General features: G+C 68.2%; 52 protein-coding genes (1 of these 52 running past the window's edge). 25 read left to right on the top strand and 27 right to left on the bottom strand.

What is annotated here, in order from left to right; translation table 11 throughout:
* Positions 1-365, bottom strand: the 5' portion of a protein-coding gene (locus ACEWX3_RS00260; RefSeq protein WP_374158379.1) for a TetR/AcrR family transcriptional regulator C-terminal ligand-binding domain-containing protein. The gene continues 199 nt to the left of window position 1, outside the view; 365 of the gene's 564 nt are visible here — the first part of the coding sequence; the start codon lies at positions 363-365; the stop codon falls past the left edge of the window.
* Between the two features lie 87 nt (positions 366-452).
* Between ACEWX3_RS00260 and ACEWX3_RS00255 the strand changes: the two genes are divergently transcribed.
* Positions 453-1,466, top strand: coding sequence for an alpha/beta hydrolase (locus ACEWX3_RS00255; protein ID WP_374158378.1), 1,014 nt, complete (start codon positions 453-455; stop codon positions 1,464-1,466).
* A 58-nt stretch (positions 1,467-1,524) separates the two neighbouring features.
* Positions 1,525-2,838 (top strand): MFS transporter, encoded by a 1,314-nt coding sequence (locus ACEWX3_RS00250; RefSeq protein WP_374158377.1) that lies wholly within the window; start codon positions 1,525-1,527, stop codon positions 2,836-2,838.
* Positions 2,839-3,044: 206 nt separating this feature from the next.
* Here the strand turns inward: ACEWX3_RS00250 and ACEWX3_RS00245 are convergent, their stop codons facing one another.
* Complete coding sequence (locus tag ACEWX3_RS00245; RefSeq protein WP_374158376.1) at positions 3,045-3,308, bottom strand: hypothetical protein; 264 nt, start codon at positions 3,306-3,308, stop codon at positions 3,045-3,047.
* Positions 3,309-4,311: 1,003 nt separating this feature from the next.
* The gene (locus tag ACEWX3_RS00240) at positions 4,312-4,752 is read right to left on the bottom strand and encodes a pyridoxamine 5'-phosphate oxidase family protein (RefSeq protein WP_152519383.1); all 441 of its coding nucleotides are present in this window, start codon (positions 4,750-4,752) and stop codon (positions 4,312-4,314) included.
* Positions 4,753-4,886: 134 nt separating this feature from the next.
* Between ACEWX3_RS00240 and ACEWX3_RS00235 the strand changes: the two genes are divergently transcribed.
* A complete protein-coding gene (locus ACEWX3_RS00235) occupies positions 4,887-5,255 on the top strand; it encodes a hypothetical protein (RefSeq protein WP_374158375.1) in 369 nt (122 codons plus the stop codon).
* 165 nt (positions 5,256-5,420) lie between these two features.
* Here the strand turns inward: ACEWX3_RS00235 and dnaB are convergent, their stop codons facing one another.
* The 8 genes from dnaB to ACEWX3_RS00195 all read right to left on the bottom strand — a co-directional run bounded on the left by dnaB (position 5,421) and on the right by ACEWX3_RS00195 (position 14,972).
* The gene (gene dnaB, locus ACEWX3_RS00230; RefSeq protein WP_374158374.1) at positions 5,421-8,018 is read right to left on the bottom strand and encodes a replicative DNA helicase; all 2,598 of its coding nucleotides are present in this window, start codon (positions 8,016-8,018) and stop codon (positions 5,421-5,423) included.
* 493 nt (positions 8,019-8,511) lie between these two features.
* Entirely contained in the window at positions 8,512-8,967 is a 456-nt protein-coding gene (rplI, locus tag ACEWX3_RS00225) for a 50S ribosomal protein L9 (RefSeq protein ID WP_221361785.1), read from the bottom strand.
* Positions 8,968-8,994: 27 nt separating this feature from the next.
* A complete protein-coding gene (gene rpsR / locus ACEWX3_RS00220) occupies positions 8,995-9,255 on the bottom strand; it encodes a 30S ribosomal protein S18 (protein ID WP_152519387.1) in 261 nt (86 codons plus the stop codon).
* A gap of 42 nt (positions 9,256-9,297) precedes the next feature.
* Positions 9,298-9,813: a single-stranded DNA-binding protein gene (locus tag ACEWX3_RS00215; protein ID WP_207069410.1), complete on the bottom strand. Its 516-nt coding sequence runs from the start codon at positions 9,811-9,813 to the stop codon at positions 9,298-9,300.
* Positions 9,814-9,885: 72 nt separating this feature from the next.
* Positions 9,886-10,176: a 30S ribosomal protein S6 gene (gene rpsF / locus ACEWX3_RS00210; protein ID WP_018603055.1), complete on the bottom strand. Its 291-nt coding sequence runs from the start codon at positions 10,174-10,176 to the stop codon at positions 9,886-9,888.
* 152 nt (positions 10,177-10,328) lie between these two features.
* On the bottom strand, positions 10,329-11,951 hold the full coding sequence (locus tag ACEWX3_RS00205; protein WP_374159979.1) for a glycosyltransferase family 87 protein: 1,623 nt from the start codon (positions 11,949-11,951) through the stop codon (positions 10,329-10,331).
* Positions 11,952-12,019: 68 nt separating this feature from the next.
* Positions 12,020-14,554, bottom strand: a complete 2,535-nt coding sequence (locus tag ACEWX3_RS00200) for a transglycosylase domain-containing protein (RefSeq protein ID WP_374158373.1) — start codon at positions 14,552-14,554, stop codon at positions 12,020-12,022.
* Positions 14,547-14,972: a DUF5318 domain-containing protein gene (locus ACEWX3_RS00195; protein ID WP_173012147.1), complete on the bottom strand. Its 426-nt coding sequence runs from the start codon at positions 14,970-14,972 to the stop codon at positions 14,547-14,549. Before ACEWX3_RS00195 ends, ACEWX3_RS00200 begins: the two co-directional genes overlap by 8 nt.
* Before the next feature lie 123 nt (positions 14,973-15,095).
* On the opposite strand from ACEWX3_RS00195, the gene ACEWX3_RS00190 reads away from it, so the two are divergent.
* The 3 genes from ACEWX3_RS00190 (at position 15,096) to ACEWX3_RS00180 (ending at position 17,813) form a co-directional block, all read left to right on the top strand.
* The gene (locus ACEWX3_RS00190) at positions 15,096-15,962 is read left to right on the top strand and encodes a DUF1707 domain-containing protein (protein ID WP_374158372.1); all 867 of its coding nucleotides are present in this window, start codon (positions 15,096-15,098) and stop codon (positions 15,960-15,962) included.
* A gap of 125 nt (positions 15,963-16,087) precedes the next feature.
* Complete coding sequence (locus ACEWX3_RS00185) at positions 16,088-16,633, top strand: PadR family transcriptional regulator (RefSeq protein ID WP_221361783.1); 546 nt, start codon at positions 16,088-16,090, stop codon at positions 16,631-16,633.
* Between the two features lie 88 nt (positions 16,634-16,721).
* The gene (locus ACEWX3_RS00180; protein WP_207067169.1) at positions 16,722-17,813 is read left to right on the top strand and encodes an inositol-3-phosphate synthase; all 1,092 of its coding nucleotides are present in this window, start codon (positions 16,722-16,724) and stop codon (positions 17,811-17,813) included.
* A 97-nt stretch (positions 17,814-17,910) separates the two neighbouring features.
* On the opposite strand, the gene ACEWX3_RS00175 is transcribed toward ACEWX3_RS00180, so the two are convergent.
* Positions 17,911-19,146 carry an enhanced intracellular survival protein Eis gene (locus ACEWX3_RS00175; RefSeq protein ID WP_374158371.1) on the bottom strand — a complete coding sequence of 412 codons (1,236 nt, stop codon included), beginning with the start codon at positions 19,144-19,146 and terminating at the stop codon, positions 17,911-17,913.
* A 30-nt stretch (positions 19,147-19,176) separates the two neighbouring features.
* Here ACEWX3_RS00175 and ACEWX3_RS00170 point away from each other — a divergent pair, with 30 nt between their 5' ends.
* From ACEWX3_RS00170 to ACEWX3_RS00150, 5 genes are all read left to right on the top strand, one after another.
* Complete coding sequence (locus ACEWX3_RS00170) at positions 19,177-20,073, top strand: alpha/beta fold hydrolase (protein ID WP_374158370.1); 897 nt, start codon at positions 19,177-19,179, stop codon at positions 20,071-20,073.
* A gap of 130 nt (positions 20,074-20,203) precedes the next feature.
* Complete coding sequence (locus ACEWX3_RS00165; RefSeq protein WP_374158369.1) at positions 20,204-22,288, top strand: PhoX family phosphatase; 2,085 nt, start codon at positions 20,204-20,206, stop codon at positions 22,286-22,288.
* A 142-nt stretch (positions 22,289-22,430) separates the two neighbouring features.
* On the top strand, positions 22,431-23,240 hold the full coding sequence (locus ACEWX3_RS00160) for an LLM class F420-dependent oxidoreductase (protein ID WP_374158368.1): 810 nt from the start codon (positions 22,431-22,433) through the stop codon (positions 23,238-23,240).
* A 52-nt stretch (positions 23,241-23,292) separates the two neighbouring features.
* Positions 23,293-23,976, top strand: coding sequence for a GntR family transcriptional regulator (locus tag ACEWX3_RS00155; protein ID WP_374158367.1), 684 nt, complete (start codon positions 23,293-23,295; stop codon positions 23,974-23,976).
* A 180-nt stretch (positions 23,977-24,156) separates the two neighbouring features.
* Positions 24,157-24,597, top strand: coding sequence for a MarR family winged helix-turn-helix transcriptional regulator (locus ACEWX3_RS00150; RefSeq protein WP_207067175.1), 441 nt, complete (start codon positions 24,157-24,159; stop codon positions 24,595-24,597).
* A 22-nt stretch (positions 24,598-24,619) separates the two neighbouring features.
* Here the strand turns inward: ACEWX3_RS00150 and ACEWX3_RS00145 are convergent, their stop codons facing one another.
* The gene (locus ACEWX3_RS00145) at positions 24,620-25,960 is read right to left on the bottom strand and encodes an amylo-alpha-1,6-glucosidase (protein ID WP_207067176.1); all 1,341 of its coding nucleotides are present in this window, start codon (positions 25,958-25,960) and stop codon (positions 24,620-24,622) included.
* Between the two features lie 55 nt (positions 25,961-26,015).
* On the opposite strand from ACEWX3_RS00145, the gene ACEWX3_RS00140 reads away from it, so the two are divergent.
* Positions 26,016-26,681, top strand: coding sequence for an SDR family oxidoreductase (locus ACEWX3_RS00140; protein ID WP_374158366.1), 666 nt, complete (start codon positions 26,016-26,018; stop codon positions 26,679-26,681).
* Positions 26,682-26,732: 51 nt separating this feature from the next.
* Here the strand turns inward: ACEWX3_RS00140 and leuS are convergent, their stop codons facing one another.
* Positions 26,733-29,609 (bottom strand): leucine--tRNA ligase, encoded by a 2,877-nt coding sequence (gene leuS / locus ACEWX3_RS00135; protein WP_374158365.1) that lies wholly within the window; start codon positions 29,607-29,609, stop codon positions 26,733-26,735.
* A gap of 207 nt (positions 29,610-29,816) precedes the next feature.
* Here leuS and ACEWX3_RS00130 point away from each other — a divergent pair, with 207 nt between their 5' ends.
* Together ACEWX3_RS00130 and ACEWX3_RS00125 are read left to right on the top strand one after the other, a co-directional pair.
* Complete coding sequence (locus tag ACEWX3_RS00130) at positions 29,817-30,782, top strand: LpqN/LpqT family lipoprotein (RefSeq protein WP_207067178.1); 966 nt, start codon at positions 29,817-29,819, stop codon at positions 30,780-30,782.
* 69 nt (positions 30,783-30,851) lie between these two features.
* Positions 30,852-31,238, top strand: a complete 387-nt coding sequence (locus tag ACEWX3_RS00125; protein WP_207067179.1) for a hypothetical protein — start codon at positions 30,852-30,854, stop codon at positions 31,236-31,238.
* Here the strand turns inward: ACEWX3_RS00125 and ACEWX3_RS00120 are convergent.
* Positions 31,235-31,840, bottom strand: coding sequence for a YqgE/AlgH family protein (locus tag ACEWX3_RS00120; RefSeq protein WP_152519405.1), 606 nt, complete (start codon positions 31,838-31,840; stop codon positions 31,235-31,237). The two genes, ACEWX3_RS00125 and ACEWX3_RS00120, sit on opposite strands and share 4 nt — an antisense overlap.
* A gap of 161 nt (positions 31,841-32,001) precedes the next feature.
* Here ACEWX3_RS00120 and ACEWX3_RS00115 point away from each other — a divergent pair, with 161 nt between their 5' ends.
* Together ACEWX3_RS00115 and ACEWX3_RS00110 are read left to right on the top strand one after the other, a co-directional pair.
* A complete protein-coding gene (locus tag ACEWX3_RS00115; RefSeq protein WP_207067180.1) occupies positions 32,002-33,285 on the top strand; it encodes an MFS transporter in 1,284 nt (427 codons plus the stop codon).
* A 10-nt stretch (positions 33,286-33,295) separates the two neighbouring features.
* On the top strand, positions 33,296-34,081 hold the full coding sequence (locus ACEWX3_RS00110; protein ID WP_207067181.1) for a TIGR03084 family metal-binding protein: 786 nt from the start codon (positions 33,296-33,298) through the stop codon (positions 34,079-34,081).
* Between the two features lie 400 nt (positions 34,082-34,481).
* Here ACEWX3_RS00110 and ACEWX3_RS00105 read toward each other — a convergent pair whose 3' ends face one another.
* The 3 genes from ACEWX3_RS00105 to ACEWX3_RS00095 form a co-directional block, all read right to left on the bottom strand.
* Positions 34,482-35,579, bottom strand: a complete 1,098-nt coding sequence (locus ACEWX3_RS00105) for an IS110 family transposase (protein WP_347221028.1) — start codon at positions 35,577-35,579, stop codon at positions 34,482-34,484.
* Positions 35,580-35,745: 166 nt separating this feature from the next.
* On the bottom strand, positions 35,746-36,216 hold the full coding sequence (locus tag ACEWX3_RS00100) for a pullulanase (RefSeq protein WP_207067182.1): 471 nt from the start codon (positions 36,214-36,216) through the stop codon (positions 35,746-35,748).
* A 6-nt stretch (positions 36,217-36,222) separates the two neighbouring features.
* Positions 36,223-37,695: a CCA tRNA nucleotidyltransferase gene (locus ACEWX3_RS00095; RefSeq protein ID WP_374158364.1), complete on the bottom strand. Its 1,473-nt coding sequence runs from the start codon at positions 37,693-37,695 to the stop codon at positions 36,223-36,225.
* Positions 37,696-37,780: 85 nt separating this feature from the next.
* Here ACEWX3_RS00095 and ACEWX3_RS00090 point away from each other — a divergent pair, with 85 nt between their 5' ends.
* The 8 genes from ACEWX3_RS00090 to ACEWX3_RS00055 all read left to right on the top strand — a co-directional run bounded on the left by ACEWX3_RS00090 (position 37,781) and on the right by ACEWX3_RS00055 (position 48,847).
* On the top strand, positions 37,781-38,578 hold the full coding sequence (locus tag ACEWX3_RS00090) for an NUDIX hydrolase (protein WP_374158363.1): 798 nt from the start codon (positions 37,781-37,783) through the stop codon (positions 38,576-38,578).
* On the top strand, positions 38,575-41,040 hold the full coding sequence (locus tag ACEWX3_RS00085) for a DUF6049 family protein (protein ID WP_374158362.1): 2,466 nt from the start codon (positions 38,575-38,577) through the stop codon (positions 41,038-41,040). The genes ACEWX3_RS00090 and ACEWX3_RS00085 overlap by 4 nt, the downstream gene beginning before the upstream one ends.
* 79 nt (positions 41,041-41,119) lie before the next feature.
* Positions 41,120-44,611, top strand: a complete 3,492-nt coding sequence (murJ, locus tag ACEWX3_RS00080) for a murein biosynthesis integral membrane protein MurJ (protein ID WP_374159978.1) — start codon at positions 41,120-41,122, stop codon at positions 44,609-44,611.
* A gap of 193 nt (positions 44,612-44,804) precedes the next feature.
* Positions 44,805-45,344, top strand: coding sequence for an RNA polymerase sigma factor SigM (gene sigM, locus ACEWX3_RS00075; RefSeq protein ID WP_374159977.1), 540 nt, complete (start codon positions 44,805-44,807; stop codon positions 45,342-45,344).
* A gap of 57 nt (positions 45,345-45,401) precedes the next feature.
* Complete coding sequence (locus ACEWX3_RS00070; RefSeq protein WP_374158361.1) at positions 45,402-46,136, top strand: hypothetical protein; 735 nt, start codon at positions 45,402-45,404, stop codon at positions 46,134-46,136.
* An 88-nt stretch (positions 46,137-46,224) separates the two neighbouring features.
* Positions 46,225-47,226: a thioredoxin-disulfide reductase gene (gene trxB / locus ACEWX3_RS00065; protein ID WP_374158360.1), complete on the top strand. Its 1,002-nt coding sequence runs from the start codon at positions 46,225-46,227 to the stop codon at positions 47,224-47,226.
* On the top strand, positions 47,223-47,564 hold the full coding sequence (gene trxA, locus ACEWX3_RS00060) for a thioredoxin (RefSeq protein WP_207067953.1): 342 nt from the start codon (positions 47,223-47,225) through the stop codon (positions 47,562-47,564). The genes trxB and trxA overlap by 4 nt, the downstream gene beginning before the upstream one ends.
* Before the next feature lie 95 nt (positions 47,565-47,659).
* The gene (locus tag ACEWX3_RS00055; protein ID WP_152519417.1) at positions 47,660-48,847 is read left to right on the top strand and encodes an N-acetylmuramoyl-L-alanine amidase; all 1,188 of its coding nucleotides are present in this window, start codon (positions 47,660-47,662) and stop codon (positions 48,845-48,847) included.
* Positions 48,848-49,044: 197 nt separating this feature from the next.
* Here ACEWX3_RS00055 and ACEWX3_RS00050 read toward each other — a convergent pair whose 3' ends face one another.
* From ACEWX3_RS00050 to rpmH, 9 genes are all read right to left on the bottom strand, one after another.
* A complete protein-coding gene (locus ACEWX3_RS00050) occupies positions 49,045-49,797 on the bottom strand; it encodes an acetyltransferase (protein ID WP_207067952.1) in 753 nt (250 codons plus the stop codon).
* Positions 49,798-50,014: 217 nt separating this feature from the next.
* On the bottom strand, positions 50,015-51,022 hold the full coding sequence (locus tag ACEWX3_RS00045; protein ID WP_374158359.1) for a ParB/RepB/Spo0J family partition protein: 1,008 nt from the start codon (positions 51,020-51,022) through the stop codon (positions 50,015-50,017).
* A gap of 43 nt (positions 51,023-51,065) precedes the next feature.
* Complete coding sequence (locus ACEWX3_RS00040; RefSeq protein ID WP_239343468.1) at positions 51,066-52,100, bottom strand: ParA family protein; 1,035 nt, start codon at positions 52,098-52,100, stop codon at positions 51,066-51,068.
* The gene (gene rsmG / locus ACEWX3_RS00035) at positions 52,001-52,684 is read right to left on the bottom strand and encodes a 16S rRNA (guanine(527)-N(7))-methyltransferase RsmG (RefSeq protein ID WP_374158358.1); all 684 of its coding nucleotides are present in this window, start codon (positions 52,682-52,684) and stop codon (positions 52,001-52,003) included. Before rsmG ends, ACEWX3_RS00040 begins: the two co-directional genes overlap by 100 nt.
* A gap of 57 nt (positions 52,685-52,741) precedes the next feature.
* A complete protein-coding gene (locus tag ACEWX3_RS00030) occupies positions 52,742-53,422 on the bottom strand; it encodes a protein jag (protein WP_374158357.1) in 681 nt (226 codons plus the stop codon).
* A gap of 34 nt (positions 53,423-53,456) precedes the next feature.
* Positions 53,457-54,521: a membrane protein insertase YidC gene (gene yidC, locus ACEWX3_RS00025; protein WP_374159976.1), complete on the bottom strand. Its 1,065-nt coding sequence runs from the start codon at positions 54,519-54,521 to the stop codon at positions 53,457-53,459.
* Positions 54,522-54,564: 43 nt separating this feature from the next.
* Positions 54,565-54,903 carry a membrane protein insertion efficiency factor YidD gene (gene yidD, locus ACEWX3_RS00020; protein WP_207067947.1) on the bottom strand — a complete coding sequence of 113 codons (339 nt, stop codon included), beginning with the start codon at positions 54,901-54,903 and terminating at the stop codon, positions 54,565-54,567.
* Entirely contained in the window at positions 54,900-55,259 is a 360-nt protein-coding gene (gene rnpA, locus ACEWX3_RS00015; RefSeq protein ID WP_374158356.1) for a ribonuclease P protein component, read from the bottom strand. The genes yidD and rnpA overlap by 4 nt, the downstream gene beginning before the upstream one ends.
* Before the next feature lie 21 nt (positions 55,260-55,280).
* The gene (gene rpmH, locus ACEWX3_RS00010) at positions 55,281-55,424 is read right to left on the bottom strand and encodes a 50S ribosomal protein L34 (RefSeq protein ID WP_014818477.1); all 144 of its coding nucleotides are present in this window, start codon (positions 55,422-55,424) and stop codon (positions 55,281-55,283) included.
* A gap of 596 nt (positions 55,425-56,020) precedes the next feature.
* Here rpmH and dnaA point away from each other — a divergent pair.
* Positions 56,021-57,571: a chromosomal replication initiator protein DnaA gene (gene dnaA / locus ACEWX3_RS00005; protein ID WP_207067945.1), complete on the top strand. Its 1,551-nt coding sequence runs from the start codon at positions 56,021-56,023 to the stop codon at positions 57,569-57,571.
* Positions 57,572-57,671 lie beyond the last annotated feature (100 nt).

The following is a 57,671-nucleotide window of genomic DNA, read 5'->3' as shown; positions in this document are numbered from 1 at the left end:
CAGCTCGACACGAGGTCCACCCGAGCCGATACCATCGCGCGCAGATAGCGGGTTCGCTTCGGGCGGGTGATGTCGCGGGTGATGACGACAGCCCATTCCGTGAGGTCCTGTTCGAGCGATCCGGTGTCGGGGGCCGAGTCGCCATCGCGGGTCAGGGCGGCGACCGCGACCTCCTCGAGGAGTGCATTGACGTCGCGCCAACGTCGGTACAACGTCGTCGGGTTGACCCCGGCCCGTTCGGCAATGACGGGAAAGCTGATCTTGGTGGCGCCCTCCCCCATGAGCTCTCCGACTGAGGAATAGATCGCGCCCAACACCCGACTGGACCGTCTTTCGGGGCGACTCGAGATTTCACGGTCAGACATCCACCAAGTTTACGCAATATTCTTTGCTTTTCTCGAGCCAGCCTGCTTACAGTAAAAGCAAAGATCATTGCTTTTGACGGGAGTCTCATGTCCGGCAGCTTGGCCTCACACACCTTCACCACGTCTCGGCACACGACGCACTTCCTCGAGTGCGGGCCCGCCGACGGTCCCCTGATGATCTTCGTCCACGGCTGGCCCAGCATCGGACTGATGTGGCGTGCTCAACTGGAAGCGTTCGCCGCTGACGGTTGGCGCTGCGTCGCTCCTGACCTTCGCGGCTACGGCGGATCCGCCACACCCGCAGCCACCGACGCTTACACCATCGAAGACGTCGTGACCGACATGGCAGAGTTCCACGATCATCTCGGGAGCAAGCCAGCAATCTGGGTTGGCCACGATTGGGGCAGTGTCGTCGTCGGCGATCTCACCGCACACCAGCCCGGGCGTAGTCGCGGCGTCGTCCTGACCTCGCTGGCCTACCACCCGCAGGGGCACGCCCTGGCAACAGTCGTCCCACTCGTCGACCGGACCATATATCCGGCCGATCAATACCCCGACGGGCAATGGGACTACTACCGCTACTACACAACCCACTTCGAATCGGCCGTTGCCGATCTGGATGCCGACACGGCAGCATCACTGGCGTCGATCTTCCGGCCGGGCGACCCTGCGGGCGTCGGGGCCATCTCGCCGAACGCATTGGTCTCACGCAACGGCGGGCGATTCGGGGCCGCGCACCAAGCTCCACCGACCGACCCCGATCCGACTCTCTGGCCGCCGGCAGACTTCGAGGTGTTGGTACGGGCGTTCAAAGTTCACGGCTTCGGTCCGGGCTGCGCGTGGTACCTCAATGACGATGCCGCTCTCGCCTACGCGCGCGAGGCACCCGATGACGGCCGCCTGTCCCAGCCGGTGCTGTTCATCAACGGCGACTTCGATCAGATCTGCAGCATCACCGGCAACCGCCAGGGGGATCCGATGCGCGCGGCGTGCGCAGACCTCACAGTGGTGAGCATGCCCGCCGGACATTGGCTGCCCCTCGAGCTCAAGGCGTGCCACATCGAGGCCATCCGCGTCTGGATCCGAGACAAAAATCTCTGACGTTGTGGCCGTTCCGCCGGATCACCCGAGGACGGTGTCGGCGCGGCGGATCGGAATCATGTTGGGAGCGTTGGTCGCTCCGGTCTCCGTCGCCGTCGGAGCACCGTCGGTGGCCCTGCCCTCGATCTCCTCGGCGTTGGGAGTGTCGTTCGCGGCCACCGAGTGGATCATCTCGGTGTGGTCGCTTGGATCGGCGGTGGCGATGCCGCTGGGTGGTTACTTTGCGCAACGGTGGGGGCTCCGCACGACGCTGGGATTCTCGGTGGTGGCCATCGCGGCCGGTTCGATCCTGGCGGCCGCCGCGCCGGCCCTCACCCTCGTCGTAATCGGTCGACTGCTAGGCGGCCTGGGTGCCGGCGGCATGATCATCTGCGTATACGCCTGCATCGCCCAGGTACTGGATCGACGGGGTCGAGTCCGCGCTCTGGCAGCGGTGGCGGTATGCCAGGCCACCGCGTCGGGCAGCGGCACCCTGATCGGCGGCCTGCTCACTGCCCATCTGGGTTGGCGTGCACCGATGGCGGTGCCCGCGCTGGCGCTGGTGATGCTCGCCCCCGCACTACGGCTGACCCCCGGTGGCGCCGACCGTCGCCAACACCTGGACGTCACCGGAGCAATGTTGCTGTGTGTGGTCGCTGCTGCGATCATCGCGCTCCTGCACAGCACGTCTGCGGACCTCGCCCCTGCTGGGCTGCTCACGATGGGTGGGGCCGCGATCTGTGCGGTGGTAGCGCTCGTCTTCCACATGCGTCGCCACCCGTGTGGATTCGTACCGCGTAGCGTCGTGACCGCACCGGGAGTACTGTCGGGGGCCACCGCGGGCCTGACTCTGTTCGCCGGGTACTTCGCAATGCTGAGCGCCGCTCCCGAACTATTGGCCAGACAACAGATTTCGGCGTTGCATGCCGGTTCCGTCCTGCTGCCCGCGGCGCTGTGCGGGGTACTGACCGGCCCTCTTCTCGCCGCACTGTGGCGCCGCCGCCAGCCACTCTGGCAGACCACTGCGCTTCTGGGCTTGCTCACAGCGGCGGCTGCCTCGCTGACCGGCTGGCGCCCCCTGCCGGTATTCGTAGCTACCGGGGTCGCGATGGCCGCCGTCGGGTTCGCCGCCGCACAAGTCATCCTGGTGAGCCGCGTCCCCGAGCTGGTACCACCTGGCGACCGCGCCATCGCCGAAGGACTGTTCAACTTCATGCTCTACGGCGGTGGCGCAATCGGTCCCGCCCTCGTCGGTGGTCTGTCGGCGGTATCGATGCCGCTGGCCTTGAGCGCTGTTGCCGCGTTGGCCCTGACCGGCACTGTGGTAAGCGCCGTGACCCGGTTGCGCTGCGATCCCGGTACGACGGCCAACACCGCAACACCCCCGGCCTAGCAGGCGAAAGGCTGCCGCCGCCGATTGCGGCGCTCCTTTGACGTCACCGGAGCAGTTGCACGATCAGCTCCCGATTCACGTTTCGCGTGGCGCCATCGAGGGCGCATGTCGAGTTGTCACGGCCCGCACGTCGCGATTCCCAAGCCTGACAGGACATCATGCCGAACCGCACTCGCGCCGGCGTACGGCTGCAATAGCAGGTGCACCTACAACGCTGCCAGGACAGTTCTCGAATCCAGGTCACGGTAGGCGGTCGCGAGTCGGATGTGGTTGGCGACGTTGATCTCCCAGCCGTAGTTCTCCAACGGTGTGGTCAACCAGCCGATGTAGAGGCACCAGGCGGCGGCGTAACGGTACTCGCGTTCCAGATCGGCGACGCTGGGTACGTCCTTGACGCCGGCGGCCCCATTCGCTACGAGCCGCAGTTCCTGGCAGACCTGCTGCCCGTACTGGAGGCCGGCCAGTTGCACGGCGAAATCGATGCAAGCGTCGACATCGCCACCGCTGCACGTGCGCTCAGCGGCATGTACACCGGCGTAATCTTCCGGTGGGACAGAGAACGATGATCGTCACCCCACCTGCAGGTTGGCACTAACGAAGCAATCGGACTTCTCTTATCGGGTATTCGGGCACGCGCATAATCGGTTACGTCAGCCGCGACAGCTCCCCGTCCCGTGGCCAGGTCGAGCACACATGACCCCTGGTCGAAGACGAGGCCACGAACAACCCCTTGGGGCACTGATCGACAACCCTCGATCACCGAGAGTTCACAGAGAGCTCGCGCCGAAACTCAGCGCAACAAACAACGGTCTGTGTGCTTTATGCATGCGCGCCGCGATTGAGATCGGTCGCCTTTCAATCGAAATTCTCCCTTCCATGCCCAATTGGACATCGTCTGGAAATTTCACTTGACAAGCCACAACAGTGGTGTGACTTCTCATGCTTGGTGACCAATTGCCTACCTCTGAAATGCGACGATGCTTCGTTTCTCACGACGTGACCAGCGAGATTTGTCCCACGTTCGTGACCAATGTGCAACCTATAAGCTTTACGCGAATCGAGTTACGGTTGAGCATTTTCGATTGGTCATCGGCCGCTCAGTAAAACGGGCCCGAACAGCGTTCCGTCGAAGTATGAATCTGTGAGTAGAGGGCTCAAGACGAACGCATCGAGGGACTCGCTGCTGTGCTCGGCATCCCCCAGTCTCACCCCGTGTCGCCGGTGCGCAGTCTCATCTGCGTGTCATGTTTCTGGACGGTCTTCGGTTCCTGCCTAGGGCGGAGCCGGAATGTGTGGGTTGCGCGGCCGCGCCGCTTGCCTCCTACCAGCGCGCGGGCGCAGGGACGTCCATCGACAGCGGGCGCTCATAGGACAGATCCGAGCGGTCGCGTGTGCCGACCAGATAGCCCTTTTCGGTGAAGAACGGCGATTGCAGGACGCGGGCGTCGGCGCGGACGTGGAGGTCCGCCGAGGCTATTCGTCGTCTGACGCCGAGTCGCCGTAGTCCCAAGACAGGGTTCGCGCGGGGGTCACGTAGATGTAGGTGGCACCCGGTCTCGGCGCTGTGGGCCACTCGGACTCCGGCACGCCGCGTGACCGGGCGCCGTGGCGTGCGAGCTCCAGCGTTTCAGCGGGCTCCCGAACGATGCGCGCGTGACCTTGGAACATCACCCCGCGGATATCCGCCATGGTTGAGCCGTCTTCGAGCATGACGCTCACGTTCGGATTGCGCTCTACGTTGGCCACTTTGCGCGTGCCATCTCGCACACCCATGACGACGTCACCGTCCATCCGAAAGTAGCCCAGCGGCACGGTGTGTGGGAACCCGTCCTTATCGATGGTGGTCAGGATCGCCCAGCCTGGACGGCTGTCGAGGAGCGCCGTGATTTCGTCGTCAGTCAGTTTGCGCGGCATGTGGCGAGGTTACTCGTGGGCCGCTTTCGCCCGCATTGCAGCGAAAGCTCTACGGCAGGCCCTCGCTGTCGGTCGGCCCCGGCAAGCCGCTCACTTGGCGGCTTTGGAGTTCTTCGAGGTCTAACGTTGGTGGAATGGGTTTGTTCAGCCATGAGGAGTTCCGAGACCTCGCCGCCCGCACTGCGGGCGGCGCAAGTGATGGGGTCGTCGAGAGGGCGCGCGGTGCTGAGGTGGAACAATTCGGGGCGGATGATCCTGTGGTGGTAGGTCCGGGGTTGCCGCCCGAGGATGGATCGTGCGGTCAATTCACGGTGCAGTTTCACGTGTCTACGTCACTGCTGATCGGGTTGAAACGTATCGCTGATATGCGCGGGGAGAGCGTGCCGGAGGTCTGCCGCCAGGTGATCGGTGTGTTTGTTGCCCAGCAGGATGGCGAATTGGGTGCGCTGCTTGCTGCTGAGTCCGAGGTGGCTGACTACCGGCCGAGTTTGGGCCACTCGTAGTTGAGTCCCGCTGCGGAAGGATTACGCGGACGGGGGCCATGAGGAGTTCCGGACTTCGCCGACCGCACTGCGGGCGGTCCTAGTGGTGCGCTGCACAAGTGCACTCCTGGTGCAGCGAAACCTGAGAAAGTGCAGTCAAATTTGAGAACCTTCAGCCCTGAAGGTCTACTTCGCCATGTTTGCGAACCGCGACAGATGCAACTGATGCGCCACAGTGACTGTCCTCGTCGGGCCGGCACGGTGCTTGGCCACGATCAGATCCGCCTCACCGCCGCGCGGGTCATCGCTTTCGAATGCGTCCGGCCGGTGTAGCAGGATCACCAGGTCGGCGTCCTGCTCAATGCTGCCGCTCTCTCGTAGATCGGACAGCATCGGCTTCTTGTCGGTGCGCTGCTCCGGGCCACGGTTCAGCTGGCTCATCGCCACCACCGGAACTTCCAACTCTTTGGCCAACAGCTTGATCTGCCTGGAGAATTCGGACACTTCCTGCTGGCGGGACTCGACCTTCTTGCCAGAGGTCATCAGCTGCAGGTAGTCGATGACGATGAGGCGCAGATCCGCCTTCTGCTTCAACCGCCGGGCCTTGGCCCTGATCTCCATCATCGTCAGGTTGGGCGAATCGTCGATATACAGTGGCGCCTCGCTGATCTCACTCATCCGCCGCGCCAACCGCGTCCAGTCGTCGTCGCTCATCCGGCCCGATCGCATGTCGGCGAGCTTGATCTTCGCCTCCGCCGAGAGCAGCCGCATCACAATCTCGGACTTACTCATCTCCAGCGAGAACACGATACTCGGCAGATGGTTCTTGATCGAGCAGGACCGCATGAAGTCCAGGCCGAGGGTCGAGTTGTGGGTCGGCACCATCGCTCGGCTGGCCAGGTACATGTGGTCGGCGTTGTCCACCTCCACACACCGCACCGGAACACTCGGGACCGGCCGGACTTCGGTGATGAACCGGGAGTGCGACCGTGCTGTGCTGGCCGCGCGACGCTCTTTGTGTAGCAGCTCTTTTCGATGCAATCCGAAGACCTGGTCGGATGCGGAGAAGTTCACCAGATACGCCGTCGAGGAAAGCTCGCTTCGGCCATTAACCGCCTTGGTGGCGACCTGGCACCGGTAGCCGAGTGACACGATCAGTTCGACGACGTCGGCGGACAGCCGCCTGTTCGTCACCGTGAACTGGACGGTGCCACCGTTTGTCACGGTGCCGTCGGTATCAAGCAATCCGGCGAGCAGCGCGCGACGCTGACCCTCAGACGCTCGCAGGTACTGCAAGGGGATGTGCTTGTCCCCCAGCACCCCGAGGGTTCGCAGTCGCGCCTGGACGGTGCCCACCGCGTTACGGCAACGTTGGCACTGCCGCAATCCGGAGGACGGTTTTCCGCATCGCGAGCACCTGGGAGGAGGCACCGCCTCCGACACGAAACGCGCGCGTCCCCCGCACGAACGACCGCAGGTCCGAACCTGGCTCGTCTGCGGCACGAACTCCTTTCCACACACGACGCAGGCTCGCGCTGACGGTCGTTCATCCTCGGGCAGCATCAGACTGTAGCGATAGAGCGTAGACGTGGATTTCTGAACGACTATGCCCTCCCCCTCGATGCGCATGACGATCTCGGGATCGGCGGTCGTGAGCTGGGCGCACGCAGTGGTCCCGTCACCCAACCAGGCGCCGAGTGTGTAGGGCGGCACCAACAGATCCTGTTCGGCACCTGCGAGGGGCGCGGCGTTGGTCACCGAATGGTTCAGCCGGCGATCGGCGGTCGCACACCGCAACGTGTCGGCGATCTCGCGGGTCGTCCGCACCGCCGCGTGCACGTTCGGGTTCCTGCGCGAGGCACGGCTGTCGGTCAGCCACTGGTGCTGCTCGTCAGCGACGATGACGGTGCCGTCGGAGAACTCGACTTCGTAGCACGGCCGCCCGACCATGACGTCGGTGGCCGCTACCACCCGGGTGGGCCGTCCGTCGGCGCCGATCAGTTCGTCTCCGACGCAGACCTCACCCATGGTGGTCCAGCCGGTCGGCGTTGGGAGCGGCGTGTCCAACGCCAGGGCCTTGCCCATACCGGGCCTGGCCGCGACGACGACCATCTGTCCGGGGTGCAGCCCGTTGGTGAGCTCGTCGAGTTCGACGAAGCCGGTCGGCACACCCTTGGAGATGCCGCCTTGGGAGGCGATGGCGTCGATCTCGTCCATCGTCGGCTGCAGCAGCTCTTCGAGCGCCACGAAGTCCTCGGCGGTGCGCCGCTCGGTCACGTCGTAGATCTCGGCCTGCGCACGGTCGACGATGTCGTCGACGTCGGCCCCGTCGGCACCGGCGTAGCCGTACTGCACGACCCGCGTACCGGCCTCCACCAGCCGGCGCAGCAGTGCCTTCTCGCTGACGATCCCGGCGTAGTACCCGGCGTTGGCCGCGGTCGGCACCGTCGAGATCAGCGTGTGCAGATAGGGCGCGCCGCCCACCCGGCGCAGCAGCCCGCGCCGGTCCAGTTCAGCGGCGACGGTGACCGCGTCGGCGGGCTCACCGCGGCTGTAGAGGTCGAGGATCGCGTCGTAGACGAGTTGGTTGGCCGGGCGGTAGAAGTCGCCGGGACGCAGTCTCTCGAGGACGTCGGCGACGGCGTCCTTGCTGAGCAGCATGCCGCCGAGCACGGCCTGTTCGGCGGCGGCGTCCTGCGGGGGCTGGCGGCCGAAGTCCTCGCCGGGAGGCGGCTCCACATCCGAACGTTCGCGCGATCGACCCAAGTCATCGACGACAGCCACGCTGAGCCGCACCCCCTCCTGAACGCGATCGAACGAACTTTCGAAGCAGCACGACACGACTGTAGGTCGGGCCTCCGACATGTCCTCCGTGGAGACCTGAACCGATCCCGCGACGGATCACGTTAGAGGTTGCTGAGCGGGAATCAAGTCGGCCCTGTTGACGAACCTGTGGATGCCGTGTGGATATGTCCGGTGAGCCATGTTGACTCGTTGGGGAGAACTTGTGGATCAAGGTCATCGTTCGTCCCATTCGCGCAGCTGAACGCACCATAGGTGGGCTGAGGAGCTGTGGATGGGAAATTGGTCGGCGTGTCGCGCGTGGTTGCCGGTTCGGGCGTGTTGTGTTTCCCTTCGGCGCCGCGCAGGTTAACAGCCGGTTATGTTCGCTGGCGCTGCTTTGCCGGGATTTGTTCGCCACCGGGAACGACAACGGCCGGGCAAAGACACGTGGTCTCTGCCCGGCCGTCGTAGAGTGCGCTTCGGCCAGCCGTGACTAGCCGGAAACGACGTCCAGCGACACCTGCGCCTCGACGTCGTGGTGCAGCCGCACCGGCACGGTGTGGGTGCCGGTGGTCTTGATGTGCGCCTTGGGCAACGCGATGGTGCGCTTGTCCAGGTTCGGGCCGCCGGCCTTCTTGATTGCCGCCGCGATGTCGGCCGCGGTGACCGAGCCGAACAGCTTGCCCGAGTCGCCGGCGGTCTTCACCGACAGCTGCACGGCGCCGAGATTCTCGATCGCCGTCTTCAGCTCGTTGGCGTGCTCGAGGTTCTTGACGCCCTTGAGCTCCTGGGTGCGCCGGATGGTCTCGGCCTGGCGCTGGGCGCCACGGGTCGCCACGATGGCCAGCCCGCGCGGCAGCAGATAGTTGCGACCGTATCCGTCCTTGACCTCGACGGTGTCACCGGGCGAGCCGAGGTGCTCGACCTCAGCAGTCAGAATCAGTTTCATCTCTTCGTCCTGTCTTCTTCTCGCCGTTTACCGAGCCGACGAGCTGAACGGCAGCAACGCGACCTCGCGGGCGTTCTTCACCGCGATCGCGACGTCGCGCTGGTGCTGAACGCAGTTACCGGTCACCCGGCGGGCACGGATCTTGCCGCGCTCGCTGATGTAGGTGCGCAGCAGCGCGGTGTCCTTGTAGTCGATGTCCATGTTCTTGCCCTTCTTCGAGCAGAACACGCACTTGCGGGTCTTGACCGGCTTCTCCGGAGCCGGACGGCGCTTTGTCGATTTCGCCATGTGTCTATCTCTTCCTCAAGAAAATCAATGAATATCGTTGTGTCAGAACGGTGGTTCGTCGTCGGCGCCACCGAAGGAGCCCGATGCGGGCGCGCTGCCCCAGGGATCCTCGGCCGGTGCGCTGTTGGCAGCCGCCGGGCGGGAACCGCCGCCGCCACCGCCACCGAATCCGCCGCCACCACCGCCGCTGCGGCTGGCCTTGTTGACCTTGGCGGTCGCGTAGCGCAGCGAGGGTCCGATCTCGTCGACCTCGACCTCGACCACGGTGCGCTTCTCGCCCTCGCGGGTCTCGAAGGAGCGCTGCTTGAGCCGGCCCTGGACGATGACGCGCGATCCGCGGGTCAGGCTCTCGGCCACGTTCTCGGCGGCCTCACGCCAGATGTTGCACCGCAGGAACAGCGCCTCGCCGTCCTTCCACTCCCCGCTCTGGCGGTCGTAGATACGCGGCGTCGAGGCGACGGTGAAGTTGGCCACCGCCGCTCCCGACGGGGTGAACCGCAGTTCGGGGTCGGCGGTCAGGTTTCCTACGACAGTGATGGTGGTGTCACCAGCAGCCACGGGTTCCTCCTGAAGGTGGTGGTCGGCGTGTTGGGCGCGAGCCTACGCAGCGGTTCCGACGAGCGGCACCCTTTAGTGCTTGTCGGTCCGCATCACCTTGGTGCGCAGCACGGACTCGTTCAGGTTCAGCTGACGGTCCAGCTCGGAGACCGTCGCCGGCTCGGCCTTGACGTCGACCACGGCGTAGATGCCCTCGGCGTGCTTGGCGATCTCGTAGGCCAGCCGGCGGCGTCCCCAGATGTCGACCTTGTCGACACTTCCGCCATCCTTGCGGATCACGTTGAGGAACGTCTCCAGCGACGGAGCTACGGTGCGCTCGTCGAGAGTGGGGTCGAGGATGACCATGATTTCGTATGGACGCATAACTAACCCATCACCTCCTATGGTCGTTGCGGCCACGGCGTGTCCGTGGCAGGAGGGTCGCCTGCGTCGGCAACCGGGCCAGGCTACAGGAACGGGCGCTGATCTGCGAAATCACGTACGAATCTGGCGCGGTTGGACACCGCTGGGGTGCCTCAGCGCGCCGAATTCGCCATGACCGGCTCTCGCGTCGCCGCCACGCCCAGGCGGGGCCGCAGCCAGTCCGGCAGCCAGCGTGGTGGCGCGTCCGGCGCCTCGTCGAACACCCCGCCCGCCGGGTCGTCGACCGCCCCGCCGGCGCGCACCAGATCCTGCTCGGGCCGGTAGATCTGCCGGATCACCAACGCGCACAACCCGATCACCGCGATGTCACGCAGCAGCACCGTCGCGGTGAACGCCTGCTCGGGCAGTCCCATGTTCTGCTCCCCGAACAGGAACAACATCCGCGGCACCCACACCAGCATGTCGATCGTCATCCAGGCCAGCAGGAGACGCCGGTGCGGCAGCGCCAGCACCGCCAGCGGAACCAGCCACAGCGAGAACTGCGGACTCCACACCTTGTTCGTCAGCAGGAACGCCGCCACCACCAGGAACGCCAGCTGGGCCACGCGGGGGCGGCGCGGCGCGGTCAGCGCGAGATAACCGATCACGATGCAGCAGGCCGCGAACAGCGCCGCGCTGACCGCGTTGAGCACGGTGGGCGGTTCCCAGAAGCCGAGATCGGGATCGAAACCGGGCCAGCCGGTGAACGACTTCACCACGTTGTACAGCGAGTCCATGTCGTCGCCGCGACGGGTGTTGAGCCGGAAGAACTCCGACCAGCCCCGCGGGAACAGCACCATGATCGGCAGGTTGACCAGCAGCCAGGTGCCCACGGCCGCCGCCGCGGTCTTGCCGACTTCCCGCAGTCTCCCGGCCCGGATCGCCAACAGCGTCAGCGGGATCAGCAGCAGCAGCGGATACAGCTTGGCCGCCACCCCCAGCCCGATCAACACGCCGGCGAGCACCGGTCTTCGGCGGGCCCAGGCCAGCAGGGCACCCGCCGCGAAAGCTGTTGCCAGGGCATCGAAGTTGGTGAAGATCTGGAAGATGACGATCGGCGAGGCGGCAACCAGCGCGGCGTCCCAGATGCGGCGCGGTCCGGCCAGCATCGCGGTGGCCCACAATGTGGTCAGCCAGGCCAGGGCCAGCCCGAACGCCGCGATGTTGAAGAACATCACCACCTCGGCCACGACCGGCACCGAGACCAGCCTGGTCAGCGCCGAGTAGGTCTTGGCGACCGTCATCGACAGGTACTGGTAGATGCCGGTCAGCACCGGATACTCCATGTAACGCACGGCGGGTTCGCCGTCGTAGGTGATCTGCGGCGTCCCGTCGTCGTCGGTCTCCACCCAGCTGGACTTGTACGGGAACTTGCCCAGATTGAGCAGCTCCGCGGTGTAGAGCGGCACCGTGTCCGAATAGCAGAGCTCGTAGTAGGCGCGGTTGTTCTCCCAGTTGGCGACCCGTTGCTCGGCGGTGCCGGACCCGGTGGTCTGCAGGCACGCCGCTTTCGTCGAATAGCCCAGCGCCAGGAACACCAGCGCGATCAGCATCATCACCCGCAGCGGGGTCAGGAAGCGGGTGCGACCGATCAGCGCGTGCCGGCCGACCGGCCCGCCGATGGTGCCCGCCAGCGCGGCGCCGATCGTGTCGGTGCGGCTGGGCAGGTCGCGGTCGTCGAGGCTCCGGACGTCACCCGCGAGTCGAGCCGGCGAATCCAGCTCCGCCGGCCGCACGGGCCAACCCGACTCCTCCGGCCGAGCCGGAGCGTCGAACTCGGACTCGGCCTCGTCGCGACCGTCCGTCACGGGGGCGGCGGCGGGGCTCCGGGCGCGACCGGCACGCCAGGCTCGTTCACCGGGGCGGGTTGACCGTCAGGTCCGGGCGGCACGGCCGCGGGATCCGGCGGCGGAGGCGGCGCCCCTGGTGCGGGCGACGCGGGCACCGTGGTCGGCGGCCCCCACGGAATCGTGATGCCCGGCGCGATCTCCAGCGTCGGCTGTATGACGGTCTCCGACGGCGGTGGGGGCTCGGTCGAGGTCGGCGGCGGCGGGGGCGGTGCCGGCACCCCGGCGTATCCGCCGATCTCCTCGGGCTTCGGGAACGACTCGGTGTCGGTGCCGTCGAGGGCGCCGTCCATCGTCGCCTTCCAGATGTCCGACGGCAGACCCGACCCGTACACCGGCGAACCCCATTGGTTCTCCAGCGGCTTGGTGCCCTCGGTGGTACCGACCCACACTGCCGTCGACAGCGACGGGGTGAATCCGACCATCCAGGCGTCGCGGTTGGCGCCGGTGTCACCCAGCTGGTTGGTGCCGGTCTTGGCGGCCGACGGGCGACCCCCGGCCAGCGCGTGCCCGCCGGAGTAGGCGGCGATGGGCTGCATCGCGGCGGTGACGTTGTCGGCCACGTCCTTCTCGATGCGCTGCTCGCCGGTGTTGTCCTCCTGGCTGGCGTCGTACAGCACGGTGCCCTCGGCGTTGACGACCTTCTGCACGAAGTGCGGCTTGTGGTAGACGCCCGACGCGGCCAGCGTGGCGTACGCCGAGGCCATGTCGATCACCCGGGACTGGTACTGCCCCAGCACCACACCGTTGTTGGGCGGGCCGCCCTGGCCGTCCTCGGACAGCGTGTGCTCCACCCCGGGGAAGCTCTCGGCGATGCCGGCGCGGTGCGCGGCGTCGGCCACGTCGGCCGGGCCGTTCTCCAGCTCCAGCATCAGCCGGTAGTAGCTGGTGTTCAGCGAACGCTTCAGCGCCTCGGCGATGTTGCAGGTGCCGCAGCTGTTGCCCTCGACGTTGGAGATCTCGATGCCGTTGACCGTCACCGGCGAACTGTCCACCTGATAGCCCAGGCCCATGCCCTGCTCCAGCGCCGCGACCAACGCGAAGACCTTGAACGACGAGCCGGTGGGCAGACCGGCCTGGGCGAAGTCGAACCCGGCGGCGTCGGTGCCGCCGTAGTAGGCCTCCACCCCGCCGGTCTTCGGGTTGATCGACACGATCGCCGTGCGCATGTCGGGGTCCTGGCCCTCCATGTACTCGTCGGCGGCGTCGACCGCGGCGGCCTGCGCCTGCGGGTTGATGGTGGTGGTGATCTGCAGACCCTCGGTGTTCAGCGTCTGCTCGTTGATGTCGAAGATCTCGAGCAGCTCGTTGATGACCTGCCGCTCGATCAGGCCGTTCGGCCCGGTGGTCTGGTTCTGCGTGCTGGCCGCATCGGGCGGGATGGTCGGCGGGAACACCTGCGCCTGCCGGTCCTGCTCGGAGAGCGCCCCGATCTCCACCATGCCGTCGAGCACCCAGTTCCACCGCGCGGCCGCGGAGTCCGGGTCGACGGCCGGGTCCAGCGCCGACGGCCGCTGGATCAGCGCGGCCAGGAGCGCACCCTCGGCCACGTTGAGCTGCTCGACCGGCTTGGCGAAATACGCCTGCGCCGCCGCGGCCACGCCGTAGGCCCCGCGGCCGAAGTAGATGATGTTCAGATAGGACTCCAGCACCTGGTCCTTGGACCATTCGCCGGACATCTTCGTCGAGATCACCAGCTCCTTGGCTTTGCGGACCAAGCCGCCGACCCCGGAGCGTGCGTCACCGACCAGGGCGTTCTTGACGTACTGCTGGGTGATCGTCGACCCGCCCTGCAGGTCTCCGCCGAAGATGTTGTTCTTGGCCGCGCGCAGGAAGCCGGTGAACGAGAACCCCGGATTGGAGTAGAAGTCGCGGTCCTCGGCGGCCATCACCGCGTCACGGACGTGCACCGGGATCTGGTCGATGCTGACGTCGACCCGGTTGCCCTCGGGCGGCACCACCTTGGCGATCTCGCTGCCGTCACTGGCCAGGATCGTCGACACCTGGGCGGTGCGGATGTCCCCGGGTTTGGGGACGTCGACGATCATGTACGCCATTCCGAACGTCAGCAGCGGCAGCACGATCAGCACCACGGCCGCGATCAGCGACCCGCGGCGCACCCACCGCCAGTTGATCCGGTCGCGCCAGCTCGGGCCGCCTGTCGGACCGTCACCGCCTGGGCCGCCCGAACCGCCACCGCCTGGGGGCGGGGGTGGGGGCGGCGGCCGCTTGGGCGGGCCGCCGTCGAGCGCACGCTTGACCGAGTCGATCGGGTCGCGCAGGTGCGCAGGGACATCGTCGCGCACGGGCGGCAGGATCGCGGTGCGCCGGTCGTCGGGCGCACCCGGTGGACGGCGCTGCATGTCCGGGCCGGGCGAACGGTGCCTCGGCCCGTCCGGCCGGTGCTGCGGGGGTCGCGCGTTCACGCCGTCAGATTGGTGCCCTGCGCGGGCATCCTGGCCTGACCGGTCGTGGCGCCTGTCGCTATTCACTGGCCGTGCGCGCACGGCTGCGCGCGGTCTGGGTGCGGCGTGATCCCTTGGGTGGTGGGATCGCGCCGAGCACATACGACTTGACCAGGTGATTCCAACTGCAGGTGCGGCATACCTCCACCACGTGGACAGAGAACTCGTCATACCGGGTGGCCAGCAGGACGAGTTCTTCGGCGGTGCGCGCAGACCCCGACACGGCGCCCAGGTGATCGCCGAACACCCAGGACACCAGCGTCAACGGCTCCTTGCGGCAGATCGGACACATCACCGAACTGGGCTTGCCGTGGAACTTGGCGGCGCGCAGCAGATACGGATTGGCGTCGCAGACCTCCGAGACGCCGGTGCGTCCCGAATAGACCTCTGCCAGCAGGGACCGTCGCCGAAGGGCGTAGTCCACCACCTGTCGCTGCAATCGCACGCAGACCAGAGTACGTCGGCCCACCGAGCACAGAAGCGTGGCGGGCGAGCCGTGGCGGCATCGAGACGATCTCGAGGCCATCTGGCCTGCGGTATCGACGCACCAACTCTTACGATCATCGACGTGGCCTCGGGCAGCTCAGCACGGCGGACGTCGGGCACGCGGGCGAAGGACAGCGACCGCAACTCCACGTGCGCGGCGCTGGACACCGCACTGGCCGAAGGTCAGCTCTCGATGACCGAACACGGCGAACGGGTGAAGGCCGCCACCACCGCGGCCACGCTGGGCGAACTGCAGACGCTGGTCGCCGACCTGCAGATCGCGGCCCCGCCGATCACACTGTCGCCGCCGGAAAAGCGGCGCCTGCCCGTCGCACCCGGGTGGGGCATCAAAGCGGCCATCGCCGGCGTCCTGGTCGTGTTGGGCATCGCGATCGGCTGGGGGCTCTACGGCAACACCCCGTCGCCGCTGAACTTCACCTCCGACCCCGGCGCGAAGTCCGACGGTATCCCGGCCAAGGTGCTCACTCCGCCCCGGCAACTGCAGTCGCTGGGCGGGTTGAACGGCCTGCTGGAGCAGATGCGGCAGAAGTTCGGGGACACCTCGGGCTACTCGTTGACCGTCTACCCCGACTACGCATCGCTGGAGCGCCCGGACCCCGCCGACGCGCGGCGCGTGCTGCGCTACAGCTACCGCGGCGGCTGGGGCGACCCGTCGACGTCGGCCAAGGACGAGCGCGATGTGCTGGTCGACCTGGCTGCGTTCGACGTCGAGGAAGTGGTGGGTCTGCTCCGCGGGGCGCCCGAGACGCTGGGCATCAACGCCGCCGACGTCGACAACATCTATCTGTCGATCGATCCGAGCAGCGACATCACCGCACCCCCGGGGGCGATCGACCTGTCGATCTACGTGTCCAGCGAGTTCGGCAGCGGCTACGTCGAGCTCAACGCCGACGGCACCGTCAAGCACATCAGCTACCCCAGCAACTGACCCGTCCGAAGATTGCGCGAGATTTGCGCGCTCCGATGTAGCGGTTAATATATCGGCGCGATACAGTTGGCTGACGTGTCGAGCCGTCGTAGCGACGGACAGGTTTCTCGAGGAGGTGTCCCCCGATGCTCGAACTCGCCGTCCTGGGGCTACTCCTGGAATCACCGATGCACGGCTATGAGCTGCGTAAACGGCTGACCGGTCTGCTGGGTGCGTTCCGGGCCTTCTCGTACGGTTCGCTCTACCCGGCGCTTCGCCGCATGCAGGCCGACGGCCTGATCGTCGAGGACGCCTCCGGTGACGGTTCCCTGAAGGTGCGCCGCGCCCGCCGGGTGTATCAACTCACCGACGCCGGAAAACAACGTTTCAGCGAGTTGGTGGCCGACACCGGTCCCCAGAACTTTTCCGACGACGGTTTCGGGGTCCACCTCGCGTTCTTCAACCGCACACCGGCGGAAGCCAGAATGCGCATCCTCGAAGGCCGTCGTCGTCAGGTGGAGGAACGCCGCGAAGGTCTGCGTGAAGCCGTTGCGCGGGCGAGCAGCTCGTTCGATCGCTACACCCGGCAGCTGCATCAGCTGGGCCTGGAGTCCAGCGAACGAGAAGTCAAGTGGCTCAACGAGTTGATCGCCGCAGAGAAGTCTGCACAAGGACACGCCGAACAGACCTGAGCCAGGTCCCGGCGCCAGTCGAAGCAGTGAGTAATCCCGACAGTAGTTCTCGAAATACAGGTCGAGTTGGACAAGAGGAGAAGCCGTCATGACCGCAAGCAATGACGTCCGGGTCGCGATCGTCGGCGTGGGCAACTGCGCGTCATCGCTCGTGCAGGGCGTGCAGTACTACAAGGATGCCGACGAGAACGCCACCGTTCCCGGCTTGATGCACGTCAAGCTCGGCCAGTACCACGTGCGCGACGTCAAGTTCGTCGCCGCATTCGACGTGGACGCCAAGAAGGTCGGCTTCGACCTGTCCGAGGCCATCTTCGCCTCCGAGAACAACACCATCAAGATCGCCGACGTGCCGCCCACCGACGTCGTCGTGCAGCGCGGACCGACCCTCGACGGGATCGGCAAGTACTATGCCGACACCATCGAGATCTCCGATGCCGACGCCGTCGACGTGGTCCAGGCGCTCAAGGACGCCGAGGTCGACGTGCTGGTGTCCTACCTGCCCGTCGGGTCCGAGGAAGCCGACAAGTTCTACGCCCAGTGCGCCATCGACGCCGGTGTGGCGTTCGTGAACGCGCTGCCGGTGTTCATCGCGTCGGATCCGGTGTGGGCCAAGAAGTTCGCCGACGCCGGTGTCCCGATCGTCGGTGACGACATCAAGAGCCAGGTCGGCGCCACCATCACCCACCGCGTGATGGCCAAGCTGTTCGAGGACCGCGGCGTCGCGCTCGACCGCACCTACCAGCTCAACGTCGGCGGCAACATGGACTTCCTGAACATGCTCGAGCGCACCCGGCTCGAGTCGAAGAAGGTGTCCAAGACCCAGGCCGTCACGTCCAACCTGTCCGGATCGCTGGCCGGCAAGGTCGAGGACAAGAACGTCCACATCGGCCCGTCCGACCACGTGGCGTGGCTCGACGACCGCAAGTGGGCCTATGTGCGCCTGGAGGGCCGCGCCTTCGGTGACGTGCCGCTGAACCTGGAGTACAAGCTCGAGGTGTGGGACTCCCCCAACTCGGCCGGCGTGATCATCGACGCGGTGCGCGCCGCGAAGATCGCCAAGGACCGCGGTGTCGGTGGCCCCGTCGAGGCGGCCTCGGCCTACCTGATGAAGAGCCCGCCCAAGCAGCTCGCCGACGACGTCGCGCGCGAGCAGCTGGAGAACTTCATCGACGGGAAGTAACCCGCCAAACCCTCGTTGAGGCTGCGCTCACGGTGGAAGTCACTCGCACTTCCCCGCTGTGGGCGCAGTCTCAACGCATTTGGGGCTAGAAGCCAGCCTAGAAGCCAAAGCCGAGTTGGGCGGGGACGCCGGAGGCGAACGCGGCGTCCAACGCCGTGACCAGCCGAGGGTCGGCGCAGCGCAACCGGCCCGCCGTCGCGAACGCCGACGCGGGGTGCGCCCCGAAATACAGCGACCCCAGCACCGACAGGTCGGTGTGCACGTCGGCGTCCGCCGTCGTCGGGACGCACCGGGCCCGGCCGTCATGCACGTCCAGCGAAAACCGGCCGCCCCCACCCAACACCGGGTCCGAAATGTCCAGCACCACCGACACATCGGCGGAGTACGTGCGCGCCCGCAACGCGGCGGGGACATCGAGCAACCTCAACCACAACCCGTCGTCGACGCCGGTGGTGCGGACCAGCCGCGGATCGGTCAGCAGATACGGCAGCGCCTCCCCAGGGTGGGTGTGCACCGACACCGAATCCATCAAGTCCATGCCCAGCAGCGTGCGCCACAACGCCACGTGCGCGTCCGCGGTCACCGCGGCGAACTTGGTGATCTCGATTCGGTCTTTACGTTCACCGCCATGTACCCGGTACAACGCGAAACCATCGGGGTGCAGCAGGCAGAACAGGGCGCTTCCGCCGTCGCGGGCATCGGGGCGGTCGGTGAGCACGTCATCCCACAACTGGCGGGGACTGTGCAGACCGCCCGGCGTCTGCCGCCGCCACCGCTCGAAGATGTCCTCGAGTTGCTCGCGGTGCTCGGCGGCGTGGGCGAGGCGCACCCCACCGGGGTCGGCGACGGTGTCGTGGAAGCGCGCCGATCCCCGATCGATGGTGAGTCGAAGCGCCTCCGTCGCGCGCCCGTAGCCGAAGCGGCCGTAGATGCCGGCCTCGCTGGCCTCCAGACCCGCGATCGGATAGCGGTCCATCCTGATGTGCAGTTCAGCGAACATGGCCCGCAGCACACCGCGGCGGCGATGCGTCGGCGACACGGCCACCCATGAGATGCCCGCCATCGGCAGCACCGCGCCGCCCGGCACCGTCACCTCGAGGTCCAGCGCCACGGCGGTGCCCACGACATCGGGTCCGTCGCACGCCACCACCGCGCACCCCGGCGCCACCAGGCTCTGCCACATCTGGCGCGCGTCCGGTGGATGCCACAGCCCGAAACAGGTGGCGGCGAGCAGCGCCATTCCCGGCCAGTCGCCGTCCTCGGCGCCGCGGACGATCACCTCCGACGATGCAGTCACCTCCCGACGTTGACACACCGCGGAGGTGGGCCGCATCTGAATTTCGCCGGTGCGTACTGTTTCCCCATGGACGACACCGAAGACGAGTTGGCCAGCCTGTCCGAGTTCATCTTCCTCCAGGAGAACGCCCGCCAAGCGGGCGTGTCCGGTCCACTGCCCGCCGCCACCCGTATCGAGCACGGCCAGGTCAGCGCCGTGAAGTTCGGCGACGGCGCGCCCCGGGCGGTGTTCCTGCACGGGGGCGGACAGAACGCGCACACCTGGGACACCGTCATCGTCGGACTGGGGGTTCCGGCGCTGGCCGTCGACCTGCCCGGCCATGGCCGGTCGGCGTGGCGCGACGACGGCGACTACGGCCCCAAACTGAACGCCACCGCCGTCGAACCGATGATCCGCGAACACGCCGCCGACGCGGAACTGGTGGTCGGCATGTCGCTGGGGGGTCTGACCGCGCTGCGGCTGGCGGTGAGCGCCCCGGAGCTGGTGCGCGAACTGGTCCTCGTCGACGTGACTCCCTCGGCGCCCGAGCGGCACACCGAGATGACCGACGCGCAGAAGGGCACCGTCGCGCTGGTGCAGGGTGAACGCACCTTTCCCTCGTTCGACGCGATGCTCGAGGTGACGGTCGCCGCCGCGCCGCACCGGGACCGGGAGTCGTTGCGGCGCGGGGTCTTCCACAACGCCAAGCGTCTCGAGGACGGCACCTGGACGTGGCGGTACGACACCATCACCAAAGCCGAGGGCTTCGAGGGACTGTGGGACGACGTGCCCAGGCTCGACACCCCCACGACGCTGATCCGCGGAGCCAACTCGTTTTTCGTCAACGACGAGGACGCCGACGCGTTCGCCCGCACCGCGCCCGGTTTCCGGGGCGTGCACGTCGTCGCCGACTCGGGCCACTCGGTGCAGAGCGATCAGCCCCGCGTGCTGACCACACTGCTGCGAGAAATTCTCGAAAGCTGAAGCGCGCGGCCCAGGTAACCCCCGGCTGTTCACCTTCTGATTGCCTGCTGCTAGCCCGGCTGCCGTAATTTTCCGCGAGTCCCGGCCTCAGTCCCGGCCGGTAGTCGACCGTGGAAGGAACAGCACCGCCATGGCGCTTGTGCCGCTCAATCTGTTTGTCACGCATGACGGAAAGTCCGAGCGACAGCACATCACGTGCGTCTACAAGTGCGGTGACGCCTGCTCCAAGCCGGTTCCCAACCGCAGCGACAACGAGTACTTCGGCGACATCGTCAAGACCCTGTCGCGGCGGTCCATGTTGCAGGCCGGCGGCGTCGCGGTGCTCGCCGTCGGCGCCGGTTCCGTCCTGGCCGCGTGTTCGAGCGATTCTCAGCCCGCAGCGTCGTCGACCTCGTCGTCGGCGGCCCCCGCCGGGCCGCCTCCCGGCATGAACTTCGCCTCGGTCGCCCCCAACAGTGAGGACGCCGTCGTCGTCGCCGATGGTTACCAGCAGGCCGTCGTGATCAGCTGGGGCGATCCGGTGCTGCCCGGTGCGCCGGCGTTCGACGTGACCAACCAGAGCGGCGACGCCCAGCGCGGCCAGTTCGGGTTCAACAACGATTTCGCCGGTCTGCTGCCCATTCCCGGCAGCCGCAACCGCTTCCTGCTGGTCACCAACTTCGAATACGTGACACCGCAGTTCATGTTCTCCGGCTACAACCCCGACGCGCCCACGCGCGAGCAGTTCGATGTCGAGATCGCCGCGGTCGGCATGGGCGTCGTCGAGGTCGAGCGCACCCCGGAGGGTCTCAAGCCGGTGATGGGCCGCTACAACCGCCGCATCACCGCAGACTCGCCGATGACACTGACCGGGCCCGCCGCTGGCAGCGAGTTCGTCAAGACCGTTGCCGATCCCGAGGGCCGCACCGTCGCAGGCACATTCGCCAACTGCGCCGGCGGTGTGACCCCGTGGGGGACGGTGCTGTCCGGGGAGGAGAATTTCCAGGACTACTTCGGTGCCGCCGAGGGCTCTCCGGCCCCGGCGCCGGTGCAGGCCGACCGCCTGGACCGCTACGGAGTGTCACTGGAGCCCACCGAGCTGAAGTGGGAGACCTTCGACCCGCGCTTCGACCTCGTCGCAACACCGAACGAGCCCAACCGGTTCGGCTACGTCGTCGAGCTCAACCCCTGGGACCCGAACTCCACGCCGGTCAAGCACTCCGCGATGGGCCGCCTCAAGCACGAGGGCGCCAACATCTACGTCACCGACGACGGCACCGTGGTTGCCTACACCGGCGACGACGAGCGCTTCGATTACATGTACAAGTTCGTGTCGTCGAAGAAGATGCGGGATCCGGGACCTGACAAGAGCAACACTGCGGCGATGGCGCACAACATGACGATCCTGGACGAGGGCACGCTGTATGTGGCCAGGCTGTCCAGCGACATCCCGCCCAGCGAGATCGACGGCTCCGGCGAACTGCCGCCGAGCGGGTCCTTCTCTGGCACCGGCACGTGGCTTCCGTTGTTGCGCAGCGGCGCCGACGGGCAGGCTGAGTCGCTGGTGGACGGCATCACCGCCCAGGAGGTGGCGGTGTTCACCCGGATGGCGGCCGACAAGGCAGGGGCGACGAAGATGGACCGCCCCGAGGACTTCGAGGCCAACCCGAAGACCGGCAAGGTGTATGTCGCGCTGACCAACAACAGCAAGCGGGGCGCGCCCGGTGAGGCGGGCCCCGACGCGGCCAACCCGCGCAACGACAACAAGAGCGGTCAGGTCCTCGAGATCACCGACAACCACGCGGGCACCGACTTCACCTGGGATCTGCTGCTGGTGTGCGGGGATCCCGAAGCCGCCGACACCTACTACGGCGGCTTCGACAAGTCGAAGGTCAGCCCGATCTCCTGCCCTGACAACCTCGCCTTCGACTCCCACGGCAACCTGTGGATCTCGACCGACGGCAACGCCCTGGACTCCAACGACGGTCTGTTCGCCGTCGCGCTCGACGGCCCGAACCGCGGCGAGGTCAAGCAGTTCCTCACTGTGCCGCTCGGTGCCGAGACGTGCGGGCCGGTCGTCACCGACGATCTCGTCACCGTCTGCGTGCAGCACCCCGGCGAGAACGACGAGAACAGCATCGACGACCCGCAGTCCCGCTGGCCCGAGGGCGGCAACGGCACGGCGCGCCCGTCGGTGGTGGCGGTGTGGAAGAACAACGGTCAGATCGGCCTCTGAGCGCTTGCGCGAAGACGAAACAGCAGAAGTCTGAGCGCTTGCCGGGCTCCGCATGTACCGAAACCGCGGCGAGATCGCCCCTTCGCAAGAATTCACGATCTCACCGCAGTTTCGCGCCCAGTTTCGCGCCTAGGTTGGAGGCATGACCTCCTCCACTCGCCCCATCCGTATCGGCGTACAGCTGCAGCCGCAGCACGCGCCCCGCTACAGCCACATCCGCGACGCGGTACGTCGCTGCGAAGATCTCGGTGTCGACGTCGCCTTCAACTGGGACCACTTCTTCCCGCTGTACGGCGACCCGGAGGGCGCCCACTACGAGTGCTGGACGATGCTCGGCGCGTGGGCGGAGCAGACCTCGCACATCGAGATCGGCGCGTTGGTGTCCTGCAACTCCTACCGCAATCCCGAACTGCTGGCCGACATGGCCCGCACGGTGGACAACATCTCCGACGGCCGGCTGATCCTGGGCATCGGTTCGGGCTGGAAGCAGAAGGACTACGACGAGTACGGCTACGAGTTCGGCACTGCGGGCGGCCGACTCGACGAGCTGGCCGCGGCGCTGCCGCGGATCGAGTCTCGGCTCGGCAAGCTCAACCCGCAGCCGGTGCGGGACATCCCGATCCTGATCGGCGGACAGGGCGAGAAGAAGACGTTGCGCATGGTCGCCGAACACGCCCACATCTGGCACGGCTTCACCGATGCGTCCACCTATCCGGGCAAGGCCGAGGTGCTCGACCGGCATTGCGCCGACGTCGGTCGCGATCCCGGTGCGATCGAACGGTCCTCGGGCGTGCCCGAGCGTAGCGCCGAGGCCGCGATCGAGGGGGCCGAATCTCTGGTCGCCTTGGGCGTCACGCTGCTGACGATCGGGGTCAACGGACCCGACTACGACTTGACCGTGGCCGAGGCGCTGTGCCGATGGCGTGACTCGCGCCAGTCCGGCGTCAGCTGAAGCCGCCGAACGTCGACCGTGGGCCCTCGCCGCGTGAGAGACTGGCGCGGCCATGCCGAAGAAGTATGGGGTCAAAGAGAAGGACCTCGTGGTCGCACACGTGGTCAATTTGGTCCTGACCGGCAAGCTCCGGTCGGGAGATCGCCTGGACCGCAACGAGATCGCCCAGGAGCTCGGCTTGAGCCGGGTTCCGGTCCAAGAAGCGGTGGTGCAGCTCGAACACGACGGCATCCTGTCGACCCGCTACCACCGCGGCGCCTACGTCGAGCGTTTCGACGAGTCCACGGTCCGCGAACACCACGAGTTGTACGGAGTGCTCAGCGGCCTGGCTTCGTCGCGCGCCGCTCAAGCCTCCGACCCGGAGATAGTCGCCGCGCTCGAGGAGCAGATCTCGGCGATGCGCGGCGGCAGAGACTCCAGGACGTTCGACACGCACGCCCGGATGTTCCGCAACATCGTCAACGGTGAATACGCCGGGCCGCGGCTGCAGGCGATCATCGACTCGTCGCAGACGATGATTCCGCAGGCCTTCTGGGAGACCTACCTGGGGCATCGCGACGAGCTGCTGCCCTGCTACGAGGCCGAGCTCGCGGCGATCCGCGACGGCGACCCGGACGCGGCGAAGGGTGCGTGCGCGCAGCGCGCGGCGGTGATGGCGCGGATCCTGGTGGCCGAACTGGTCCGTCGCGGGGTGCTTCGGCCGTCGGCGCTGGAGCAGCCGGACGGACCACGCTGACGCCGACCTGCAGCGCACGTTGACGCTGACCTGCGACCACATCACTGCTGACCTGCGACCACATCACTGCTGACCTGCGGCCACATCACTGCTGACCTGCGAAAAAGCCGCGTAAAATTCGCTTGCGAAACCCGGCGACATCGTCTCCGACCGGTCAGAACCGGTTAGACTGACTGAATTATGGTCGAAGCAGATGCACAGGTCAGCGAGCTCGCCGGAGAGCTGCAGCGCGTGCTGTCCAAGGTGCTGGCCGTGCTGCGGCACACGGGGCGAACCTCGACGTCAGGGGACCTGACCCTGGCCCAGCTGTCCATCCTCCTCACGCTGTTCGACCAGGGCCCGATGCGCATGACGGAACTGGCCGCGCACGAGCGGGTCCGCACCCCCACGACCACGGTGGCGATTCGCCGCCTCGAGAAGCTCGGCCTGGTGAAACGCTCCCGGGACCCCTCCGACCTGCGTGCCGTACTCGTCGACATCACTCCCGAGGGGTTGGCGCAGCATCGAGAAGCACTGGCCTCGAGGCAGGCCCACCTGGCCTCGCTGTTGAGCAAGCTCAGCGGCGAGGAGCTCGAGGCGTTGGCCAAGGCGCTGGCACCGCTCGAGCGGATCGCCGAATAACCTCGCGCGGCTCGCCGGGAATTCAGCCCAGCCAGTCCAGTACCGCGGCCGCGGTCCACGACTGCTGCATGCTGCCCAGCGGTTCACCGGTGAACGGCTCGTAGTATTCCGCGAAGGTGCCGTCGCTGGCTTGGCGCAGGCCCTCCCGGCGCAGGATCGAGGACCGCTCGGCCCACCCCCGCCGGGCGAAGCACCACGCGAACAGCCACGTCATCACCGGCCACACCGGACCGCGCCAGTATTCGCGCGGCCGGAAGTCGCGCGACACCGGTGACGTCGACGGGATCAGCGCGTAGGCCAGATCCGGGTGACCACAGAACCGCGGCCCCTCCAGCAGACGCAGCAGGGTCCTCTCCCGGTCGTGCGGCAGACCTCCACAGAGCAGCGGCGCGAACTGTGCGACCGTCTCGGTGGCGATCCACCTGTCCGCTCGCACGTCGTAATCCCTTGCCGCGCCGGTTCTCTGGTCGGTGGTCTCGATGACCCCGGACCGGAACCGGTCCGCCCAGGCGTACAGGTCTCGCACGTCGGCGTGGGGGCGTTTGTAGTCCTCACCGATCTCGGCGAGCACCTGACAGGCCACCGACAGAATCGCCGAGACGAAGACGTCCTCGACCGCGAAACTCACCGACTTCGACATCAGCTCGTCGTCGTAGCGGGCCGCTTTCATCTCCTCGACCAGCCAGAGGTACCGGTCGTACTCGAGGTCGCTGGGGCGCTGGGTGGCGTCGGTGTTGATCTTGTTGTCCTCGCGTTGGTACTCCGGCACATCGCCGGGCACCACGTTCGCGTAGGCGGCGTCCCACCGGGGTGAGTTGTCCATCCCGGACTCCCAGCCGTGGTACAGCGTGATCCGGCCCCGTTCGTTGAGGTCGCGGCATTCGGCGAGCCAGCGGTGCCAGCGCACCAGCTCCGCCCAGCGGCGGTCCAGGAACGACTCCGCGACCGCGCGGGTGGACCGGCCGCGGGTGCGCGCGTGGTCGAGGATGCGTTGCACAGCGATCGCATGCACCGGCGGCTGGGTGATCCCGGACGTGTGCCGAGCACCCGGGGCGTTGGCCGCCAGCGCCGAGCAGGCCCACCGGGCCGGGCCCGGGAAGTAGCCGTCGACGCCGTTGGCGAACACGATGTGCGGGATCATGCCGTTGCGCCACTGCGCCGACAGCAGCGTGTCGAGCTCCACCACCGCCCGCTCGACCGACAACGGAGCCAGTCCGATGGACACGAACGCCGCGTCCCAGCTCCACATATGCGGATACAGCAGCGGCGCCGCGGTGGTCATCACACCGAGGTCATTGCCCCGCAACAGATAGGCCGCGCGGGCCGCGAGTTGCGTGGGCGTGAAGCTGGGATCGTGGGGCATCGCCCTTCATCATGCGACGAGTTCGCCCGCCGCGCAGATCGGTAAGGTTCGATTCGTGCCGACCGCCATGATCACCGGGGCCTCCGGCGGACTGGGCTCCGCCCTGGCCGATGCGCTGGCCCCCACCTACACGCTGCTGCTCGCCGGCCGCCCGTCCCCCCGCCTCGATGCCGTCGCCGAGCGCCTCGGCGCCACCACCTGGCCGATGGATCTCGCCGACCCGGACTCGCTGGCCGCGGTCGTGGAACCGATCGTCGAGCTCGACGTGCTCATCCACAACGCCGGGGTGGCCTACCCCGGGCGGGTCGCTGAGACCTCGGTGGACGAGTGGCGCTCATCGATGGCCGTCAACGTCATCGGCGCGGTGGCGCTGACCCTGGAGCTGCTGCCTGCGCTGCGTGCGGCGCAGGGGCATGTGGTGTTCATCAACTCCGGGTCGGGTATCAACCCGTCCCCCGGGCTGGCGTCCTATTCGGCGAGCAAGTTCGCGCTGCGCGGGTTCGCCGGTTCGCTGCGCACCGATGAACCGACCCTGCGTGTCACCTCGATCCATCCGGGCCGCATCGCGACCGCGATGCAGGAGGATCTGGTTGCCTACGAGGGCCGCGACTACGACCCCGACCAGTTCCTGAGCCCGCAGACCGTCGCCCGGGTCACCGCGGACGCCATCAACGCTCCCCGCGACGCCCACATCCACGAGGTGATCGTCCGCCCGCGGTGATCCCGGCCCACTCGTCGTCGGCCCACGGCCGGAACCACGCCGACCCGCCGGCTACAGGACCACGTTGACCAGTCGGCCGGGGACCACGATGACCTTCTTCGGGGTCCGGCCGTCGAGGAACGCCACGACCTTCTCCTCGGCCAGCGCCGCGGCCTGCACCGCGTCGTTGTCGGCGTCGGCGGCGACCGTCACCCGTCCCCGCACCTTGCCGTTGACCTGAACCGGGTACTCCACGCTGTCCTCGACCAGGTAGGCCTCGTCGGCGACCGGGAAGGGCCCGTGCGCCAACGACGAGTCGTGGCCGAGACGCCGCCACAGTTCCTCGGCCAGGTGCGGCGCCAGCGGCGCGAGCATCAGCACCAACGGCTCGAGCGCGGCCCGGCTGGTCACCGACTGCTTGGTCAGGTGGTTGGTGAACTCGATCAGCTTGGCCGCCGCGGTGTTGTTGCGCAGCGCGGCGTAGTCGTCTGCCACGCCTGCGATCGTGCGGTGCAGCAGCCGCAGCGTGGCATCGTCGAGCTCGTCGTCCGTGGCCACCGTGGCGCCGCTGTCCTCGGAGACCACCAGCCGCCAAACCCGCTGAAGGAAACGGTGCGCTCCGACAACATCTTTGGTTGCCCACGGCCGCGATGCCTCGAGCGGACCCATTGACATCTCGTAGACGCGCAATGTGTCGGCGCCGTAGTTGTCGCAGATCTCGTCGGGTGACACCGAGTTCTTCAGGCTCTTGCCGATCTTGCCGAACTCCTGCTTGACCTCGATCTCACCGTCGGGGCCCGGCCAGAAGAAGCGGCCGTCGCGTTCGACGACCTCGGCCGCGGGCACGTAGGCGCCACGCGGGTCGGTGTAGGCGAACGCCTGGATGTAGCCCTGGTTGACCAGACGCCGGTAGGGCTCGCGGGAACTGACGTGGCCCAGATCGTGAAGCACCTTGTGCCAGAACCTGGAATACAGCAGGTGCAGCACCGCGTGCTCGACCCCTCCCACGTACAGGTCGACACCACCCGGATCGTCGGGGCCGTGCTCGGCCGGCCGCGGGCCCATCCAGTACGCCTCGTTCTCCGGGGCGCACATCTGGTCCTGGTTGTGGGGGTCGGTGTATCGCAGTTCGTACCAGGAGCTTCCGGCCCACTGCGGCATCACATTGGTGTCGCGGGTGTACTTCTGGATCCCGTCGCCGAGGTCGAGCTCGACGTTGACCCAGTCGGTGGCCTTCGCCAATGGGGGCGACGGCTCGCTGCCGGCATCGTCGGGATCGAACAGCACAGGCGAATAGTCCGGCACGTCCGGAAGTTCCACCGGAAGCTGCGATTCCGGCAGCGGGTGCGCCCGCCCGTCGGCGTCGTAGACGATCGGGAAGGGTTCGCCCCAATACCGCTGCCGGGCGAAAAGCCAGTCGCGCAACTTGTATTCGACGCGCGCCCACCCGCGGCTGTCGGCGGTCAGCTTCTCGGTGATGGCTGCCTTGGCCTGCCCGACGGTCATCCCGTTCAGAAAGCCGGAGTTCACCAGCTCGCCGTCACCGGTGTAGGCCGCCTCGGTGACGTCGCCGCCGGAGACGACTTCGACGATCGGCAGACCGAACTCGGTGGCGAAGTCCCAGTCGCGCTGGTCCCCACTGGGCACCGCCATGATCGCGCCGGTACCGTAGCCGGCCAGCACGTAGTCGGCGATGAACACCGGGACCTGTTGCCCGTTGGCAGGATTCACCGCATAGGCGCCCAGGAACACCCCCGTCTTGGTCTTGTTCTCCTGACGCTCCAGATCCGACTTCGCCGCGATCGCCGCCCGGTAGGCCGCGACCGCCTCCGCCGGCGTCGCCGCCCCGTACGTCCAGCGCGCATCGACACCGTCGGGCCAGGTCTTCGCAACCAGGGCGTCCACCAGTTCGTGTTCGGGGGCCAGCACCATGTAGGTGGCCCCGAACAGCGTGTCCGGACGGGTGGTGAACACCTCGATGTCGCCGGCGTCGGTGCCGAACAACACCGACGCTCCGGTGGAACGCCCGATCCAGTTGCGCTGCATGGTCTTGACCTTGTCCGGCCAATCGAGCACATCGAGATCCTCGAGCAGCCGGTCGGAGTACGCGGTGATCCGCATCATCCACTGCCGCAACCTCTTCCGGAACACCGGGAAGTTGCCCCGCTCGCTGCGTCCGTCGGCGGTTACCTCCTCGTTGGCCAGCACGGTGCCCAACCCGGGGCACCAGTTGACCACCGAGTCGGACAGGTAGACCAGGCGGTGCCCGTCGATGACGTCGGCACGCTCCCCGGCACTGAGCGCCGACCAGTCCCGGCCGTCCGCGAGCGGGCGCGTGCCTGCCTCGAACTCGGCGATCAGTTCGGCGATCGGGCGGGCCCGGCCGAGCTCGGGATCGATCCAGGCGTTGTAGATCTGCAGGAAGATCCACTGCGTCCACTTGTAGTAGTCGACGTCGGTGGTGGAGAAGCTACGCCGCGAGTCGTGGCCCAGCCCGAGTCGTCCGAGCTGGCGCCGGAAGTTGACGATGTTGGCCTCGGTACGGGTGCGCGGATGGGTCCCGGTCTGGATGGCGTACTGCTCGGCGGGCAACCCGAATGCGTCGAAGCCCAACGCGTGCAACACGTTACGGCCGGTCATCCGGAAGTAGCGGGCGTAGACGTCGGTCGCGATGTAGCCGAGCGGGTGCCCGACATGCAGACCCTCACCCGACGGATACGGGAACATGTCCTGGACGAACATCTTGTCGGTCGGCACCCTCTTGTCGATGGGCAGCGACGCGCCGTCGGCGGGGGCCAGCGAGCCGACCGGGTTGGCCACGTCGAACGTTCCGCGGGCCTGCCACTCCTGCTGCCAGCCACGCTCGATGTCCCCGGCGAGCTCGGCGGTGTAGCGGTACCGGGGGGTGTCGGCGTCGGCAGCAGGCGGCGCGGTCGGCGTTTCGGTCACCTCACCAGGGTATAAGCCCGCCGATCGCGATCTTCCGGGCCACGGGTTGATCTCGGTTCCGTTGCGGATGCGTCAGGGGTTGATTCCAGGTCGATCCCAGCACTGGTGGCTGCGCGAACCGCATGGATACATTCGTCGCCTGAACCGGGTGAGCTGCCCGGAACCACGGAAACACACGTCGGGAGAGGAACGGGAGGGCTGCACTCGATGAGCGAAATCACCCGCCAGTGGCGGGTCATGGCAGGAGGAATCGGGGCGTGCGCCGCAGGCGTCGCCGGAGTCCTCGGTTTGGCGGGCACGACCGCGTCGGCGCAGCCGGCGATCCCCCAGCCGCCGCTGCCCGCTCCAGCCCCCGCGACCGTCACCCAGACGGTCACCGTGGCGCCGCAGGCCGGGGACCAGGCCCTGGCCCAGGCCGGCGCCGCGCCCGCTGCGGCGGGTCCCGCCGCCGTCCCGGCCGGCATCAGCTCCCCCGCCCTGCCCGCGCCGCCCCCGTCGACCATCGCTCCGGCGACCTCGGGCACGCTGCGGGAGTTCTTCGCGGCCAACAACGTCACCCTCGAACCGCAGTCCAGCATCGGATTCCGTGCGCTGAACATCGTGCTGCCCATGCCGCGCGGCTGGGAACACGTGCCCGATCCGAACGTCCCCGACGCGTTCGCCGTGATCGCCGACCGGGTGGGCGGCAACGGCCTCTACACGTCCAACGCCCAGATCGTGGTCTACAAGCTACTCGGGGAGTTCGACCCCAAGGAGGCGATCAGCCACGGCTTCGTCGACAGTCAGCAGCTGCCGGCCTGGCGGTCCACCGACGCCTCGCTGGCCGACTTCGGCGGGATGCCGTCGTCGGTGATCGAGGGGACCTACCGGGAGAACGCGATGACGCTGAACACGTCGCGGCGCCACGTCATCGCCACCTCCGGCGCGGACCGCTACCTCGTGTCGCTGTCGGTGACCACCAGCGTCGACCAGGTCGTCGCCGCCGCCGACGCCACCGACGCGATCGTCAACGGTTTCAAGGTCAGCGTCCCCGGAGCCACCCCACCGGCACCGGCGGCCGCCCCGCCTGCACCCGCCGCGCCGCCTGCGCCTGCCGCGCCCGCCGCGGCACCTCCAGCTCCCGCCGTCCCCGCAGCGGTCACCGCGCCGCAGATGTTGGGGCTGCAGGGATAGAGCCGTCGTCCCCCGGGCGAAGCCTGGCGCCCGGGGGACGGCACCCTGACACGCCGTATTCTTCTGGTCATGTTCGTCGCCGCAGTCGTCTGCCTGTGCGCCGCCGCCGTGACCGGCGCGCTGGGCGCGTGGTTCCTGACGCGGCCGCCATCGCCGGATTACGTCCTGCGGGTCCTGCGCGCGGTCGCCCCGACGCAACTCGCGGCAGCCGCGATGCTGGTCGCCGGTGCGGTCATCGGGTTCGTCGCACCGGCTCCGACGTCGACGCTGCTGCTGATCCTGTGCGTCCTCGGGGCGGTCGGAACGGTCGCCGCCGGGTGCTGGCAGGCCGCGAAGGCGGTGGCGCTGACGCAGGCCCGCGCGGAGGCCGACCGGCAGTCCGGCGGCGGATGTGCCGGCGAGAGCGGTGGTGGGTGTGCCACCTGCACGCTGTCCTGCTCGGACCAGAAGGGTTAGTTGCGGCTCAGATCGATGGGGTGGGTGGCCAGCATGGCCAGCGGCATCGGCTGACGCCGCAGCACCCGGGCCCACAGATCGACCTGCGGCTCGACCAGGACGTCCGACGGCAGCGCCGAGAGCACGATCCAGTCGTCGCGCTCGATCTCACCCTCGAGCTGCCCGATCGTCCAGCCCGAGTATCCGGCGAAGATCCGCACCCCCTCGACCATCGGGGCGATCGTGGCCGGATCGGCATCGAGATCCACCATGACCATGCGCCCCTGTATGTGGCGCAGCCCGGCCACCGCACTGTGGTCCACTCCGACGCGCAGCGTGGCCAGGCACAGCGCGGCGTCCCGTTTGACCGGGCCGCCGATGAACATCGTCTTCGGTTTGGTCGCCAGCTGCGCCCATTGCGGCAACACGTTGTAGACCGCGGTCTCGCTGGGCCGGTTGAGCACCACCCCGAGCGTGCCGCCGTCGTTGTGTTCGACGACGTAGATCACGCTGCGGCGGAACGTCGGCTCCAGCAGATCGGTGTTAGCCAACAGCAGGGTGCCAGCACGCACGCGGTGCGCCGCGGGGGCGACGAAATCCTCCGGATCCTCTGGCTGACCCATCCGCCCATCATGTCATCACCGGGGGCCGATGGTGGCGCGCAAGCGCCGGACGACACCATATTTGTAGTGTGGATGCGGTCGCGGACATCCGCCCGTCAACGCTCGTGTGACGCGTCGCCGGACCCCCGACGTTCCACCACCGTCAACAGGATGTGAAACCCGTGCCCAACCTCCGCGCGCTGGCCCACGTGTGGCGTTCGGTACGCGCGCTGCCCGAATTCCGGCGCCTGCTGGAACTGCGGGCGGTCAGCCAGTTCGGTGACGGCCTGTTCAACGCGGGGCTGGCCGGCGCCATCCTGTTCAACCCGGAACGCGAAGCCGCGCCCTGGGCCATCGCCGGTGCCTTTGCGGTGCTGTTCCTGCCCTACTCGCTGCTCGGGCCGTTCGCCGGCGCCCTGTTGGACCGCTGGGACCGCCGGTTGGTGCTCATCGGGGCCAACACCGGGCGGTTGGCACTGATCCTCTGTGTGGCCGCGCTGCTCAGCGCCGGAGTCGGCGATCTGCCAATCCTGTTGGGCGCGTTGATCGTCAACGGGTTCACCCGCTTCGTGTCGTCGGGAATCTCGGCGACGCTGCCGCACCTGGTGCCGCGCGAGCAGGTGGTCGCGATGAACGCGGTGTCTGTGGCCACCGGAGCCGCGGCGGCGTTCTTCGGGGCGTTCTTCATGCTGGTGCCGCGCTACCTGTTCGGCGCCGACGACACCGGCGGGGCCGCGGTCATCTTCCTGGTGTCGGCACCGGTGGCGATCGCGCTGTGGCTGTCCGTCCGGTTCCCCGCAGGCATGCTCGGGCCCGACGCGAGTGCCCGCGCGGTGCACGGTTCGGTGGCCTACGCGGTGGCCACCGGATGGGTGCACGGGGCACGCACCGTGGTCGCGGTGCCCACCGTGGCCGCGACCCTGTCGGGCCTGGCCGCGCATCGCATGGTCTTCGGCCTGAACACGCTGCTGGTGCTGGTGCTGGTGCGGCATGTCGAGGCGGCCTCGGTCGCAGGCCTGGGCACCACGGCGCTGTTCGTCGCCGCCGCCGGCACCGGCTCGTTTCTCGCCACGGCGATCACGCCCGCCGCGGTGCAGCGGTGGGGCCGGTACACGACACCGAACGCGGCGCTGGCGTTCGCTGCGGTGGTGCAGCTGTGCGGGGTCGGGCTGCAACTGCCGGTGATGGTGGTGTGCGGCTTCCTGCTCGGCGCTGCGGGGCAGGTGGTCAAGCTGTGCGCCGACACCGCGATGCAGGTCGACGTCGAGGACGCGCTGCGCGGCCACGTCTTCACCGTGCAGGACGCGTTGTTCTGGATCGCGTTCATCGCCGCCATCGCGGCCGCCGCCGCGGTCGTCCCGGCCGACGGTCACGCCCCGGCCATCGCTCTGGCGGGCTCCGGCATCTATCTCGCCGGCCTGGCGGCACACGCCACCGTCGGCCGCCGCGCCACCCCACGCGGTTAAGGTGACCGGCATGGCCGGAGCAGCCCCGATCGTCGACGATCTACGCGCCGAGAGCGACGCCCTCGACGAGCTCGTCGCCGACCTGCCCGCGCAGCGGTGGACCACCGCCACCCCGGCTGCCGGCTGGACGATCGCCCACCAAATCGCCCACCTGCTGTGGACCGACCGGGTCGCGCTCATCGCCGTCGAGGACGAACCCGGGTTCACCGCGGTCCTGGGTGCCGCGGCCGAGGATCCGTCGGGCTTCGTCGACGTGGCCGCGGAGGAGCTGGCGGCCACACCGCCCGGTGAGTTGCTCGCGGACTGGCGCGCGACGCGCACGGCTTTGCACGACGCGCTGCTGACCGTGGCCGAGGGCCGCAAGCTGCCGTGGTTCGGACCACCGATGAGCGCCGCGTCGATGGCGACGGCGCGGCTGATGGAGACCTGGGCGCACGGCCTCGACGTCGCCGACGCGCTCGGCGTGACCCGGGCGCCGACCGCGCGCCTGCGCTCGATCGCCCACATCGGCGTGCGGACACGCGACTTCGCGTTCGCCGTGCACGGGCTCACCCCGCCGCCGGCACCGTTCCACGTGAAACTGACCGCCCCGGTCGGCGCCCCGGACGACGTGTGGTCCTGGGGTCCCGAGGACGCCGAACAGCGCGTCACCGGGTCGGCCGAGCACTTCTGCATGCTGGTGACCCAGCGCCGTCCCCGCGCCGACCTCGACGTGAGGGCCGAGGGCCCCGACGCCGAACGGTGGCTGGGAATCGCGCAGGCGTTCGCCGGACCACCCGGCGCCGGTCGCGGCTGACGCGCCGGCCGGCGGCGCCGACCAGCAGCCCCGGACCCCGGGAGCGGGACGCCGACCAAGCAGCGTTGAGACTGATATGGGGGCAGGTTTGTCAAGAGGCAGGGTGAAGCGGCGGCCGTAACCGTCGTTGCGGCCGCCGCTTCGCTGTTGCCAGCACGTGGTGGTTTTAGGTGTGGCGTATCGATGGTGTGGATCGACGCGATGAGTCAAGTCTGAAATTCGCGGGTTGGTTACCGCAGGACGGGACTTTCGGCATGAGTGACCGCTGGTCTGCGCATCGAGCGTCAAACACGGATGTTCAAAATCCATGAGTGGCTCAACAGTCTCATCGCGGGTCACTTGTGTCGTCGCGCGCCGGCACCTCATCCCATACCGTGCTGGACGTGTTATCCGGTGGTGTTCAGTCCTCGATCACCGCCAGCGACCAGCACCAGCCGGCCAGTTCTCGCGCGACGGCGGCGTTGGCGATGACCGGCCGTTTCTTACGCTGATCGAAGTTGATCCACCGCTGGTGCAATCGAAAGTTGCCTTCCTGTCCACGAGCTCGCGCGGCCGGGCAGGCAGCAGCCCAGCGGCGACGCAACCCCACCCCAGGCCGGTAGGGCTTGCGATGCTGCCAAGCGGCCTCGATCAGCAATCGACGAACGTGTTTGTTGCCCGTACGCGTGATTCCGCCTTGGTGGCGGCTGGGCCCGCTGGAGCACTCGGTGGGCACTAACCCGAGGTAGTTGCCGATGGAGCGGCCCGTGAGTCGGTGCCAGTCGCCGATCTCGACGGCCATTCCGAATGCAGTCAACGTCGAGATGCCGCGCAGACACCCCAGGCGGGTGATCACCGGGCTGAATTCACTGTGGGCGGCCATCGCTGTGATCGCGGCATCGAGTCGATCCCGGCGGGCAGTGGCGGCCAGCACCGCATCCAGGGCTTCGTCAAAGGTGCGTTGCTGGGCGGGATGGTCAAAACGCTGTTGGTGTAACCACACATCGTGATTGCCGGTCCAGGGGTGCCCACCGGAGTAGACGATGCCGCGCCGCAACAATATGTGGGTCAGACGATGACGGGCCGCCATCAGGTCTTCACGGCAGTCGTCGCGGGCGCGCACCAAATCGCGTGCCGCTTCTTGTTCGAGGCTCGGAATCTGCACCGCGACTACCTCGCCCAGATACAGCAGACGAGCCAAATGACGTGCGTCGCGGGCATCGGTCTTGACCCGATCACCTTGGGGGCGGATCAACTTGGACGGCGCGGCGACCACGCAGTCGATCCCGGTAGCAAGCAGATGTCGCGCCAACCCGTACCCCGTCGGGCCAGCCTCGTAGACCACTTTCACCGGCGCCGCCAAGGTAGCCACCCAGGCGCCGATCTCGCCAGGATCAGGACATAGCCGCCGCTCGACGACCGCACCGGTCTCACAATCAAATCCACACCCGATCACCGATCGTGCGTGCACATCCAAACCAACACTCGTACGCTGACGTAACACTGGGGCCTCCCACATGGTTGTGGCTCTACCGGCCAGGACCACCCTGTCGGTAACCCACGTTCACATGTGAGCGAGGCCCCAGCCCCCCCATACCGTCTGCACACCGTGCGGGAAAGTGCGAGTGGACCCCGCCGTGGATGCAGTCTCAACGTCCCTGGGGCCTCGCCCGGGAAATCAACCCCTAGGGAGACCCGACCGTATCGGCGCGGCCGTCGCCGTCGGTGTCCCCCAGACGCAGATCCCAGCGGCCGTCACCGTCGGTGTCCACCCACGCCGACCCCGCACCGAACGCCCGATCCGCCAGTCCGTCACCGTCGGCATCGGCCAACCGCTCGGCCGCCCCGTCACCGTCCAGATCGGCGACATCGGTGCCGAGACGTTCCAGCCCGTCCAGACCGAACCACCGCAATCCCCCGGCCCGGTCGGCACCCAGCGCCCAGGTGCCGGTCCCGTCGTCGGTGACCGACAGCTCGGCCACACCGTCGTCGTCGACGTCGAGCAGCGCCTCGTCGGCCAACCCGTCACCATCGGTGTCCAGCAGCATGTCGTCGAGCAGCCCGTCGCGGTCGACGTCGATCCCACCGACCTCCGGCCCGCCGTCGACCGTCCACATCGTCGCCGAACCGTCCGGCTCACCCAGGCAGTAGTCCACACCCGGTCAGACGCCGGAGCCGCCCTGCTGGTTCCACCACGTCAGCAACTCGGCGATCGCCTCGTCACGCTCGAGTGGGCCGCGGTCCAGCCGCAGCTCCTTGAGGTACGTCCACGCCTTCCCCACCTGCGGACCGGCCGGGATACCGAGGATCGCCATGATCTCGTTGCCATCGAGGTCCGGGCGCACCCGGGCCAGGTCCTCCTTGGCGGCCAGCTCCTCGATCCGGCGCTCCAGATCGTCGTAGTTGGCCTGCAGTCGCGCCGCCCGACGCTTGTTGCGGGTGGTGCAGTCCGCACGCACCAGCTTGTGCAGCCGGCCCAGCAGCGGGCCGGCGTCGGTGACATAGCGGCGCACCGCCGAGTCGGTCCACCGCCCGTCCCCGTAGCCGTGGAACCGCAGATGCAGATACACCAGCTGAGAGACGTCGTCGACCATCTGCTTGGAGTACTTCAGCGCCCGCATCCGCTTGCGGGTCATCTTGGCGCCGACCACCTCGTGGTGGTGGAAGCTGACCCCGCCGTCGGGCTCGTGCCTGCGGGTGTCCGGCTTGCCGATGTCGTGCAGCAGCGCCGCCCACCGCAGCACCAGGTCGGGGCCGTCCGGACCTTCCAGGTCGATGGCCTGGCGCAGCACCGTCAGCGAATGCTGGTAGACGTCCTTGTGCTGGTGGTGTTCGTCGATCGCCATCCGCATCGCCCCGATCTCGGGCAGCACCACCTCCCCCAGCCCGGTCTCGACCATCAGATCGATCCCGGCGATCGGGTCGGCGCCGAGCAACATCTTGTCCAGTTCGGCGGCCACGCGTTCGGCGGTGATCCGGCCCAGCTGCGGGGCCATCTGCTCCAGCGCCGTACGCACCCGCGGCGCGACCGTGAACCCGAGCTGCGAGACGAAGCGCGCCGCCCGAAGCATGCGCAGCGGATCGTCGCCGAAGGACACCTCCGGCGCCGACGGAGTGTCCAGCACACCTGCACGCAGCGCCGTCAGCCCGCCCAGCGGGTCGAGGAACTCCCCCGGCCCCTCGGCGGTGATCCGCACCGCCATCGCGTTGACGGTGAAGTCGCGCCGCACCAGATCGTCGGCGAGGTCGTCGCCGAAACGCACCTCCGGATTGCGCGACACCTGGTCATACGTGTCGGCCCGGAAGGTGGTCAGCTCCAGCCGGTCGGCGCCCTTGCCGACGCCGAGGGTGCCGAACTCGATGCCGGTGTCCCACAGCGCGTCGCCCCACCCGCGCAGAAACCGCTGCATCTGCTCGGGCCGGGCGTCGGTGGTGAAGTCCAGGTCGGCACCCAGACGGCCGAGCAACGCGTCGCGCACACTTCCGCCGACCAGATACAGCTCGTGGCCGTGCTCGGCGAACAACTGCCCGAGACCGCGCAGCACCTCGGCATGACGATTCAGCGAAACCTGGGCAGCAGCCAGCAGCTCGACATCGGTTTCGCCGGGTGCGCTTTCTCGCCTGGGGTCGGGCACGTCCGATGAGCCTACTGGTCACAGCCGTATCACCGACCGGCGAGTGCGGCGGGAAGCACCGTTGACGGCAGCTACTATCGCTTGGGTGTCGGACGGGGAGCAACCCAAACCCAGACGGCGCCGAGGTCGGCGCCGCGGCCGACGCGCGGCAGGTCCGCCCGAACCCGGTAGCCAGGCGCCCGACAACGGCCGGACCGCCGGCGGGAAGCAGAACGCGCCCAACGCTTCCGGCCAGAACGCCACCCCCTCCCCCAAAGCCCAGAAATCGCGGCCCCGCCGACCCCCGGACCGGCTGCGCACCGTGCACGAGACGTCGGCCGGCGGGCTGGTGATTGACGGGATCGACGGGCCCAAGGACCGCCAGGTCGCCGCGCTGATCGGGCGCGTCGACCGTCGCGGCCGCATGCTGTGGTCGCTGCCCAAGGGCCACATCGAGATGGGTGAGACGGCCGAACAGACCGCGATCCGCGAGGTCGCCGAGGAAACCGGCATCCAGGGCAGCGTGCTCGCCGCCCTGGGCAGTATCGACTACTGGTTCGTCACCGAGGGCCGACGCGTGCACAAGACCGTGCACCATTACCTGATGAGGTTTCTCGACGGTGAGCTCTCCGACGAGGACATCGAGGTCACCGAGGTGGCCTGGGTGCCGCTGCACGAGCTGCCCGCCAAACTGGCCTACGCCGACGAACGGCGGCTGGCCGCGGTCGCCGACCAGCTGATCGACACCCTGCACACCGAGGGGCCCGAGGCGTTGCCGCCGTTGCCGACGACCACCCCGCGCCGGCGCGGCCAGACCCATTCGCACACCCGCAGACACCGACCCGACCCCACCGCACAACCCCAGAACGGCCGGCGGACGAACGGCTGCGGACAAGGACCGTGACGAGGCGGGCACACCGGGCATGGCTGCGGCTGGCCACCGCGGTCCTGGCGCTGTCGTTCGCCGTGGCGCCCACCGGAGCGGTCGCTGCGCACGCCCAGCCCGCGGCCGACCAGTTCCTGCGGCTGACCATCGACACCGTGACCCCGGATGTCATGACGACCACCAGCGAACCCCTGGTGACCGTCACCGGCACCGTCAGCAACATCGGTGACCGGCCGGTACGCGATGTGGTGGTCCGGCTCGAACACGCGCCGGCGGTGACGGCCTCGACGTCGCTGCGCACGGATCTGTCCGGCAACCTCGACCAGTACCAACCGGTGTCGGACTTCATCACCGTCGCCCCGGAGATGGCCCGCGGCCAGGAGGTGCCGTTCCGGCTGGCCGCCCCGGTACGGTCCGCCACCTACGCGTCGCTGGACATCGACGACCCCGGCGTCTACCCGGTCCTGGTCAACGTCAACGGCACCCCCGACTACGGCGCGCCGGCCCGACTCGACGACACCCGCTTCCTGCTGCCGGTCATGGGCGTACCGCCCGAGGCCGGGGCCGAACGGTCCGGGGCGAACACGCTGGAGTCGGCGATACCGCCGGACACCACCCGCCCGGTGGGCCTGACGATGTTCTGGCCGCTGGCCGACCGGCCCCGGCTGGCCGCCGGACAGCCCGGCGGCACTGCTCCGGTTCGGCTCATCGACGACGAGCTCGCGACGTCGCTGGCCCCCGGTGGACGGCTGGACACCATGCTGTCGGCGGTGGAGTTCGCGACCAGCCTGGAGGTCGATCCCGCCGGCGAGGTGACCCGCGCGCTGTGCCTGGCGGTGGATCCCGATCTCCTGGTCACCGTCAGCGCCATGACGGGCGGCTACGTCGTCAACGACGCCGCCGACGCCGGCGCGGGCACCCCGACGCATCCGGGCACCGGCCAGCAGGCCGCCACAGACTGGCTCGCCCGACTGACGACATTGGCCCAGCGCATGTGCGTCGCGCCTACGGTGTACGCCCAGGCCGACCTCGACGCGCTGCGGCGGGTGGGCGACCCGGGCCTGTCGACCATCGCGACCACCACCGGCGCCGACATCGTCGACCGCCTGCTCGGCACCACCGCGATCCGCGGCGCCACGCTGATCGGCGACGGCCCGGTCACCGCGCCCGCGGTGCGCCTGTTGTCCGACGTCTACGGTCCCGCCGGGACCGTCGCCATCGGGGCCGCGCCACTGGCCGGCCCCGGAGATGCCGTGGACGACACCCCCGCCACCGCCGACGCGGTGCCGGTGCGGTTCACCCCCGGTGTCACCGCGGCGCTGTTCGACCCCGCCGTCGGGGCGGCGCTCGGCGGCGCAGGCACCAACCCGGAGACACCGACTTATCTGGAACCGTCGCTGGACATCCCGCTCAAACAGGATTCCGCCGTGGCCCGCCGCCAGGACGCGCTCGGCGCCCTGCTGTGGCGCTCACTCAATCCCGACCTGGCGCCGCGCGAGCAGATCCTGATGCCGCCGCTGGTGTGGAATCTCAGCGCCGACGACGCCCAGGCGATCCTCACCGCCCTCGCCAGCAGCATCCGCTCCGGTCTCGCCGAGCCGCGCCCGCTGCCCGAGGTCATCGCCGACGCGGTCGCGACGACGGAGACGGCCCCGCTGCCGCGCGGAGTGCCGGGCAATCCGCGAGGCCGCTTCGACGACGGCGTGATCTCCGGAATCGCCGCCGTGACGGGCCGGTTGTGGGGGCTGACCTCCGCGTTGACCACCGATGAGCGCACCGGCCTCACCGGGTTCAGCTACACCGATCCGCTGCGCGAGGATCTGTTGCGGGCGCTGAGTCAGTCCGTGCCGCCCGACGCCCGCAACGGTCTGGCCCAGCAGCGACTCACCACTGTCGGGCGCACCGTCGAGGACCTGTTCAACGCCGTCACCATCGTCAATCCGAGCGGCTCCTACACGCTGGCCACCGAGCGCAGCCCGCTGCCGCTGGCGCTGCGCAACGACCTGCCCGTGCCGATCCGGGTCCGGCTCGACATCGACGCACCGCCGGGCATGACGGTGACCGACATGGGCGAGATCGTGCTGCCGCCGGGATTCCTGCCGCTGAAGGTGCCGATCGAGGTGCACTTCACCCAACGGGTGGCAGTCGACGTCGCGCTACGCACCGCCGACGGTCTGCCACTCGGTGAACCGGTGCGGTTGTCGGTGCACTCCAACGCCTACGGCAAGGTGCTGTTCTTCATCACGCTGACCGGCGGGGTGGTACTGGTGCTGCTGGTGGGCCGGCGACTGTGGCACCGGTTCCGCGGTCAGCCCGACCGCGCGGACCTGGACCGCCCGGACCCGATCGAGGTCGCGCTGGCATGGGACGACAGCGACGACGGCCACGAGACCGGGGACAGGGCGGACCGGGCCACCCGCGGTCCCGACGGTTCCCGCGGGCGACGCACCTCGACGACCACCGGTGGCACCGGTGAGTGATTCGGTACGGCGCACCGCGAACGGTCCCGCGCCGCGCCCCGAGCTGTCCGATTCGGCGGTCGTGTCGCGCTCCTGGGGGATGGCGATCGCCACGCTGGTCAGCCGGCTCACCGGGTTCGCCCGGATGGTGCTGCTGGCCATCCTGCTCGGCGGGCCGCTGCTCAGTGCCTTCACCGTCGCCAACCAGCTGCCCAACCTGATCGCGGCGCTGGTGCTGGAGGCCACGTTCACCGCCATCTTCGTGCCCGTGCTCGCCCGCGCCGAACGCGACGACCCCGACGGCGGAGCGGCGTTCGTGCGCCGCCTCCTCACGCTGGCCACGACGCTGCTGCTGGCCGTCACCGCCGTCTCGATCGTGGCGGCGCCGCAGCTGGTGAACCTGATGCTGGGGTCGGACCCGGAGGTCAACCGCCCGCTCACCACCGCGTTCGCGTATCTGCTGCTGCCGCAGATCATCTTCTACGGGCTGTCATCGGTGTTCATGGCGATCCTCAACACCCGCAACGTGTTCGGGCCGCCGGCCTGGGCGCCGGTGGTCAACAACATGGTCGCCCTGGTCACGCTCGGGCTGTTCGCGCTCGTCCCGGGCGAGCTGTCCGTCGACCCGGTCGCGATGGGCACCGCCAAACTGCTGGTGCTCGGCATCGGTACGACGCTGGGTGTGATCACACAGGCCGCCGTGGTGTTCGTGGCGCTGCGCGCCCGCCACGTCAGCATGCGGCCGCTGTGGGGTATCGACGACCGGCTCAAGAAGTTCGGGATGATGGCGCTGGCGATGGTGCTCTATGTGCTCATCAGCCAGGCAGGTCTGGTGGTGGGCAACCGGATCGCTGCCGGCGCAGCCGATTCGGGGCCGGCGATCTACAACTACACGTGGCTGATCCTGCAGCTGCCGTTCGGCATCATCGGCGTCACCGTGCTGACCGTGGTGATGCCTCGGCTGTCCCGCAACGCGGCCGCCGAGAACGGCCCCGCAGTGCTGGCCGACCTGTCGCTGGCCACACGGCTGACGATGGTCACGCTGATCCCGATCGTCGCGATGATGACCGTCGGCGGGCCCGCGATCGGCAGCGCCCTGTTCTCCTACGGGAACTTCGGGGCAGCCGACGCCGGCTACCTCGGCGTCGCCATCTCCCTGTCGGCGTTCACGCTGATCCCCTACACCCTGCTGCTGTTGCAGCTGCGGGTCTTCTACGCCCGCGAGGAGCCGTGGACGCCGATAGTGCTGATCGTCGTCATCACCGCGGTGAAGATCGCGGCGTCGGTGGCGGCGCCGCACCTGACCGACGACCCGAAGCTGGTCGCCGGCTACCTGGGTCTGGCCAACGGGCTGGGCTTCCTCGCCGGGGCCGCGGTCGGCCACTTTTTGCTGCGGTCACGGCTGAATCCACCGGACGGGCACCTGCTCAGCCTCGACGTGGTCCGAACCATCCTGGTCACCGTCACCGCGTCGTTGGGCGCGGGCCTGCTCGCACACATCGCCGATCGCGTGCTCGGTCTGGAGGTGCTGACCGATCAGTGGGGCGGCGGGGGTTCCCTGCTGCGGTTGACCGTCCTGGGCCTGATCATGGTGCCCGTCATCGTCGGGGTGCTGCTCGCGGCCCGGGTACCCGAGGCCGAGGCCGCACTGGCGCTGGTGCGCCGCCGCCTCGGATCCCGCCGGGCAACCCCGCCTGCCCGCGCTCTACCGTCCGTCCCGCCACGATCCGGGCGGTCCCTCACGTACCCTGATCGCAAGAGTTCGTCCTCGCCGCACCGCCACCAGCAGCCCGATCCGGTGCAGCGCGGACCTTCGGCCGACGTCGCCGACGACTGGAGGAGGGGGAGAGGATCCGCGGTGAGCGACAGACCCGCAAACGGTTCTCCGGCCGATCACGATTCCGCGGACAGCCCTGAAACCACTCGTCTCTCCCGGCCGACCGGTCCCGCGGCCGACGACTTCCAGCCGGACGTGCCCGCCGCCGCGAAGCCCGATCCGGTGTCGGCATCGGAGGGTCGCCGGCCCGCGAACGACTACGCCGGTGACCCGACCCGCGAACCGGTGGCGTTCGAATCCCCGCGCGAACAGACCGTCGAGACGCCGTTGTCCGGCGACGACGTCCACCTCATTCCCGGCGCGACGATCGCCGCCGGCCGCTACCGGCTGCTGGTTTCTCACGGCGGACCCGCCAACCTGCAGTTCTGGCAGGCCCTGGACACCGCGCTGGACCGACAGGTCGCCCTGACGTTCGTCGACCCCGACGGCACGATGCCCGACCACGAGGTGCAGGAGATCCTGTCCCGCACCCAGCGACTCGGACGCATCGACATGCCCGGTGTGGCGCGTGTCCTCGACGTCGTCAGCAGCGGCTCCGGAGGCCTGGTCGTCTCGGAGTGGATCCGGGGCGGATCGCTGGTCGAGGTCGCCGACACCGCGCCCTCCCCGATCGGCGGTGCCCGGGCCGTGCAGTCCCTGGCCGCGGCCGCCGACGTCGCGCACCGGCAGGGCGTCGCGTTGTCGGTGGATCACCCCAGCCGGATCCGGGTCAGCATCGACGGCGACGTCGCGCTGGCGTTTCCGGCGACGCTGCCCGACGCCACCCCCGAGAACGACATCCGCGGGATCGGCGCCGCGCTGTACGCCCTGCTGGTCAACCGCTGGCCACTGCCCGAACGCGGTGAGCCCAGCGGCTTGGCGCAGGCCGACCGCGACGCCGCGGGCCAGCCCGTCGAACCCAAGACGGTGGACCGCGACATCCCGTTCCAGATCTCGGCCGCGGCCATCCGGGCCGTCCAGGACGGCGGGGCGATCCGCAGCGCCGGCACCCTGCTGAACCTGCTGCAGCAGGCCACCGCGGTCGCCGACCGCACCGACCACCTCGCCCCCGTCGAGGCCGCGCCCGAACCCGCCGCCGAGGACTGGAAGCCCGAGCCGGACCCCGAGGCCGAAGCGCGACGCCGCAAGGGCCTGATCATCGGCCTGAGCGTCGGCGCTGCCGTGCTCGTGTTGTTCGTGGTGCTGATGGGCACGGTGCTCAGCAACATCTTCGGCGACGTCGACGACGGTCTGGGCGGCGACGAACTCGGCCTGAACTCGCCCACCGAATCCTCGGAACAGACCAGTGAGCCGCAGACCGCCGGGCAGGTGATCGAACCCAGCTCGGTGACCGTGTTCTCCCCCGAAGGTGAGGCCGACGCGCCCGATCTGGCCGAGCTCGCCATCGACGGCGACCCGAGCACGGTGTGGCCCACCGACACCTACAGCGACCCGGAGCCGTTCCCGAACTTCAAGAACGGGTTGGGCCTGATGCTGCAGCTGCCGGAGCCGGCGACGCTGGGATCGGTGACGATCAACCTCAACAGCACCGGCACGTCCGTGCAGATCCGCTCGTCGTCCACCGCCACCCCGTCCTCGCTGGACGACACCACCGCACTGACCCAGCCCACTGCGCTTCGACCGGGGTCCAACACCATCGACGTCGAGGACGCGGCACCGACGTCACACGTGCTGGTGTGGATCACCAAGCTCGGAAACGTCGGCGGGGGGAGCCGCTCCGACATCGCCGAGATCACGCTGCGCGCGGCGTCCTGACCGGGTCCATCCCCAGCACCGCACCGGGGTCGGCGCAGATGAGCGTGGACGCCGGAAACTGGTGTCCGACACCCCCTGTCGCTGCCCTTAGTGTTCGGCTGTGGGGATCTTCGGGGCACGTGCACATCGCAGGGAACGGCTGCTCGGTGACGTTGAACCGCTCGGTGACGTCGAACCGCTCAGTGACGTTGAACTGCTCAGTGACGCCGAGTTGCTCGACGCGCACGTCCGCGGCGACCGATACGCATTCGAGGAGCTGTTCCACCGCCACCATCGGCAGCTCTACCGGTTGGCGACGCTGACCAGCCGCAACCCCGACGACGCCGCCGACGCGCTGCAGGACGCCATGCTCGCCGCGCACCGATCCGCGCACCGGTTCCGCCACGACTCCACGGTCAGCAGCTGGCTGTATCGCATCGTCGTCAACGCCTGCCTGGACCGGCTGCGGCGCAACCGGGTGCATTCGTGCGAGGTACTCGAGGAGCACGCCGGTCCGGCTACCGACCCGACCGGTCGGCTCGTCACCGCTCTCGTCGTCGAGCGCGCGCTGCTGGGCCTGCCTGTCGAGCAGCGAGCCGCGGTCGTCGCGGTCGACATGCAGGGCTACACGGTCGCCGAGACGGCGCTGATCCTGGGTGTGCCCGAGGGCACGGTGAAGAGCCGCTGCTCACGGGCCCGCGCCAAACTGGCGGGCGCGCTGGACGGGCTGGCCGCCGGTGCCCCCGCCGGGTGACCGCGGTCGGTTAGCCTCGAACGGTTCGCAGGAGTCGACGAGCAGCCGGGGGCAGCCATGGACGGTCACGCGGGCCGTGACCCCGGCACCGATCCGCCCGAACTCACCGCCGCGGTGCTGGCCGACCTGCAGGCCGGACTGCTCGACGACGCCACCGCAGCCCGCATCCGGCGCCGCGCCTGCGACGATCCCGAAGCCACGCGCACCCTCGCCCACCTCGACGCGGTGCGGGGTGAGCTGGCCCGGCTCGGCAGCGATCCGTCCGGCGCGCCCGACCCGCCGCCCGACGTCACCGCCCGGGTCGGTGCCGCAGTGCGTGCGGCGTCCAGCACGCCCGAACACCGCATCGCCCGGCCCAGCCTCAGCCGTCCCCAGCGGGTGGCGGTCGGAGGCGGGCTGCTGGCCGCCACCGCGGCGGTCGCGATCGGCGCCGTGACCCTCACCCGCGAGCCGGGTCCGTCGTTCCCGGCCGGACCGACCGCCTCGCAGATCACCGCCGCGCCCGACGACTTCCCGGTCCCCGAGACCGAGTTGCGCGCGCTGCTGTCCGCGCCGGCCGACCTGGGCCCGTTGACCGATCCGCGGCGGCTCGCCTCCTGCCTGGCCGGGCTAGGCCACTCCCCCGGCGGACCGGTGCTCGGCGCGCGGACCGACCGGGTCGCCGGCCGTCCGGCCGTGCTGCTGGTTCTTCCCGACGACGTCCCCGGCCGGGCCACCGCCGTCGTCGTCGCCTCCACCTGCAGTGCCGCCGACTCCGGCCTGCTCGCACGCCGGAGTCTGGACCTGCCGTGAACCCACCGACACCCCCACTGGGCAGGTCCGCGGGAACACCCGGGCATACCCTGTTGTTAGAACCCGTGCCGCAGGCAGAAAGGCTCGCATGACCTCCTCACCCACCATCCATGACGTCATCGTCATCGGCTCCGGTCCGGCCGGTTACACCGCCGCCGTGTACGCCGCGCGCGCCCAGCTCAAGCCCCTGGTCTTCGAGGGCAGCCAATTCGGCGGCGCGCTGATGACCACCACCGAGGTCGAGAACTACCCCGGCTTCAAAGACGGCATCATGGGCCCCGAACTCATGGACCAGATGCGTGAGCAGGCCCTGCGCTTCGGCGCCGACCTGCGCATGGAAGATGTCGACGCGGTCGATCTGACCGGACCGGTCAAGACCGTCACCGTCGGCGACGAAACCCATCACGCCCGCTCGGTCATCCTGGCCATGGGTGCCGCGGCCCGCCATCTCGGCGTGCCGGGCGAGGACAGCCTGCTCGGCATGGGGGTCAGCACCTGCGCCACCTGCGACGGCTTCTTCTTCCGCGACCAGGACATCGCCGTGGTCGGCGGCGGCGACTCGGCCATGGAGGAGGCCACCTTCCTGACCCGGTTCGCCCGCAGCGTCACCCTCATCCACCGCCGCGACGAGTTCCGCGCCTCTCGGATCATGCTCGAACGCGCCCAGGCCAACGACAAGATCACCATCCTGACCAACACGGCCGTCACCACCATCGAGGGCGACCCCAAGGTCAGCGGCATCCGGTTGCGCAACACCGTCACCGGCGAAGAGTCCGAGCTGGCCGTCACCGGCGTGTTCGTCGCCATCGGGCACGACCCGCGCTCCGAGTTGGTCCGTGGCCAGATCGACCTGGACGACGAGGGTTACGTCAAGACCCGCGGACGGACCACCTACACCTCGGTGGACGGCGTGTTCGCCGCTGGTGACCTGGTGGATCACACCTACCGGCAGGCCATCACCGCGGCCGGCACCGGATGTTCGGCCTCGATCGACGCCGAACGCTGGCTGGCCGACCACGACGAGACCCCAACCGCTCCCCCCACCCCGACCACCGCCGACGGCAGCGACCTGATAGGAGCACAGCAATGACCGATTCCGGCACGGAGGCAGCCACCGTAGCGGTGACCGACGACTCGTTCTCCCAGGACGTGCTGTCCTCGAGCACACCGGTCCTGGTCGACTTCTGGGCCACCTGGTGCGGACCGTGCAAGATGGTCGCCCCGGTCCTGGAGGAGATCGCCTCGGAGAAGGCGGGCTCACTGACGGTCGCCAAGCTCGACGTCGACGAGAACCCGGCCACCGCGAGGGACTTCCAGGTGGTATCGATCCCGACGATGATCTTGTTCAAGGACGGCGAGCCGGTCAAGCGCATCGTCGGCGCCAAGGGCAAGGCCGCGCTGCTGCGCGAACTCGCTGACCTGGTCTGACAGCGGACTCAGCTGCGGCGGCGGCCGCCGCCGCGGGCCGGAACAACGCGCCGACGTTTTCCGGATTGCGCTGCTCTTCTGAGACAATGACGGCTATGTCGAGCTTGCGTCGCGGTGACCGCGGGGGTGCGGTCACCGAGATCCGGGCCGCGTTGGCGGCCCTGGGCATGATCGACAATCCCGACGACGATCTCACCACCGGCAGGCACGTCGCGGTCGACGTCTTCGACGATGACCTCGACCACTCCGTGCGCGCGTTCCAGCAGCATCGCGGTCTGCTGGTGGACGGCATCGTCGGTGAAGCCACCTACCGCGCCCTCAAAGAGGCCTCCTACCGTCTCGGTGCCCGCACCCTCAACCACCAGTTCGGCGCACCGATGTACGGCGACGACGTGGCGACGTTGCAGGCACGCCTGCAGGATCTCGGGTTCTACACCGGCTTGGTGGACGGCCACTTCGGTCTGCAGACGCACAATGCGCTGTCGTCGTATCAACGTGAGTACGGGTTGTATCCCGACGGCATCTGCGGCCCGGAAACGTTGCGGTCCCTGTACTTCCTGGGCTCGCGGGTGACCGGTGGTTCACCACACGCCATCCGCGAGGAGGAGCTGGTGCGCAGCTCCGGGCCCCGCCTGTCCGGCAAGCGGATCATCATCGATCCGGGGCGCGGCGGCGACGACCACGGGCTCATCATGAACGGGCCCGCCGGCCCCATCAGCGAAGCAGACATCCTGTGGGACTTGGCCAGTCGCCTCGAAGGCCGGATGACCGCGATCGGCATGGAGACGTTTCTGTCCCGTCCGGCCCACCGCTCCCCCACTGACGCCGAGCGCGCCGGCACCGCCAACACCGTCGGCGCCGATCTGATGATCAGCCTGCGCTGCGCGACCCAACCCAGTCCGGCGGCCAACGGCGTGGCGTCCTTCCATTTCGGCAACTCACACGGCTCGGTGTCCACGATCGGACGTAACCTCGCCGATTTCATCCAGCGAGAGGTCGTGGCCCGCACCGGATTACGCGACTGCCGCGTACACGGCCGGACCTGGGATCTGCTCCGGTTGACCCGGATGCCGACCGTCCAGGTCGACGTCGGGTACGTCACCAATCCCGGCGACCGCGCCACGCTGGTGTCCGCCGAGTCGCGTGATTCCCTCGCCGAGGGCATCCTCGCCGCGGTGAAGCGGCTCTATCTGCTCGGCAAGAACGACCGTCCCACCGGCACGTTCACCTTCGCCGAGTTGCTGGCCCACGAATTGTCCGTGGAACAGGCCCGCCAGGGCTGACCGCTCGCGCCGGTGCCCACCCGTCTGCGGGACCGATCGCTTGAGCCGCAACGTTTTTCGGCGCCCGGATGTCTCACTGCCCCGGTTTTCCTTCTCGCCCAGGCGCCGATCCTGACGCCGCGAATTCTCGGGCCCGGCGGATCACGATGCCTACCCGACCGTCGCTTGTCCTCACGAGCTCTCGCGCCCGGTTCGGGTCAGGCGAACTCCACGGACGACGACCCCGAGCCGACCATTTGCAGTTGGGCGCTCTGCAGCAGTCGCTCCAGCGCTGCCTCCACGTCGGCCTTCCAGCCGAGGCCCTGCTCGAGCTCCAAACGCAGCCGGGGGAAATAGGTGTGGTGAGACACGACGACGAAACCGGCGTCGAGCAGCAGATCGCTGTCGAGCACGCATTGCTCCACCGAGCAGTCCCCCAGCGCTTCCATCACCGGGACGACATCGGCCGGCCGCTGGGCGGGATCGCTCAGCGCGGCGACCTCCGCAGTCCGCCCGAAGGCCTCCAGCGCGCGGACACCGCGCCGCACCAGGTCTGCGACCACGGCGGCGATCAGCGTGCGGGACAACTCCTGCGCCGCCTCGCCGGGGTCGATTCCCAGCGATGTCAGTAACACCGCATCGGCACTCACCGGGCCGGTGGGAAAGCGTCCAGCCCGCGGCACCGACCGCGGCGGGGCGTAGAAGACGTACCCCAGGCATGGCTCATCACCGGTGTCGGGTGCGGGATCCTCGCCGACGGCGACCTCCTGGATGTCGACGGCCAACTGCCCGCACGAACCCCATTCGAGCATGACCATCGACAGCCACGCTTCCTTCTCGAACTCGGGGTCCGACAGCTGGCCCTCCGCACCGACGGTGAGCGGGTCGACCTCCCAGTACACGCAACGCCGTGCATGCTTCGGCAACTGCTCGAAAGCTTCGAGCCGAAGAGGCGTGATGCGAGCGGCCACTACACCCCCGGGTCTTGTCGCCGTTCCGAAATGGACTGTTGCCACTCCAGGATAGAAGGCGCCGACCGCAGGGAGCCGCGGCGGCCCGGATTCGGGCCGTTGCGCGTGGCCTGAATCCAATTGTGTTGACCGGCAATGCGTTTGCCGCGCACCGCGCGATGCGTCGGTCCCGTTCGCCGGGCTGTGTCACAGTGACGTAATTCGCACGGGTGGTAGGTCATCGCGACGACGCGTTCATCAAGTCGACAATGCGTTGCAGATCGTCGACCGAACCGAATTCGACCACGATCTTGCCCTTGCGCTTACCCAGGCTCACCGTCACCCGGGTGTCGAAGGCCGACGACAGCTGTTCGGCGACATCCTGCAGACCCGGCATCTGGATCGGCTTACGTCGCGGTGCGGAGGGCGGTGCATTCCCATCCCGGTTCGCCAGTGTCACGGCTTCCTCGGTGGCACGCACCGACAGACCCTCGGCAACGATCCGGGCGGCGAGCTCCTCCTGCACCTCCGGACCGCCTTCGAGCGACAGCAGCGCCCGCGCATGCCCAGCGGACAGAACGCCGGCGGCGACACGGCGCTGCACGGCGATGGGCAGCCGCAGCAGCCGGATCATGTTCGTGATCAGCGGCCGGGACCGTCCGATCCGCGACGCGAGTTCATCGTGGGTGACGCCGAACTCGTCGAGCAACTGTTGATACGCGGCGGCCTCTTCCAGGGGGTTCAGCTGGACGCGGTGGATGTTCTCCAGCAGCGCGTCGCGCAGCATGCTGTCGTCGGCGGTCTCCCGCACAATCGCCGGAATCGTCGCGACGCCGGCTTCCTGGGCTGCACGCCAACGGCGCTCCCCCATCACCAGCTGATAGCGCGGGGCTCCGGTTGCATCGTCCTGAGTCGCCGGGGCGGCCCGCACGACGATCGGCTGCATCAATCCGAACTCGCGGATGGAGTGCACCAGCTCAGCGAGTGACTCCTCGTCGAACACCTGGCGCGGCTGACGCGGATTGGGCTCGATCTGCGCGGGATCGATCTCGCGATAAACCGCACCGGCCGGGTTGGACTCCTCCGGCTGCGGTGCTACGGTCGGTCCACCGAGCACCACGTCGGCAGCTGCCGATCCCATCCGCGGACCGAAGGTCGACGGTTCACCGTCTTCCGCCGGGCCCGTCGGGATCAGTGACGCCAGCCCGCGGCCGAGCCCGCTGCGTTTACGCGCCGGGTTGTTCATCGATTACCCCTTCTCCTCACCAAGGATCCACGCCGTTCGACGCTCACCGCGTCTGCCCTCCCGCTCCTCGGTAGGCCAACTCCCGGCTGGCGTCCAGGTAGCTCATCGCTCCCCGCGAGCCTGGGTCGTAATCGATGATCGACATTCCGTAGCCCGGCGCCTCTGACACCTTCACGCTGCGCGGAATCACCGTCTGCAGCACCTTGTCGCCGAAGTGTGCACGAACATCCATCGCGACCTGGTCCGCCAACTTGGTCCGCCCGTCGTACATCGTGAGGACGACGGTGGTGACATCAAGAGCTGGGTTCAGGTGGGCCTTGACCATCTCGATGTTGCGAAGCAGCTGCCCCACGCCCTCGAGCGCGTAGTACTCGCACTGAATGGGGATCAGGACCTCCGGTGCGGCGACCAAGGCGTTGATGGTCAGCAGACCCAGCGACGGCGGGCAATCGATGAACACATAGTCGAAGTCGTACTGCTCGAGTTCGGACAGCGCGGTGCGCAGTCGCCCTTCCCGGGCGACCATGCTCACCAACTCGATCTCGGCACCGGCCAGATCGATGGTGGCGGGGATGCAGAACAGCCGTTCATTGTGCGGGCTCTGCTGGACGGCCTCGCCGACGTCGATGTCGCCGAGCAACACCTCGTACGACGAGGCCGTGCCGGGACGATGTTCGATGCCCAACGCGGTGCTGGCGTTGCCCTGGGGATCGAGATCAATGACCAGGACGCGCATGCCTTGCAGCGCCAATGCCGATGCGATGTTGACCGCGGTCGTGGTCTTCCCGACGCCGCCCTTCTGATTGGCGATGGTGAACACTCGCTGACGGGCCGGCCGGGGCAGCTGTCCCTGGGCCGCGTGCATCATCCGGACGGCGCGCTCGGCCTCCGCCCCGATCGGCGTATCCACGTCCTGGCTGTCCCAGGTTTCACGTGAAACATCCGTCGGAGCGCCGGTCGGCTCTCCGGGAATCGACGTCACTTGGGGTTCCTTCCCGCTGGCGGCTGCTTCCCTCGCGTCATACTCCGGAACCCTACGACCACGGTTGCGGGCGGGTCCACGTATTGCGCCCCACATCTCTTCACCTTCACATCGGTCATGCCGAGCGACGCCATCGCCCGCGCGTGCTCACGTACCTCATCCTCGGCGCGCTCTCCCTTGATCGCCAGCATGCGGCCACCGGTGCGAAGTAGAGGACAACTCCAGCGCGTCAGCTTGTCCAGGGAAGCCACGGCGCGGGACACGACGACGTCGACCTCCCCCACGTCGTCGCGAACCGACCTGTCTTCGGCCCGGCCACGAATCACCACACATTCGATGCCGAGCTCCTCGACGACTTCCCGCAGAAAGTCGCTCCGCCGCAGGAGCGGTTCGATCAGCGTGACCCGCACGTCTGGCCGCGCCAGGGCCAACGGTATCCCGGGCAGGCCGGCTCCACTCCCGATGTCCGCCACCTTCTCGCCGAACTCGAGCATCTCGCCGACCACCGCGCTGTTGAGTACGTGACGGTCCCATAATCGTGCCACTTCACGCGGACCCAACAATCCGCGCTCCACTCCGGCTCCAGCCAGGATCTCGGCGTAGCGCACCGCCGCGTCGGCGGCAGCACCGAACACCGCGTCCACCGCGACGGGCGGCGGCGCAACCTCGGCACGTTTCACGTGAAACATCCTCCGACCGAACGCGCGATGGACGAACTACATGGATGTAACTCTGGGTCAGTCAACCAGGACGACGACGCGACGGGAGGGCTCCACACCCTCGCTCTCGCTGTGCACGCCGCTGACCGCGGCCACGGCGTCATGCACGATCTTGCGTTCGAACGGAGTCATCGGGGATAGCTCTTCCCGCTCCCCGGTCTCCAGGACGCGCCGCGCCACCTTGTCACCCAACGCCGTCAGCTCCTCGCGCCGGCGCTGCCGCCACTGCGCGATGTCGAGCATCAGACGACTGCGCTCGCCGGTCTTCTGGTGCACCGCCAGACGAGTCAGCTCCTGAAGCGCGTCGAGCACCTCGCCCTTACGGCCGACCAACTTCGTCAGGTCGGTCCCGCCGTCGATGCTGACGACCGCGCGGTCCCCTTCGACGTCCAGATCGATGTCTCCATCGAAGTCAAGGAGATCCAGCAGCTCTTCCAGATAGTCACCGGCGATCTCGCCTTCGGCCACCAGCGGGTCGTCCATCTCGTCTCCCCCGTCGGCGCCCGCAGCGTCCCCGGACCCCGCCGCGCCGTCACTGTCGTCAGCCGCACTCGTGGCGCCGGCATCAGCTGTGTCCGTGGCTCCACGATCGGTGTCGGCGGTTCCGGTGGCGCCGCCACCCTCAACCGTTTCGGCGGCTCCGCCATCCTGAACTGTTTCAGCGACTCCGCCATCGGGTGCGGTCTCGAACTTCGTCATGCGTACCTCTTTCTCATTCGCGCTCGCCTGCGCGTCAACGTTTCCGTTTCTTCGGCCGGGCTCCCGGCTTCGGGGTTCGGTTCACCGCCCCGTTCCGCGCCGCAGACTTGGCCGCGGAGTCGGTGTTGGTCGCGGGCGCACTCTCGTTCGATTCCGCCTTGGCCGCACCGTTGCTCTCGGGTTCCGTACCGTCGACCGCGGCGGAACCGCTGTTGGCGACACCAGCCGAATCGGCCTTCTTCTTACGAGGCTTGGCGCCCGGCGCCGGAGCGTTGGCCGCCCGCCGCTCGATGGCCTCGAGCTTCTTCTGCTCTTCTTCCTTCTCGATCTTGCCGAACACGTAGTGCTGCTGACCGAAGGTCCAGATGTTGTTCGCGAACCAGTACAGGATGATCGCCAGAGGCAGGAACGGCCCACCGACCACCACACCGAGAGGGAAGACGTACAGCGCCAGCTTGTTCATCAGCGCGGTCTGTGGATTGGCGGCCGCCTCCGGGCTCTGCCTCGCGACCGAGGCGCGGCTGTTGAAGTAGGTGGCGATACCGGCCGCGATCATGATCGGCACACCCACCGCGATCACCGCAGTCCGGTTGAATTCGGTGAATGCCTCCAGACCCGCAGACTGGGTCATGTAGGCCCCGAGCGGTGCCCCGAACAGATTGGCGTCCAGGAAGTGGCGGACATCCTCGGCGCTGAAGAAGTAGTTCGCGAGTTGCGCGTTCTCCTCGACACTCAGGTTGAGATGACCGAACCCGATGCCGCCGGTCCGGTTGAACGACCGCAGAACGTGATAGAGGCCCAGGAACACCGGGATCTGAGCAAGCATCGGCAGACAACCCAGGATCGGGTTGAACCCGTGCTCGCGCTGCAGCTTCTGCATCTCCAGCGCCATCCGCTGGCGATCCTTGCCGTACTTCTTCTGCAGCGCCTTGATCTGGGGTTGCAGCTCCTGCATCTGCCGGGTGGTGCGGATCTGCCGGACGAACGGCTTGTACAGAATCGCGCGCAGCGTGAACACCAGGAACATCACGGACAGCGCCCACGCGAAGAAGTTCGTGGGACCCAGAAGGAAGGCGAAGACCTTGTACCAGACCCACATGATCCCCGACACCGGGTAGTAGATGATGTCGAGGCTGAAGAAATTAAACACGCGGCTGACTCTTCCCTTGGTGGTCCGGGCTGACCCGGTGTTCGGTGACGCCTTCGCCGTACGGGTCGGCGGCCTCACTGTGGTTGTCCGGTTGCCCGTCCCGCTCCGGGATCGGGTCCCATCCTCCGTTATGCCATGGACCGCACTTCCCCAGTCGCACCAGGGCCAGCCATCCGCCGCGCAGCAAGCCGTACTCGCTCAACGCATCGACGGCGTACTGGCTGCAGGTGGGGGTGAACCGACAGGTCGGCAGTCGCAGCGGAGAGATGGTGTGGCGGTAGAGCTGGATGAGAAAGACCAGCGCGCGCACCGGCGCCGATCGCACGCTCATGCGCCGGCCCCCGCTCGGGCCGAGATCCGTGCGAGCGCGGCGCGCAGTTCCTGTTCGAGCCGAAGCGACAACGCGTGCCGACTGCCGGGCAGTGCCCGGATGACTATGCGGTCCGCAGGGGTCAGCTCATCGATGACGGTGCGCGCCGCATGGCGCAGCTGCCGGGACACCCGGTGACGTTGCACCGCATTACCCACCGCTTTGGAGACGACCAGGCCGATCCGCGGTCCGGGGTCACCGGTCTGGTCAGAACGCAACCGGTATACGACGAGGTCGGGCTGAGCGGCCCGGATCCCCTGACTGACTGTGGCACCGAACTCGGCCGACCGCGTCATCCGGTTCCGAGCCGGAAGCACCGCGTCAGACCTTGGACCGGATCACGCAGTCAGCGAGCGACGGCCCTTGCGGCGCCGATCCGAGACGATGGCCCGCCCGGCGCGGGTGCGCATCCGCAGCCGGAACCCGTGCACGCGCGCGCGGCGACGGTTGTTGGGCTGAAAGGTCCGCTTGCCCTTGGCCACGTCAGTCACTCCTTGTTGCGTTTGACCGCCACGCGCCAGCCCGCATGATGTCGGTCATGCCAAGCGCGACGCGGACGGCCGTTGGTAAGCTCGTCACTCTTGCCGGCGCGGTCCCCGGTGGCACCGGGTCGCAGCCGTATCACCACTTGCGGGCGACTGTTCGAGGGTACTGACGAGATTTCGCTCGGTCAAACCTACGGTCAGCGCCCCGATCACTGTCACCGTCATCACACCGGACCCACCTGTCACGCTTGTCTGGAACTATTGGGCCAGTGGCGATCTCCGCACCCGACGTCGACACGTTCACGGCCCTCGGAATGTTGCAGAACTGTTGGCACTCGGAGAGAAAACTGTTAGCTTCTGGCAATGCCGATTCCACAACGGATCGGCGAACGACAACGAAGCGAGGACGCCTCCTCCGCCGCGAGCCCACTGGATGATCATCTGTGACGCGCTCCGGTGTGGAGCGTTCGCGCCGGTAGACAACACAACGACGACGGGCGTCCCCTATCCACAGTCTGTGGATAACTTTGTGGACAATTCGTCGTCGTTCGTCAGGTCGACCCTCGCGTCGGCCCCGAGGGGGTTAAGTGTCTGTGAGCGCTGACCCCGACCCCCCCTTCGTCACCATCTGGAACAACGTCGTCACCGAGCTGAACGGCTCACCGGGCGCGGGTGGTCGCACGCTGACCCCGCAACAGCGCGCCTGGCTCAAGCTCGTGCAGCCGCTGGTGCTGACCGAGGGGTTCGCCCTGCTGTCGGTGCCCACGCCGTTCGTCCAGAACGAGATCGAACGACACCTCCGCGAACCGATCGTGGCCGCGCTCAGTCGCCAACTGGGTCAGCGCGTCGAACTCGGCGTCCGGATCGCCGATCCCGCCACCGCGTCCGCCGACGAGCCTGGTCGAGACGGACACAACGGGCGGACCAGCGCGGCGTCGACCATGACCGCGCTCGATCCCGAAACCATGACCGGCGACGGTGCGGACGGCACGTCCTTCGACGACAGCGACGACGATGTCGACGACGACCTGGCCGCACGCGCCAGCGCCGAGGAGAACTGGCCGTCGTATTTCGCCAACCGCGCGGCGAACTCGGCCGGCGACGACGCCTCTGGTGTCACCCTCAACCGGCGCTACACCTTCGACACGTTCGTCATCGGCGCATCCAACCGCTTCGCCCACGCGGCGTCGCTGGCGATCGCCGAAGCGCCCGCCCGGGCCTACAACCCGCTGTTCATCTGGGGAGAGTCCGGTCTGGGTAAGACCCACCTCCTGCACGCGGCCGGCAATTACGCCCAGCGGCTGTTCCCGGGGATGCGGGTCAAGTACGTCTCGACCGAGGAATTCACCAACGACTTCATCAACTCGCTGCGCGATGACCGTCGGGCGTCGTTCAAACGCACCTACCGCGACATCGATGTCCTGCTTGTCGACGACATCCAGTTCATCGAGGGCAAAGACGGGATCCAGGAAGAGTTCTTCCACACGTTCAACACCCTGCACAACGCGAACAAGCAGATCGTCATCTCCTCCGACCGGCCGCCGAAGCAGCTGGCCACCCTCGAGGACCGGCTGCGCACCCGCTTCGAGTGGGGCCTGATCACCGATGTCCAGCCGCCGGAGCTGGAGACGCGGATCGCCATTCTGCGCAAGAAGGCTCAGATGGACCGCCTCGACGTACCCGGTGATGTCCTGGAGTTGATCGCCAGCCGCATCGAGCGCAACATCCGCGAGCTCGAGGGCGCACTCATCAGGGTCACCGCGTTCGCGTCTCTGAACAAGACCCCCATCGACAAGTCGCTGGCCGAGATCGTGCTGCGCGATCTCATCTCCGACCCCACCACGATGCAGATCAGCACCGCGGCCATCATGGCCGCCACCGCGGAGTACTTCGAGACCAGCGTCGACGAACTGCGAGGGCCGGGCAAGACGCGTGCGTTGGCACAGTCCCGCCAGATCGCGATGTATCTGTGCCGCGAACTCACCGACCTGTCCCTGCCGAAGATCGGTCAGGCATTCGGGCGCGATCACACCACGGTCATGTACGCCGAGAAGAAGATTCGCGCCGAGATGGCCGAACGACGCGAGGTGTTCGACCACGTCAAAGAGCTCACCACGCGGATCCGCCAGCGCGCCAAGCGCTGAACGCGCGACCTGTTTTGCACCGCCACGGCGGCGCCCGCACGACATGATCGTGGCCCTCCCGGTGCGCCCCGCACGCTCCCCGGTTCGCCCATCCGTTCTC

The sequence above is a fragment of the Mycobacterium sp. G7A2 genome (assembly GCF_041902445.1).
In the GTDB taxonomy this organism is placed as follows: domain Bacteria; phylum Actinomycetota; class Actinomycetes; order Mycobacteriales; family Mycobacteriaceae; genus Mycobacterium.
The sequence above is the reverse complement of the archived record's forward strand: the minus strand, read 5'-3'. Positions and strand labels throughout refer to the sequence as shown.

Bases quoted from the DNA above. Each gene is read 5' to 3' on its own strand.
- ACEWX3_RS00040 (WP_239343468.1), bottom strand. From the start codon at position 52,100: ATGTGGGGCGCAATACGTGGACCCGCCCGCAACCGTGGTCGTAGGGTT.
- rpsF (WP_018603055.1), bottom strand. From the start codon at position 10,176: ATGCGTCCATACGAAATCATGGTCATCCTCGACCCCACTCTCGACGAG.
- yidC (WP_374159976.1), bottom strand. From the start codon at position 54,521: ATGTGGGTCTGGTACAAGGTCTTCGCCTTCCTTCTGGGTCCCACGAAC.
- ACEWX3_RS00030 (WP_374158357.1), bottom strand. From the start codon at position 53,422: ATGACGAAGTTCGAGACCGCACCCGATGGCGGAGTCGCTGAAACAGTT.
- ACEWX3_RS00185 (WP_221361783.1), top strand. From the start codon at position 16,088: ATGCTCGAACTCGCCGTCCTGGGGCTACTCCTGGAATCACCGATGCAC.
- ACEWX3_RS00110 (WP_207067181.1), top strand. From the start codon at position 33,296: ATGGCCGGAGCAGCCCCGATCGTCGACGATCTACGCGCCGAGAGCGAC.
- ACEWX3_RS00255 (WP_374158378.1), top strand. From the start codon at position 453: ATGTCCGGCAGCTTGGCCTCACACACCTTCACCACGTCTCGGCACACG.
- ACEWX3_RS00235 (WP_374158375.1), top strand. From the start codon at position 4,887: ATGGGTTTGTTCAGCCATGAGGAGTTCCGAGACCTCGCCGCCCGCACT.
- trxB (WP_374158360.1), top strand. From the start codon at position 46,225: ATGACCTCCTCACCCACCATCCATGACGTCATCGTCATCGGCTCCGGT.
- ACEWX3_RS00070 (WP_374158361.1), top strand. From the start codon at position 45,402: ATGGACGGTCACGCGGGCCGTGACCCCGGCACCGATCCGCCCGAACTC.
- rpsR (WP_152519387.1), bottom strand. From the start codon at position 9,255: ATGGCGAAATCGACAAAGCGCCGTCCGGCTCCGGAGAAGCCGGTCAAG.
- ACEWX3_RS00125 (WP_207067179.1), top strand. From the start codon at position 30,852: ATGTTCGTCGCCGCAGTCGTCTGCCTGTGCGCCGCCGCCGTGACCGGC.
- ACEWX3_RS00130 (WP_207067178.1), top strand. From the start codon at position 29,817: ATGAGCGAAATCACCCGCCAGTGGCGGGTCATGGCAGGAGGAATCGGG.
- ACEWX3_RS00045 (WP_374158359.1), bottom strand. From the start codon at position 51,022: ATGAACAACCCGGCGCGTAAACGCAGCGGGCTCGGCCGCGGGCTGGCG.
- ACEWX3_RS00055 (WP_152519417.1), top strand. From the start codon at position 47,660: ATGTCGAGCTTGCGTCGCGGTGACCGCGGGGGTGCGGTCACCGAGATC.
- ACEWX3_RS00160 (WP_374158368.1), top strand. From the start codon at position 22,431: ATGACCTCCTCCACTCGCCCCATCCGTATCGGCGTACAGCTGCAGCCG.
- ACEWX3_RS00155 (WP_374158367.1), top strand. From the start codon at position 23,293: ATGCCGAAGAAGTATGGGGTCAAAGAGAAGGACCTCGTGGTCGCACAC.
- ACEWX3_RS00120 (WP_152519405.1), bottom strand. From the start codon at position 31,840: ATGGGTCAGCCAGAGGATCCGGAGGATTTCGTCGCCCCCGCGGCGCAC.
- ACEWX3_RS00180 (WP_207067169.1), top strand. From the start codon at position 16,722: ATGACCGCAAGCAATGACGTCCGGGTCGCGATCGTCGGCGTGGGCAAC.
- ACEWX3_RS00105 (WP_347221028.1), bottom strand. From the start codon at position 35,579: ATGTGGGAGGCCCCAGTGTTACGTCAGCGTACGAGTGTTGGTTTGGAT.
- rplI (WP_221361785.1), bottom strand. From the start codon at position 8,967: ATGAAACTGATTCTGACTGCTGAGGTCGAGCACCTCGGCTCGCCCGGT.
- ACEWX3_RS00165 (WP_374158369.1), top strand. From the start codon at position 20,204: ATGGCGCTTGTGCCGCTCAATCTGTTTGTCACGCATGACGGAAAGTCC.
- yidD (WP_207067947.1), bottom strand. From the start codon at position 54,903: ATGAGCGTGCGATCGGCGCCGGTGCGCGCGCTGGTCTTTCTCATCCAG.
- trxA (WP_207067953.1), top strand. From the start codon at position 47,223: ATGACCGATTCCGGCACGGAGGCAGCCACCGTAGCGGTGACCGACGAC.
- ACEWX3_RS00145 (WP_207067176.1), bottom strand. From the start codon at position 25,960: ATGCCCCACGATCCCAGCTTCACGCCCACGCAACTCGCGGCCCGCGCG.
- ACEWX3_RS00175 (WP_374158371.1), bottom strand. From the start codon at position 19,146: ATGCGGCCCACCTCCGCGGTGTGTCAACGTCGGGAGGTGACTGCATCG.
- ACEWX3_RS00170 (WP_374158370.1), top strand. From the start codon at position 19,177: ATGGACGACACCGAAGACGAGTTGGCCAGCCTGTCCGAGTTCATCTTC.
- ACEWX3_RS00250 (WP_374158377.1), top strand. From the start codon at position 1,525: ATGTTGGGAGCGTTGGTCGCTCCGGTCTCCGTCGCCGTCGGAGCACCG.
- murJ (WP_374159978.1), top strand. From the start codon at position 41,120: ATGGCGATCGCCACGCTGGTCAGCCGGCTCACCGGGTTCGCCCGGATG.
- ACEWX3_RS00150 (WP_207067175.1), top strand. From the start codon at position 24,157: ATGGTCGAAGCAGATGCACAGGTCAGCGAGCTCGCCGGAGAGCTGCAG.
- ACEWX3_RS00240 (WP_152519383.1), bottom strand. From the start codon at position 4,752: ATGCCGCGCAAACTGACTGACGACGAAATCACGGCGCTCCTCGACAGC.